This is a genomic window from Pseudomonas sp. NY15463, assembly GCF_048068415.1.
Taxonomy (GTDB): domain Bacteria; phylum Pseudomonadota; class Gammaproteobacteria; order Pseudomonadales; family Pseudomonadaceae; genus Aquipseudomonas; species Aquipseudomonas mosselii_C.
The window spans coordinates 57,672-114,383 of sequence record NZ_JBLUQD010000009.1 but is presented as its reverse complement, the minus strand read 5'-3'; the positions used below and the strand labels follow the sequence as shown (position 1 = coordinate 114,383).

Sequence of the window (56,712 nt, the reverse complement as noted above, 5' to 3'; positions counted from 1 at the left end):
CATTCAGGTTCTCATGTATTTAACAGCTCCCAACGTGGCTACGCGTTGGGGGCTGTTTAAATTCATGGTCGCCATTTAGCCACTTTACTCATGCTTTTTGCAGAAATTAGCCACTTATTTTTGCGTCATGGCGATACTTGTTTTTGCCTGAAGTAGCACATGGACATGTATTTTTTTGTTGGCGGAATTTTGACGATTATGGTGGCTTGCCATTGAATTTTATTATGGTGTCGGAACGTTGACGTAGTGTCACTCTGCCCATAAGCTCAATTTACCAGCCACGTAGTCCTGCGCTGGAACCCGCCCAGACAACGATGTTTATCCTCTTTATTAGGAGGGGATCATGCGCTCGACACTTTTCATCAAGTCGATTTTCCTGCTGGTGCTCATGAGCGGTGCGGCCCGGGCTGCGGACGCCTACGTCAGCCAGACCAACGTCATTCCCTTGGCGACGGCGGGTTGGCTGTTCGGCTTTGCTGTGATCGGCTTCGTCGCAGTCGCCAACCGCAACAAAGTGTGAGTCTGGCCCGGTTGCACGGTTGACTCAGCCGGTTCTGCGGCGCGTCGTTCGGCTTGTCAATTTTGTATCCATTGCTATATTCCAGTTGCCAGCGGCCTTGCAGTATCAGCCCCGTGGCAACGGGCTTCCAGGAAGATAGAGGCCATCGCGCCGCAACCTGCGGCGGGACTGGAGCGAGAGTTAGTGTGCTGTTCTCAATCAGTGCTCTTTGCATGCCAAGCTGGCAGGAGGGACCCCATGCTGCGTTCAATGTTCGCTCTGCTTTGCGTGCTGATGCTGTGCTCCACTGCCCAGGCCGGCGACACCAATTCCCCCTATCTGTTAAGCCCTGGCGACAAATTGCTGATCTCGGTGTGGCAAGAAGACACCTTGCGCCAGGAAACCACCGTACTGCCCGATGGCAGCATCACATTTCCCTTGGCCGGGCGCCTGGACGTCTCCGGCCTTGACGTAACGGCCGCCGCCAAGAAGGTGGCCGCAGGGCTCAAGCCCTATCTGGCCGACCCTAATGTCAGTGTCGTGGTGACCGGCACCGCAGGCAACCTCGTGTATGTGCAGGGCAAGGTGCTCAAGCCTGGGCCTGTGCCAATGACTGGCCCTACTGCCGTGCTGCAAGCCTTGAGCATGTCGGGGGGATTGGACAAGTTCGCCGACGAAAGCGGCATCAAGATTATCCGTACCAACGCTGGTCAGCAAAAAGTGCTGCCGGTGCGTTACAAGGACTTGATGTCCGGGCGTGACATGTCCACCAACTTCCAACTCCAGGCGGGCGATACGCTGATCGTGCCTTGAGCCCGCCTCACTTCATTAAGACCGTACAGTGCCTATCCTTCGAACAACACGTATTGCAACGGCAGTTCTTATGTTGCCGTTTCCCGGCCTGGCCCAGGCCGCGCTCTGGCAGTCTTCGGTGGTAATACCAACCACCGTGGAATACGACAGCAACCCGTTGCTGCTGACCTCTGACGAGAAGGGTGTGATGCGAACACTCATCGAGCCCAACTACAACCTGGTCGGGACTTTCGACCGCGACCAACTGACCTTGGGACTTGGGGTGCACGTGCTGCATTCCTCCGATACCTCGGTACAGTCCAATCGCCAGGACCCAGACCTGAGCCTGGGCTGGCGGCGTGATACCGAAAAAGGCCACTTCGGCCTGCGCGCCCAGTACCTCGAAAGCTCGACCCTGTCGGGTACCGTGCTGGATACCGGTGTGGTGACCACCGATGGCACGCAGAAGATGAGCATGCTATCCGGCGACTGGAGCCACGCACTGAGCGCACGTACCACGTTCGACAACGAAACGCGCTATTCCCATGCAACCTACGACATCGCCAGCCTGACCGGCTATGACGAACTGGCCAATATTTCTACGCTCACCTATGCCTTGAGCGAGCGTACGGACGTGTTCGGCGGGCTGCGCATTCGCCGTTACGAGCCGGATCAGAGCGACACGGCGGTGGCCTCCAACAGCTACACGCCCAGCGTGGGCATGAAGTACCAGATCACTGACAGCCTGACCGGGCGTGCGCACATCGGCGTCAACCAGGTATCGGGTTCGGCAGGCGGAAGACGCGGTGAAGGCGGAGTCCTGCTGGATTACCGCGGCACTCGCACCGATGCCAGCCTGAGCGCCGAGCGCACTACCGTGGCCAGTGCCCAGGGCGGTTTCGCCCAGCTTGACCTGGTGCACGGCATCTGGAGTTACGCGGTGGATGAACTGACGCGCGTGGGGCTGGATGCCCTGTGGCAGGACAGCAAGGGGCAAACCCCGAATACCCTGCAAAGCTACAGTGCCTGGGCGTCACGTGAGTTTTCGCCTTTCTGGGATCTGCGCCTATCTTTGATGTACAAGGAGCGCCGCCAAACCGGCGCGCCGGATGCCGCTGCAACAATCGTCGGCCTGACCTTGACCTATAGGTATCCCGACTTCTGAACTTCAGCCTGGTGACCGCCATGAAGTCCGAATACGAGCTCTCCCTCAAAGATTACATTGCAATCATCAAGGACCGAGCCCTGCTGCTAGGGGTGAGCATCGTAGTGATACTGGCGGCCACCGTGGCGGTGGCGATCAGTGTGCCGCCGGTCTATCAGGCGGTTGGCACCATCCTGGTGGAGTCGCAGCAGATCTCCCCGGAGCTGGTCGGCACCAACAACCCGAGCGTGGCCGACGAGCGTATTGAAGTGATCCGCCAGCGGGTCATGACCCGTGACAACCTGTTGCAGATCATCGGCCAGTACCATTTGTTCGCCGACAGCGCGCGCGCTCTCAGCGAGTCGGACAAGGTCGACCTGATGCGCAACGCCATCGGCGTCAACACCTTGAGCACCTTCGTCAAGGGCCGTGGCGAGACCACCGTGGCGTTCACCGTGTCGTTCGACCACAAGGATCCGCAAATCGCCACCGAGGTGGCCAACCAGCTGGTCACCCTGTTCCTCAACGAAAACATGAAGCAGCGCACCGAGCGCGCCACCGAGACCACTCAATTCCTCACCCAGGAGGCGGACAAGCTCGGCGCGGAGCTTGCGACGCTGGAAAACCAGCTGGCCGACTACAAGCAGGCCAACGCCAACGCATTGCCGGAAAACCAGACCCTGCGCATGAACACCTTGTCGCGTTCAGAGCTGGAGTTCCGCGAAGTCGACCGCGACTACAAGAACGCCCAGGAAGAACTGCGCTACCTGCAATTGGAACTGTCGGCAGCCAATGCCGGCGTCGCCTCGCGCAACGCCGATGGCAACCGCGCAGCCAGTGCCAGCCAGCCTCAGGACCTAGGTAGCCTCAAGGCCGAGTACGCAAGGTTGCTGACCCGCTACACCGACGCGCACCCTGATGTGATCGCGATCCAGCGCAAGATCCAGGCCCTTGAAGCCTCCGGCAGCGCCAGCAGCGGGGCGACCGGGGTCAGCCTGGATGTTGCCCGTGCACAGGCCAAGATCGCTGCTGCCCAAGCCAACATCGCTTCGCTGGCTCAGCAAAAACGCGACCTCTCCAAGAAAATGGAAACCATCGAAGCCGAAATTCTTCAGGCTCCCCAGGTCGAGCGTGGTTTGGTCACGCTGATGCGCGACCACGACAATGCGCGCAAGAAGTACGAGGAAATCCGTGCCAAGGAGATGGGCGCCAAGATCAGCGAAAGTCTCGAACAGGAAAACAAAGCCGATCGCTTCGTGTTGCTGGAGCCGCCACGGGTGCCGGAGAAACCGGTCAAGCCCAACCGCAAGAAGATCGTCGCCCTGGGTCTGGTGCTGGCACCGGCGGGGGGGGGCGCACTGGTAATGCTGCTGGAGATGCTCAACCAGCGCGTACGCGGGGCAGGGGCCTTGGAAAGCGTACTGGGCAAGCGCGTGCTGGTGTCGGTGCCGTTCATCGCCACCCAGGCGGAGCTAGCCAAGCGCAGGCAGTGGCGGGTCGGGCTGATCGTTGCAGGGGTGCTGCTTGTGGCGTTACTGCTGCTGCTCATCCACCTGTTCTACATGCCCTTGGATCTTCTGCTAATAAAAACTATGGCTCGGTTTGAATAGGGAATGCAGTGATGGACAGGATCACGCCGGCGGTTGGCAAGAACGTTCACTCGGTTTCGTCCGGTGCTGCGGACACGCAACAACCTGCACCCGCGCTGGAGCAGCCAGATGGACTGGGCCCTTTCGACTACGTGCAGACCAAGGTGGTGCCGCTGAAGGCCGAGCATCTGGAGCGTCAGCGCATCGTTGCCTATAACAAGAACTCGAACATGAGCTGGGCCTTCGACCTGCTGCGCACCCAGGTGCTACAGGCCATGGAGGAAAACGGCTGGCGTACCCTAGCAATCACCTCACCCACGCCGGAGGCGGGCAAGACGGTGCTGGCGGTCAACCTGGCCATGAGTATCGCCCACCACACCAACAAGACGGCCCTGCTGGTGGATTTCGACCTGCGCAGGCCGCGCGTGGGCAAGGCCCTGGGGCTGCCGATGGACAAGGCGTTGAACGAGTTGATCAGCGGCAAGGCCGGGCTTGAAGAGGTACTGGTCAACCCGGCGTTGCCACGTTTCGTGGTGCTGCCGACCCGTGAACCCATCCCGTTGTCCACCGAGACGCTTTCCTCTGCCAAGGTCAGCCACCTGATCAGCGACCTGCGTGAGCGCTACGAATCGCGCATCTGCATCTTCGACCTGCCGCCGCTGTTGAGTTCGGACGATGCGATCAACGTGCTGCCCAAGTTCGACTGCGTCTTGCTGGTAGTCGCCAACGGTAGCAACAGCAAGAAGGACATCGAGGACTGCCTGTACCATCTGGCGCAGTCGAACTTGTTGGGGGCCGTGTTGAACAAGGCTGAACCCGAGACGCGGTCGTATTATTGACGTCGCAACGGTGGATGCGATGCGTCCGTGTAGGAGCGGCCTCGCCGGGGCGCCGGACCGGCGAGGCCGCTCCTACAACGGGCCGCGCGGCACTCAAGTCCAGGGGTATTTCAATTCCCACTGCCAGGCATGCCCGACGATCTCCTCCAGCTCCGTGTATTGCGGCTCCCAGCCCAGCAGCCGCCTGGCCTTGCGTGCATCAGCCACCAGGCTGGGTGGGTCGCCAGCCCGACGCGGTGCTTCATGCACGGTGATCGGCCTGCCGGTCACCGCACGGGCAGCGTCGATCACCTCTTGTACCGAGAAGCCCAGCCCGTTGCCCAGGTTGAACGCAGCGCTTTCGCCGCCCTTGAGCAGGTAGTCCACGGCCAAGGCATGCGCCGAGGCCAGGTCAGCGACGTGGATGTAGTCGCGGATACAGGTGCCGTCCGGGGTGGCGTAGTCCTTGCCGAACACGGTGATGGCCGCGCGCCGTCCTGAGGCGGCCTGCAGAATCAAGGGAATCAGATGGGTTTCAGGTTCGTGGCACTCGCCCAGTTGGCCATCCGGGTCGGCCCCGGCGGCGTTGAAGTAGCGCAGGCACACCGACTTGAGCCCATAGGCCCGGTCGTAGTCCAACAGCACCTGTTCGACCATGCGCTTGCTGCGCCCATAGGGGTTGATGGGGGCCTTGGGGTGTTCCTCGTCGATGGGGCTGTAGTGGGGGTCGCCGTACACCGCTGCGCTCGATGAGAACACCAGATGCCGAATGCCGGCGCGCACCATCGCGTGCAACAGCGTCAAGGTGGCGGCGACGTTGTTCTGGTAGTAGCGGGCCGGGTCACTGACCGATTCACCGACCTGGATGTACGAAGCGAAATGGAACACCGCATCGAACGCATACTCGGCAAATAGCGCCTCCAGTGCGTGGGCATCGGCGATGTCCAGCTCTGCCCACTGAATGCCCGCGCGGGCCGGCGCGGTGTCGGCCACCACCACCTCATGACCTGCGCCGAGCAGGTACTTGACCATGTGCGACCCGATGTAGCCTGCGCCACCGACGACCAGAAACTTCATCCCGCCCTCCTGGAATCCGTTGCCTGTGCAATCGCCCCTGAACCGCCGGGAAGAAGGCCTGCCTGGCAGGCCTTCAGAGACTCTAGATGGCTATTCGAGGAACAGCCAATTGGCCATCATCGAGCCGTCGAAACGGATCAGGTAGTGCCCCGCTTCGTAGCTGGCCGGCAGCGTCTGCGCCTGCCCATCGGCATTGCGGCTGGACAGTTTCAGGCCCGATGGCGCCTTGATGCGCAGCGTGCCCGTGAAGGGTTCGACGTTGAACGGGATCTTGTCGTCTGCCTTGGGCACCGCGCGCGTGCCCAGCGATACCAGCAGCCGCCGCGACTCGCCCAGGGGCTTGGCGTCAAGGCTTTGTACCGCCACGCTGGCGTAAGGCGTGGTGGATTGCACTTGGACATCGCCCAGGCTGATGGTCTGCCCCCCCAGCCAGCCGGTGGCCACCTGGGTCAGCGGTGTGTCGATGGTGTACAGACCCTGGTGCCAGTTGCGGCGTAGTTCGCCGGTATCGCTGCGGACCTCGCTGGCATCGTTTGGCAGCAATGATTGATCGGGGTCGTTCAGCACCCTGGCATCCGGCGCAATTTGCCCAGGCTTGAGCCAGGGCAACTGAGGCGTCTGCGGCAGGGCGATTTGCAGGCGACCCTGGGTGACGGCGGTGCGTAGCAGGACGGAGTTCGCCGGGGTGATGGGGCGCTCGTAGAGCATTTGCGCGGTGGGTGCAAAGACGATGCGGGTGGATGCCAGGTGCACGTCGCCACGCCGATACAACAGGGCGGCGGCAGGCAGGGTGGCGAGCATGGCCGGGTCGTTGTAGGCGTGCCAGTTGTCTGCCGTGCTCCAGCCGCTGAAGGCCTGCTGGCTGTAGGCGTACTGCATGATCGCCGCCCAGCCTTGGTGGCTTGCGGTCGCAGCCACGTACAGCGGCAGCGAGTGCCGATCAGGGGTCGGGAAGGGCTCGGCATTCCACTCGGTCACGGTCATCGGCCAGCCAACCACCTGGGCGGCTGCCAGCCAGTCCACCAGACCGTCGCTGGTCAATGGGTTGCGCTCAAGTTGGCCGGTGCCGCCGTAGGCGTGCGCATCGATCACGTCGCCGCTGGTCAGCGCGGGCAAGGCGCTCAGGCCATTGCCGCCCCAGGTGCTGGTGGTGGCGATAGGCACCTTGACCCCCAGGGCGCGCAGGTGAGCGATCAGGTCGGCGTCGAAGCGGTGCTCCAGATCGTTGAGAAACAGCTTCGACGGGCCATGCTCCCAAGCGCGCCACGTGCGGTCGGCGGACAGGTCGTGCTGTTGGGCGAACGCCTTGGCCTGGGTCATGTACCAGCTGCTATGGTGCGCAACCCCCTTGTCCGGCAGCAGGGCGTTGCCGTAGTGCTGGGTCAGGTCATTTTCGTTGGTCAGCAAGATCGCGGCCACGCCGGGGTCGTCCTTGTAGGCCAAGCCGGTGTAGCGATTCACATGGCTTAGGTACTGCTCTGCAAAACGCTTCATCGCCTGTTGGATGCTGGGGTTCACGTAGGCGTAGCCTTTCAGGTCGATTGCCCGGTCACCCCTGGCCACCTCATCGAAGGCCTCGATGCGGTCGGCGGCGGTCAGCGGGCGTTGCACGTGCAAGTCGAGCCATACGTAGATCCCTTCGTCCTTCAGGCTCTTGATCCACAGGTCGATCTTGCGCAGCGACTCCTCGTCCAAGCGCTGGGTGTCGCGCAGTGTGCTGATATCGCCAAAGATGTTCGGGCTGACCCAGGGTGAATCGTGATGGTGCAGGCGTACCAGGTTGAAACCCAGCGCCGACAGCCGCTTGGCTTGCTCCTTGATGGCTTCGTCGGGGCTCTTGAACAGTGCGTAGGCCGACAGGTTGGTGCCCCAGAAGCGCGCAGGCGTACCGTCAGCGAATTGCAGTTGTTCGCCCACGGCCTTGACGAAGCCGCGCTTGCCGGCTGGCTTTTGCGCAGCATTGAGAAACGACAGGTCCACCGGCGAGGTGCGCCAGTTCAACTGATCATCCGGCCAGGTACTCGGATCGGCGAGCCCGAAGCGCTCGGTTGGAGTGGGTGCCAGGGCAATGTCACCGCTGATCGTCAAGCTCGCCGTGACCTGTTGGTGGCCCGGCACGATGGTGTTCTGGTAGAAGAACGCGCGCACTTCGCGCGGGTTGCCCTGCTCGAAGTACACCCGGGCCAGCGGCGGCTCGAAGCGCATCTCGATACGCCGCCCCTGGCTGCCCCAGGCCCAGCCACGGTTGTCCGGTAGCAGTGTCGGCGCGCCCATTTCGTCGGTCAGCATGGCCGGGTCGAACTGGAACACCAGCCCGCCGCCTTTGACATTCGACTGGCGGCTGTGGGCCTGAAGATCGAAGGTCCAGGCCAGACTGTGTGCGTCGGCCTTGCCGATGGCGGCCTTGAGATCGAAGTCCAGGTCCGGGTTACGGCCCAGCAGGCTGTAGCGATAGGGGCCTTCTACCCGCATCGCCGATTGGAAACCGGTCCAGCGCCAATCCTGGGCCCAGAAATCGAACTTGGCGAGCATCGCTGGTCCGCCACCGCGGGTGACACTGGGCAGGCCGTTGTTTTCATCGATCTGCACCGCCCATTGCGAAGCGTGGGCCACGGGGGCGAGCAGCAGGGCGAGCAGCAGCCAGGCGCGGCTGGCAAGGCGCGATGCGGGCATGGCAGTTACCTGTGTTGAAGGCTCGGCTGGGGTAGGGGGGAGGCCTCGGCCTGGCGCAGCAGGCGGACGCGTTGGATATAGGCCACCCCCAGCCCGCCAATCGACCAATAGACGATAGGGATCACGGTGATGCTGCTAACCGTGAAGATGATCACCAGGATCCCCAGCAACGTGGCCAGCAGCGCTCGGCCCAGCACGCGCTCGGGGTGGTCCTTGTCGGGGAAGGCTCGCAAGCCCTTGTGCAGGCCCGCCAGCACGCTGAGGAAAAACGCGACGAACAACGCCAGGCCCACCAGACCGACGCGCAGTGCCAGGCTGATATAAGTGTTGACGATGTCGATGATACCGTCGCCCTGGATCATCGACTGCATCTCCGGGGTACTGCGAAAATCGAACGAGCCGAACAGCGGGTTGCGTTGAATCACGATCCACGAATTGTCGATCAGCCGTTCGCGGTAGGTGATGTTCTCGGTTTCGATGGTGCCGATGAAGGGCAGCAGGTTCAGCACCTTGTCGCCACCGGGGACCACCGCCAGCAGCGGAATCGTCAGCACGCCGGCCAGGGCCAGCAGGGTCAGGCGTTTCAGCGCCTGGCGACCGGTGGCGATGAAGGCCACGATGATCACCCCGGTGCCGATCCACGGGCCTCGCGACAGCGGGGCGAAGAGCCCGGCGCCCAGTAGTAGCGCGCCCAACAGCCGTTGCAGGCGGCTGCGCACCAGGCCTTGCAGGAATAGATACAGGCCGATCGCCACGCTGATTACGAAGCCCAGGGCGATGGCTTGCCCGGTGGTCGCGCTGGCCCGCAGCGAGCCGCCGCGCGACAGGTAGCCGGTCATGCTCCATTGCACGCCCATGGCGTCCATCAGTGCGTTGTACAGCAACCAGTGACGTACATACTCCACCGCCGCGATGATCGACAGCACGAAGGCGGCGAGCACGAAAGCCAGCATTGCGTCCTTGAAGTCGCTCAGCTCGCGCACGCCCCGGCTGGCAACGTAGTAGGGCAGGAAGACATCGACATATAGGTAGAACGCCTGGCGCAGGGTGTCGGTGAGCGTGGTTTCACGCAAGTACAGTGCGCTCATCAGCGCGATGCCCGCGAACAGCAGGCGGTCTGGCCAGGTACGCCCGAAGCGCAGGGTGTCGGGGCGCCGGCTCAGGGCTAGCGAGGCGGGCAGCAGCACGCACAAGGCCAGCAGGCGGATATGGTTGAGATCGAGCAAGTAGTTGATCACGCCAAAGCCTGGAATCTGCACCGAGGCCGGCGGGATGACGAACAGCAACATGAAAAACAGCGCGGTGGGATTGCGCTCGCGCTTGCCCGCCAGCATCAGCAGCACTGCGCCTGCGGCCACGTACACCCAGTAGCTGAACGAGAAGAACGCCAGCAGGGTCATGGCGAACCACAGGTTTCGCCTGCGCTTGAAATCCTGCTCGGGCACCAGGTCGCTGGCGGCCTGGCGTGCCAGCACGAACACCACGCAGGCCAGCAACAAAATGACGATCAATGCGCGTAGATGTTCTGGCATGGGCGGCAGGCACCTGTCCTGTGGTGGAAGAGCTAGCATCATGGCTGATTGAAACTATAGTGACCTTTAGCCATTTCAGTCAGGGATATGCCCATGCCGTCGATTGATGTGTCAGCAGCAGGCAGCCTGCGTCGGCGCGCGATATGGGCGGGGGCATGGAATATCGGGGCGCTGGTGGCCTCCCAGGTGATGCGTCTGGGCGGCAACTTGCTGGTGGCGCGGCTACTGGTGCCCGAGATGTTCGGCATGATGGTCATCGCCACCACCGTGTCGGTGCTGCTGCACCTGCTTTCGGATGTGGGTTTGCGCCAGAACATCATCCAGAGCCCGCGCGGCGAGGATCCGCTGTTTCTCAATACCGCCTGGACCGTGCAGATACTGCGCGGCTTCAGCTTGTTCGGCCTCACCCTGCTGCTGGCCCTGGCCGCCTGGCTGGCGCAGGTGGCCCAGATGTGGCCTGCCCATTCCACCTACGCAGACCCGCAACTGCCTGAAGTGCTGGCGGTGTCGGGTATTTCGGCGATTATCTATGGCCTGCAGTCGACCAAGATGGACATTGCCGTGCGCACCCTGCAGCAAAAGCGCGTGGTCCTGATCGACCTGGCCTCGCAGCTTGTCGGGCTAATCGTGATGCTGGTGCTGGCCTGGCTGACCCGCTCGGTCTGGTCACTGGTGGTCGCAGGCCTTGCGGGTGCGTTGACCAGTACGCTGCTCGGGCATCTGGCGATGGACGGTCCGGCCAATCGCCTGCAATGGGACCGCAGCGCCCTGGACGAGCTGGTTAAGTTCGGCCGTTGGATCTTGCTGTCGTCGATGGTCGGTGTACTGGCCATGTACGGCGACCGCATGTGGTTCGGCGGGAGCATGAGCGAGACCGAGCTGGGCGTTTATTCCATCGCGGTGTTGATCCTGGGGTCGATCCAGACGGGTTTGCTGAAGGTCGTCGGCGCCGTGGCGTTGCCGTCGTTCAGCGAGGCGGCGCGCGAAGGTGACACGCAACGCCTCAAGCATCTCTACCAGCGCCTTCGCCTGATGGTCGATCTGGTGCTGTTGTTCGTGTGCGGCGGCTTCCTGACCGCGAGCCCGTTGCTGATCAGTTGGATGTACGACGAGCGCTATGCCGGGGCAGGCACTATGCTGGCCATTCTGTCGCTGTCGTTCTTCACCCTGCGTTACAGCCTGGCGCATCAGGTCTGGCTGGCCTTAGGGCTGACCAAGTACCAGGCCATGGACAACATCATCCGGCTGGTCGCCTTGTGGGGCGGCCTGCCGCTGTTGCTGGCCTTGGGCGGCACGCAACTGGCGATCTGGGGGGTGGCGCTGCATACCTTCCCGACGTTGGTGCTGATTGTGTACGTCAACTGCAAGCTGGGCATGTTCAACCTCAAACGTGAACTGATCGTGCTGCCGATGCTGGGCGTCGGGGCGCTTTGCGGGGTCCTGCTGACAGACTTCTTCAACTGGCTCTGATGGGGTGGTAACGGGGGTACGGTCGGCGCGGTACAGCGCCGCCGCGAGACAATAATGGACTTGGGGCTTGCAATCATGGGGAAGTGGCAGTTCTGTTCCGGGGTGTCGGGCCGTAGGCTATTCATGCGCAATTGTGTGCTGTTGGGCGCCGCTGCCGTGGCGTTCGGCGCAATCCCCCAGGCGGTCGCCGTGCCGGCTGCACGCAAGAACGCTGACAAAGGCGGGTTCGTCGTGATCAACGGCTGGGTCTTGCCTGCGCATTACTTTCGGGATGCTCAGCCATGATCAAGGATTATCAGACGCACAAGGCCCTGGGTGGCCCCTACGATGTCTGCATCCTCGGCGCCGGCCCTGCGGGCATCACCCTGGCGCTGCGCCTGGCGGGCGCCGGTTGGCGGGTGCTGTTGGCCGAAGGCGGTGGGCATGACTATGCCGAGCGCTCCCAGGACCTTTACCACTGCGCCTCCAGTGGCCTTGAGATGTACCCAGGCGAAACGCGCCTGCGCTTTCTGGGGGGCACTTCCAATCACTGGGCTGGACGCTGTCGGCCCTTCGATCCTTCGGATTTCGCCGCAGGGCCGCCGGTCGGCTTGCCCGGTTGGCCGATCGCCTATGCTGAGATCGAACGCTACCTGCCCGAGGCCATGGCCATCGTCGACCTGCCCGAAGGCGCCCCGTTCAAAGCGGTGAATGCGGACCTTGGCGGCGACGATTTCGAGGCCGATCGCTTCCTGCTCAGCCCGCCGACGCGCTTTGCAAAGAAGTACGCCGAAGCCCTGGAGCATACGCCAGGGCTTGACGTCTTCCTCAACTGCAATTGCGTGGACCTGGAGTTCGACCTCAGCGCCGGGCGTCTGTCGGCGGTGGTCGTGTCCGACTACGACCAACACCGCGAGCGCGTCCAGGCCCGGCATTTCATCCTCGCCATGGGCGCGCTGGAGAACGCCCGGCAACTGCTCAACAGCCAATCGTTGCAGGCTGCCGGCGTGGTGCGTCACGACGGCATGGTCGGACGCTGCTTCATGGATCATATGAACGTCGACATGGGCACGTTCATCCTCAAGAGCGGCCTGCCCACCGACCAGCGCCAGTACTACACCACTGACACCTTTGTCGCCCAATACCAGGCTGGCAAGGGCAATGTCGCCGCGTCGGTGCTGGCCGATATCCAGACCTACGGGCGCACGGCCGAGGTCAAGCGCTTCCTGGAGAACCTCGCCTGCGACACCGGCTTGGCCAGCAAGGTGAATTTCATCGCCAGTTTCAGCTGCCCCGGCGACGGCGTGCTGGGCACCATGATCGAACAGTTTCCGAACGTGAACAGCCGCCTCACGCTGCTTGACGAGAAGGACGCGCTGGGCGTGGCCAAGGCCAATATTCACTGGGCACTGGCCGATGCCGACCGTCACACCATTAAGTGCATTGGCGCCGAACTGGCTAAGCAGTTCGCCGAGGCGGATCTGGGTTTCGTCAAACTCAACGAATTCGTCTACGACACCTCGTTGCCTTTGAATATCCAGCCACATGCCCACCACATGGGCACCACCCGCATGGCGATGTCGCCGGAGCATGGTGTGGTGGACAGCGACTGCAAGGTGTTCGGCACGCCCAACTTATTCGTCGCCGGCAGCGGTATCTTCGCCACCGGCGGCGCGGCCAACCCGACCATGCCGCTGCTGCAGTTCGCGCTGCGCCTGGCCGACCACCTCAACCAACAGATGAAGGGCACGACCGCCTGAACAGGCATGCAGCAACCAGGGATTGAGAGCGATGCGGTCATCCTCGTGCGTAGCCGACCAAACTCGCCTCAGGGACCGTTCATGACCGCATCACGTGCGAGGCAAGCCGTATGTTTGGATGGATACGCAAGGCGCTGACGCATTATGCCCACAGTACCGGGCATGGCCGCTCGGCCTACAAGCGATTCTGCAACCCCACGCCCTATGCCTGGGGGCAATACCTGACGCGCTGGGGCTCGTTCTATTCAGTGGGGGAAAACCTGCACATGAATACCGGCTGCAATGTGACCGACCCACCGCTGACCCGCATCGGCAACAACGTGGGGTTGTCCGATTGCACGTTGATCGGCCACGACGGGGTGGTCGCGCTGATCGAGTTGGCCTACGGCAAGCACCTGGATTCGGTGGGCTACATCGATATTCGCGACAACTCGTTCATCGGCCACGGCGCGATCATCATGCCGCGCATCACGATCGGGCCCAACGCGGTGGTGGCTGCCGGTGCGGTGGTGACCAAGGATGTGCCGCCCAACAGCGTGGTGGGCGGGAACCCGGCCAAGGTGATTTGCAGCTTCGACGCACTGGTCGCGCATATCGAGGCACGCCACGCCACCTACCCGTGGGCCGAGTTGCTCAACCAGCGCACCGGATCATTCGACCCGGCGCTGGAGCCGCTGTTGGCCAAGCAGCGCCAGGCGTATTTCTTTGGGGAACCTCGTGATGACTGACAAGCCGATGGACGTCATGGTGGTCAACTTCAACACCGCCGGGTTGCTGCAACCGATGTTCGACGCCCTGCGCCGGGCTGGCAGCGAGACCTTGGCCAGCTACCTGGTGGTCGACAATGCCTCGGCCGACGATTCGCTGGCGCGCATGGCCGAAGTCTGCCCGGATGCGCTATTGCTGAGCAACACGCGCAATGTCGGTTTTGGCCGCGCCAATAACCAGCTTCTGGCGCACCTGCGTGGGCGCTACGCACTGCTGCTCAACACAGACGCCTTCGTTGCTCCAGACAGCCTGGCCAAGACCCTCGACTACATGGATGCCCATCCCGATTGCGGTGTGCTGGGGGTGCGACTGGTGGGGCGCGACGGCACATTGCAGCCGTCCTGCCGCTATTTTCCGACGCCGCTGAATGTGTTCGTCAGCCGGACCGGACTCGGACGTTTCTTTCCGGGCCTGAAGATGGTCGATGAGATGGACTGGGACCACGCCTCGGTGCGCGAATGCGACTGGCTGCCGGGCTGCTTTTATCTGGTACGCCGCGAGGTGCTCGACCAGGTCGGCCTTTTCGACCCGCGTTTCTTCCTTTATTACGAGGAGGTCGATCACTGTAAACGGGTCAAGGCCGCTGGCTGGAAAGTGGTGTTCTACCCCCACACCACGGTGGTGCACATCGGTGGGGAAAGCTCCAAGTCGGTGGCGGCACTGGAGGCGGCCAGCCGGCAGATCTCGGCCTACCAGATCGAGAGCGAGTTGCTGTACATGCGCAAGCACCACGGTGTTTCGGGGTTGGCCCTGCATATGCTGCTGGTGTGCGTGGGCGATGCCGTGCTGGCACTCAAGGCATTGCTCAAGCGCCGAGGCTGGCCAGCCATCCACGCCTGCTGGCGGCACGCCAAGGCCACCTGGGGGCTGTTGCTGGCCACCCGTTTTGCCACCCAACCCACTCGTTAGGTGAAGCCATGTTCGAAAACGTTCGCGCCGATTTGCGTGCCCACGGGGGCGATTGGGGCGCCCAGGGCTTTTGGGTCTTGCTGGTCTATCGCTTCGGCCGCTGGCGTTACGGCGTGCGTCCGGCGCCGCTGCGCAAGCTGTGCTCGCTGATCTACAAGGTGCTGTTCAAGTGCGTGCAGATCCTCACCGGGGTGGAACTGCCGTGCGAGGTCGAAATTGGCCGTAACTTCATCATTGACCACTTCGGCGGCATCGTGGTCAGCGGCTACGCCCGCTTCGGCGACGACTGCCGCATCCGCAATGGCGTGGTGGTGGGCCTGAAAAACGTCGATGAACCATGTGCACCGGTGTTTGGCAACAATGTCGATATCGGTACCGGGGCCAAGGTACTGGGCAATATCCGCATCGGCGACAACGTGGTAATCGGTGCCAACGCGGTGGTGCTGGTGGATGTGCCGGACAACTCCCTGGCCATCGGCGTGCCGGCCACCATCAAGGCCCGTGCACCCCGCGAAGCGGTGATGTAGCGATGAATACCACCGGGATTGGGGCCGTGGTCATCGGGCGTAACGAAGGCGAGCGTCTGGCTCGCTGCCTGGCGTCGTTGGTCAAGGCGGTCGAGCAGGTGGTGTATGTCGATTCTGGCTCCAGCGACGGTTCGGTGCAGCGCGCCGAAGCCCTGGGTGTCGAGGTCCTGGCACTGGACATGCGCACGCCGTTCACCGCCGCCCGCGCCCGTAACGAAGGTTTCGCCCGGTTGCAGTCGCTGCTGCCTAGCGTGCAACTGGTGCAGTTCGTCGATGGTGACTGCGAGGTGGTGCCGGGTTGGCTGGCATATGCCGCCGCGTTCCTGCACGCCCGCCCCGAGGTGGCGGTGGCCTGCGGTCGACGCCGCGAGCGCTTTGCGCAGCAGTCGGTGTACAACCTGCTGTGCGACCTGGAATGGGACACCCCCACGGGCGAGGCGCGCGCCTGTGGCGGCGATGCGTTGATGCGTGTGTCGGCGTTCGCCGCGGTGGGCGGCTACCGCCCCGGATTGATCGCCGGCGAAGAGCCCGAGCTGTGTGTACGCCTGCGCGCGGCGGGCTGGAAAATCTGGCGCCTGGACCATGAAATGACCCTGCACGATGCCGCCATGACCCGTTTTGGCCAATGGTGGCGGCGTAGCCTGCGCGCCGGCTACGCCTATGCGCAGGGGGCTTTTCTGCATGGTGCGCCGCCTGAACGGCATTGGTTGCGCGAGTCGCGTCGGGCCTGGATGTGGGGCTTGGGGCTGCCGCTGCTGATCGCCCTGGCGTGCCTGCTGGTGGGGGGCTGGGGGTTGTCGTTGGCGGTGCTGTATCCGTTGCAAGTGCTGCGCCTGGCGCGCAAGGGGGCGCGTTCTCGGCGGGAGAACTGGGTGCAGGCGCTGTTCCTGGTGCTGGGCAAGTTTCCCGAGATGCTCGGGCAGCTCAGGTTCACCTGGCACCGGCTGGGCGCAGGCCAAGCCGCGCTGATTGAATACAAGTGAGAGGCCTATGTGGGTTAAAACCATCGTCAACAGCGTCCTGACCCTGCACCCCGGATACTCGGTGCGCGCGCTCAAGGACAGACTCAAGCTGGCCCTGAACATCCAGCGCCAATGGCCGCTGCTCAAGCCGTTTTTGCAGCGCATGCACGCAGCACTGGGCCAGGCACGTTTCGAACGGCTGGGGGTGGACTGCGTGGGCGTGGTGCACTGGCCGTATATCAGCAAGTCCTGGGATGCCGCCGAGCGTCTGGAGGCGGTGGCTTCGCACTACGAAGTGGTGGTCCACCAGCAGCCTCTGCTGCTGTTGCTGGGGCGTGACGAGCGCCTGCTGGTGTGCGACCTGTCGCAGTATTGCGCCGGATGCAGCGTGGTGCTGGACCGGGCGATCTGGTTCAAGCGCGAGGGGGAACTGGTACTCAACCTCTTCATGGGCGAGCTGCGCGTGGCCTCGCTGGCCTTCACCTTGCGCCGCACCCAGGAAGGCCTGTGCCTGTTCGTGGGGGCAGTGCAGGGCATTCACAAAGGCATCGACAGCGAGACGTCGCTGAACATCTACCGCGAGCTGACCAAGGATTTCGAAGGGTTGCGCCCGCGCAGCCTGCTGCTCGAAGTGCTCAAGTGCCTGGCCCGCAGCCTCGGGGTCGAGCACCTGTATGTGGTCAGCGACGCCTATCGTCATCACCGGCACGCCTATTTCGGCCAGGAAAAAGCCCTGGACCTTGCGGCCAACTACGATGTCATCTGGCTCGAAAACGGCGCCACGCCTGCGCAACGCGAGGGCTTTTTCAGCTTGCCGTTGGCCGCAGCGCAACGCGCGGCGCAAGACATCACGCCGAAGAAACGTGCCATGTATCGCCGCCGTCAGGCGCTGCTGGATGAGGTATTCGCGCGCTTGCAAACGACGCTGGCAGCGCCGACCGCGCGGGCTGCCAAGGCCGATTGTGCTGCCGAGGGTACGGCGCCAGCGCTGCAAGGCGGCGAATGACGGGCAAGCGGCATCATCCATTCAAGGAACAAGGATCGAGGCTTATGCGCATTGCCTATTTCGTCAATCAGTACCCCAAGGTCAGCCACAGTTTCATCCGTCGCGAAATCCTCGCGCTGGAGCGTCAGGGCCTGGAGGTTCAGCGCTTTGCCCTGCGCGGCTGGGACGCCGCGCTGCAAGACCCTGAGGATCTGGCCGAGCGTGAACGGACCCGCTACGTGCTGCAGGACGGCCTCAAGGGCTTGCTGCGACCGGCGTTGAAGGCCTTGCGCGCGGCGCCCCGGCATTTTGCCCAGGCTGTGTGCCTGGCCTTGCGCATGGGCTGGCGCGCCGACCGGCCATGGCCGTACCACGTGGTCTACCTGCTTGAGGCCTGCCGCTTGCTGGAATGGCTAAAGGCCGCTGGCAGCACGCATGTGCACGCGCATTTCGGCACCAACTCGGCCGAAGTGGTGATGCTGGCCGCAGCCCTTGGCGGGCCTGCCTACAGCTTTACCGTGCATGGCCCGGAGGAGTTCGACAAACCGCAATTTCTGCACCTGGGCGAGAAAGTGCAGCGCGCAGCGTTCGTCGTCGCGGTCAGTGACTTCGGCCGCAGTCAGCTGTACCGCTGGGTGGCCCATGCGCACTGGGCCAAGGTCAAGGTGGTGCATTGCGGCCTGGAGCGCGCCTTCCACGCGGTAACCCCAGTGCCCGTGCCCGAGGTGCGGCGCCTGGTGTGTGTCGGGCGCTTGTGCGAACAGAAGGGCCAGTTGTTGCTGGTCGAAGCTGCGCATCAACTGGCTCGACAAGGGCATCGCTTCGAACTGGTGCTGGCCGGCGATGGTGAGCTGCGCAAGCCGATCGAAGCGCTGGTCGCCCGCTATGGGCTGCAAGGTCAGGTGCGCATTACCGGCTGGATCAGCGGCGTGCAAGTGCGCGAGGAGTTGCTCGCCGCCCGCGCGCTGGTGTTGCCCAGCTTCGCCGAAGGGTTGCCGGTGGTGATCATGGAGGCCATGGCCCTGCGCCGGCCTGTGCTGACCACTTATGTGGCCGGTATTCCAGAGCTGGTACGCGCGGGTGAGAACGGCTGGCTGTTCCCGGCAGGCTCGGTGCAGGCGCTGGTCGAGGCCATCAGTGATTGCCTGACGCAACCGGTCGATGCCTTGCAACGACTGGGCGAGGCGGCGTACCAGCGGGTGCTACAACGCCACGACATCGACCACGAAGCGGCCAAGCTGGCCGCCCATTTCAGGGCATCCCCATGATCGATCTGCTGGCGTGGCTGTTCGCGGCACTGGCGCTGCTGGTGCTGTATCCGGTGCTGGTGTTGTTGCTTCAGGTGCTGCTGGCCTGCCTGCCGAGCCGACCAACGCCTGTGGCCGCAGGTCCGCGCGGGCCGGTGGCGGTGTTGGTGCCGGCGCATGATGAGGCGGCGGTCATCCGCACGACCCTGGCCAGCATCACCCCGCAGTTGCGCGAGGGCGACCGCCTGCTGGTGGTCGCCGACAATTGTGCCGACGACACCGCCGCGCTGGCGCGAGCTTTTGGCGCCGAGGTGGTGGAGCGGAACGACACTCAGCACCGTGGCAAAGGCTATGCATTGGATCATGGCGTGCGCTACCTAGCCGCCGATGCGCCGCAGGTGCTGGTGATCATCGACGCGGACTGCCAGGTGGGCGAGGGGGCCATCGAGCGCCTGGCGCGCTGCTGCCTGGCCAGCGCGCGGCCAGTGCAGGCTCTGTACCTGATGCACGCGCCGCCAGGCGCTGGGTTGCGGGTGTTGGTGGCTGAGTTCGCCTGGCGTGTGAAAAACCTAGTACGCCCACGCGGCTGGGCGCGGTTGGGCTTGCCATGCCAGTTGATGGGAGCGGGCATGGCGTTTCTCTGGCAAGACCTGGCGAAAGTGGAGTTGGCCAGCGGCCACTTGGTAGAAGATCTCAAGCTGGGCCTGGACTTTTGCCGTCACGCCAAGCCCCCGCTGTTCTGCCCTGAGGCGCGGGTCAGCAGCCAGTTCCCGAGCAGCGACGAGGGCCTGACCAGCCAACGCACGCGTTGGGAGCATGGCCACCTCGGTGTGGTACTGGCCGATGCGCCACGCTTGCTGCTCGGGGCCTTGGTGCGAGGCAACGGGCGACTGCTGGCCATGGCCATCGACCTGATGGTGCCGCCCCTGGCCTTGCTGGCCCTGGTGCAGTTTGGGGTGCTGCTGCTGTGCTGGTTGGCCGGCTTGATCTTCGGGGTATGGGGTCCGGCCTGGCTGGCCGCGGCCGCACTGGCGTTGCTGGTAGTGGCGGTGGTGGTGGCCTGGGCGCGTTTTGCCCGCGAGCAGATCGCCTTTTCGGTGTTGCTGTACGCGCCGTTCTACGCGGCGAAAAAGATTCCCCTGTACGTGAGCTTCCTGGTACGTCGCCAGGTCGAGTGGGTGCGTTCCAAACGGGATGACCAGCCATGAACGATCACACCTGGCAGGCCCGTTGGACTTCTGTCCTCGACAGCCTGTATCTGATTCGCGACTCGGCGCACGGGCAGCAGGTGCTGGATACCCTGACCCAGCCTAAGGCGCCGACCGTGCTGGGGTTCGTCAATGCCCATGCCCTCAACCTGGTGGCGGGGAGTGCCGACTACGCGGTTTCGCTGGCCGCCGCCGATTGGTTGCTGCGTGACGGTTCGGGCATGGCCATCTTGCTGCGCAGGCTCGGCCGCGAACCTGGCCTGAATATGAATGGCACCGACCTGATCCCGCGTTTGCTGGGCGCTTACACAGGGCGGCGTGTGGCGTTCTGGGGCACCTGCGAGCCGTACTTGAGTCAGGCGGTGGCCCACTGTCGGGCGCGCTACGGGGTTGAGGTGGTGTCGGTGCACGACGGTTTCGCCGACACCGCCACTTACCTGGAAATGGCCAGGCGCCTACAGCCGGAACTGATCGTGCTGGGTATGGGCATGCCCAAGCAGGAGGCGGTGGCCGCGCAGTTGGCCGCCAACGGTGCGCCGTGCCTGATCGTGTGTGGTGGGGCGATCCTGGATTTTCTCGGTGGCAGGGTCAGCCGCGCGCCGCGCTGGTTGCGCCGGCTGGGTGGCGAATGGCTGTATCGGCTATTCAAAGAGCCGCGACGGCTGTTCATGCGCTATGTGGTGGGCAATCCGCTGTTCTTGCTGCGCGCACTGTTTTACCCGCGTTACAGACCACGCTGAAGGCGGGCTGCTGCTACAGTGATATCAACCGTCATGACACCCTGGAAATCCGCCGACAAGGCGCACTGCCGTGCACGTCGCCGGTGCGGTGATGCTTTGCTTGGCGCCAGGCGCTTGACGACGCTCACTTCGATGAGGCTTGACCATGGTGTTCGAACCCCGCAGCAGCCGCTCTTTGCTCCAGCGCCGAAGCAGTGTCAGCAACGCCATCCAGGCAGGCCTTGACGGCATCGCGGTGACTGGCGTGGCGTGGTACCTAATCTACGAACAGATCGGTTACCTGACCTCCGACTACGTGATCATGCTGTTGCTGCTGATTGGCGCACTGGCGGTGATCTACGACCACTACGCGATCTACCGCACCAACGTCGGTCTGACGGTCAAGGCGTTCCGCCTGTTCAAGGCGTGGTCGGCGACGTTCTGCTTCCTGGTGGTGATGGCGTTCCTGACCAAGCAGAGCGAAACCTATTCGCGGTTGTTGATGGCCGAGTTGTTCGTGATCGGTTATTTCGTGCAGTTGTTCCTGCACATTGCTGTACGCGAGGTGCAGAAGCGTTTCATGGCTCATGCCTACCGCATGGAGAACGCGCTGATCATCGGCGCCGGGGACTTGGCCAGTTTTCTGTACCAGAAGATCAGCAACAACCCGTGGCTGGGAGAGCGGGTGGTGGGGTGTGTGTTGCTCGATCCTGCCGGGCAGGGGGCGATCAGCACGGAGGAAACCCGGCAGCCCTTGCCGGTACTGGGCAAGATCGAGGACCTCGAAGCGATCGTCACCCAGCATGCCATCCGTACGGTGTACCTGGTGACGCCTCTGGCAGGCTCCGAGGTCATCAACGATGTCTACTTGAAGCTGCTGGAAAAGTGCATCGCGGTGAACTGGGTGCCGGATATCTTTTCCTTGCGCCTGATCAACCATAGCGTGCGCGAGATTGCCGGTATTCCGGTGCTGACCTTGTCCGAGACGCCGCTGACCGGCATGAGCCTGTTCCTCAAGAACCTCGAAGACCGCGTGTTGGCCGCGCTGATCTTGCTGTGCATCTCGCCGCTGCTACTGGTGCTGGCGGTCGTGATCAAGCTCGACAGCCCAGGGCCTGTGTTCTTTCGCCAGGAGCGCATGGGCTGGACAGGGGAGTCGTTTCGGATCTGGAAGTTCAGGAGCATGAAGGTGCATCAGCCCGAGGACGGGGTGATTCACCAGGCGCAGAAGAACGATCCGCGCCTGACCCGGATCGGCGCGTTCATTCGGCGTACCAGCCTGGATGAACTGCCGCAACTGTTCAACGTGCTCACTGGCGAGATGTCGTTGGTCGGGCCACGGCCACATGCGTTGCAGCACGATACGCAGTATTCGCAGGATATCTTCGACTACTTCGCCCGGCATAACATCAAGCCTGGGATGACGGGGTTGGCGCAGGTCCGCGGGTTCAGGGGCGAGACCAAGGACATTGCACAGATGATCCAGCGGGTGAACTCGGATATCGAGTACATCAACAATTGGTCGCTTTGGCTGGATTTCGTGATTCTGGTGCGCACGCTGAATGCGTTTACGGGGAAGCAGGCGTATTGAACGTGGACCTTGCCTGTGCGACGCAGGGGGCCGCAAGCGGCCCCCAAGCGTTGCTCAAGCCGTACGGAACCGGCTCACCAAGTTCTGCTGATGCTCCGCCAGGCGCGCCAGTTCCTGGCTGGTCACCGCCGTCTGCTGTGCGCCGGCGCTTACCTGAATCACCAGGTCGTTGATCTCGTTGACGTTGCGGTTGATGTCTTCGGACACCGAGCTTTGTTCCTCGGCCGCCGAAGCTATCTGGATGTTGCGGTCACTGATGCGCGCTACGCCTTCGGTAATCGACGCCAACAGCTCGCCGGCGCGGCCAACGCGGCTAGCGCCTGACTGCGCCTTGCCCAGTGTTTCGAGCATCGAGCTGCTGGCCCTGTCGGAGCCGGCCTGCAGGTTGCTGATCATCTGCTGGATATTGCCGGTCGACTCTTGGGTGCGCTGTGCCAGCGTGCGCACCTCTGAGGCCACCACCGCAAAACCACGGCCATGATCACCGGCACGGGCCGCTTCGATGGCCGCGTTCAACGCCAGCAGGTTGGTTTGATCGGCAATCCCGCGTATGACATCGAGCACCGAGGAAATCGCATCACTTTCCTGCTTGAGGTCATCGATGATGGCTGCGGTCTGCTCGGCCTGGCTCGACAGTTCACGAATCAAGTCGATGGTGCCGTCGACCTCGATACGGCCCTGGGTCGTGCTGGCGTGGATCTGCTGGGACAGGCTGGCGGCATCGGTGGTGCTCTGCGCCACCTCACGCACAGTGGCGCTCATTTGGTTGATGGCGGTGGCCACCAGCTCGGTGCTCTGGCGCTGCTGCTCGACGCTGCGACTGGTTTGCAGGGTCACTGCCGAGGATTCTTCGGCGGCTGTGGCAACCTGTGCGGTAGCGTTGCCGATCTCCTGGACGATGTCGGTCAGCTCGTTGGCCATGCGGTTGAGGTTTTCAGCGATCTGGCCGAACTCATCCTTGCTGCGGTAACCCGTGCGTGCGGTCAGGTCGCGGCGCGCCAGGCCGTCGAGGGCGGCATTGATGTCTTTGACCGCCATGCCGATGCTGCCGATGATCAGCCATGACAGCAGCGCGACCATCGCCAGGGCCAGCAAGGCGCCAGCGATGGTCAGCCACAGCGCCTGACTGGCTTCGCCACGGGCATCCTTGGCCAGGCGAGCGACGCTTTGTGCCAGCGCCTGTTCAACCTCGCCCATTTGATCAATGCGCTGGGTCGCGATTTCGAACCAGGCCTCAGGCTTGACCCCCAGTGCCTCGCCCAGCGGCCGTTCGAAGCCCAGGCGTTGGAGCTTGCCGACTTCTATCGCTGCCGGAGTCTGCTGGCTTTGCTGGTACTGGCTGAGCACCGCTGCGGGGGCCTTGCGCTGGAAGCTTTCGGCGTACGCGGTGAACTCGCCAAGGTTACGGCTAAAGCGCGACAACAGCGCAGCATCGAAGTGACCCTGGTTGAACGCAAGGCCGAGAAGCACGCGCTCGCGACCTGCGCGCTCTTTGAGTTCGATGAACTGGTTCAACGCGTTGAGGGCGTGCACGACCCCGGTGTTGCTGACGCGGTTTTCCAGGGAATGGGTGTAGCCGACCAGGGTCTTGATAATCTCGGTGTAGCGCGCGCCCGAGGCGGTGCTGTCGATGGCCAGTTTGTCGACCTGCTCACGCAGCGTTGCGAGGGTTTCGAGAGTGTTGTGCACGTTGGCGATGTCGGCGTCGTCAGCGGTTGGCAGGCGTCGCACCACGTCGATGGCTACGTCGCTTTCGCTGCGCATTTGCGCCAGACGATTGCCCATCGTCGCACCTCGGCTGCCGATGAACACACCGCTGGCACCGCGTTCGCGTTGCAGCAGCGTAATGAGCTGGCTCAACGACTGGGCGTTGCTGCTGGTGACGACAGTGTCCTGCATGTCGCGCAGCGTGCGGTAATTATCGCCAATATAGACCGCGGTCAGCGCTAGAAAACCCAGGAGTGGAAACAGGAGAATCAACAGCAATTTCAGGCGAAGCGGCGCATTGGTCAGCATCCTTCTGGCCTCGTAGGAAGTGGAAATGGAGGAGGGCGCCGCTGTCACGAAGGCATAATGGCGCATGGCTATTATTGTATGGTCGTTCAATTTAAAACCAAAAGCCGGCTGAATGTTTTGTTACATATCAATACTTTTGGTAACCGAGTCTCGTAGCTACTTGTTGCACACGGCTGCTGGTAGCCTGGCTCGCAGCCTTGCCGCGAGGGTTGTCAGGAGGCTGGCTGCTATCGCCGAGTCGCCCGAGAACCAAAAAAAAGCCCCGATAACCAAAGGCTATCGGGGCAAACGGTTGGGGGAGGTTCCAACCAAAGGAGCTTTCAATTCAAACCAAGCGCATCAGCGCAAACTGGCGACCTCAGCAGGCTGCCAGCCCCCGCCAAGGGCCTTGTAGATTGCAACGATCCCGCTATAAAGCTCGACTTCGCCTTGGGCCTGGGCATCCTCGGCGCTCAAGCGCTCGCGCTCGGCATCGAGCAACACCAGATAGTCCACGGTTCCCTCGCGATAGCGGATCGACGCCAGTTCTGCTGCCTTGCGACTAGCCTCGCTTTGACGCATCAACGCCAGCAGCCGCTGCTGCCGCTTGCCATAGTCGCTGAACGCATTCGAGGATTCCTCCAGCGCCAGCAGCACATGCTGCTCATAGCTGGCCAGTGCCCCTTCGGCATCGGCCTTGGCCCCACGCAGGCGAGCCCGCACACTGCCCAGGTCGAACGCCGCCCAGGTGATGCTAGGCCCCAGCGCCCAGGCATTGGCTGCCGATGAGCCGATCTGTGAGCCACGTGCGGCGGTAAAACCGAGGAACCCACTCAGGCTGACCCGTGGGAACAAATCGGCCGTGGCCACACCCACGTTCGCCGTCGCTGCTGCCAACTGGCGTTCGGCGCTGCGGATGTCCGGGCGGCGGCGCAGCAGCTCGCCAGGGTCGCCCACCGGCAACGACTTCGCGATTGCCGGCAGGGCCTTGGGCGACAAGTCCACGCTCAGCGCATCCGGGCGCTCACCGAGCAAGGTGGCGATGCGGTTCTTCGCGCGCACCTGTTCGGCTTGCAACTGCGGCACGGTCGCCTCGACACCCGCCAGGCGGGCGTCGGCGCGCACCACGTCGAGTTCGTTACCGACCCCGGTATCGCGCAGGGTGACGGTGATGTCCCGCGACTGCTGCTGGGTCTTGAGGTTGGCCAAGGCGATCTGCTCGCGCTGCTGCGCGCCGCGCAGTTGGCCATAAGCGTCCACCAGTTCCGCGATCAGACTCACCTGCAACTGCGCAAGGTCGGCCGCAGCGGCCGCCTCCTGCGCTTCGCTGGCCTCGATCTGGCGCTGGATGCGGCCGAACAGGTCAAGCTCCCAGGCCATGTCCAGGCCCAGGTCGTAACGCTCGCTGTTGACCCGTCGCTCGGTCTGGCCGGGGACCTGGCCCTTGCCCAGGTCGCTGCTGGCGCGGCTGGTGACCACCGGCAGCTGGTCGTTGGCGGCGTCATCGCGGATTGCCCGCGCCGATTTCAGTCGCGCGAACGCCACGCGCAGGTCACGGTTGCCGTCCAGCGATGCTTGCACCAACTGGTTCAGCACCGGGTCGTCGAACTGCTTCCACCACAGGCTTTCGAAGCGGCTGCGGTCGAACACCTGGGCTTGCTCGGCATTGTCCAGCTTGGCTGGTGCGGTGTCCGGGGTGTGATAGTCCGGGCCCACCGCGCAGGCCGCGAGGGCCAGCGCCAGCAGGCTCGGGGTCAGGGGTTTGAGCAGGTTCATGCGTGGTTCTCCAAAGCCGGTGCGTGTTCGGCCTTGCGGGCCTGGCGACGCTCGACGAAACGGCGGATCAGGAAGAAGAACACCGGCGTCAGGAACAAACCGAACACGGTCACCCCGATCATCCCCGAGAACACCGCCACACCCATGGCATGACGCATCTCGGAACCGGCGCCGGAGCTGAACACCAGCGGCACCACACCCATGATGAAAGCAATCGAAGTCATCAGGATCGGGCGCAGACGCAGGCGGCAGGCTTCCAGGACAGCCGCGAGGGGATCGAGGCCCTTGGCCTGTTCATCCTTGGCGAACTCGACGATCAGGATCGCGTTCTTGCACGCCAGGCCCACCAGTACGATCAGGCCGATCTGGGTGAAGATGTTGTTGTCGCCGCCGGAAACGATCACCCCGGTGATGGCCGACAGCAAGGTCATTGGCACGATCAGGATCACCGCCAGCGGCAGGCTCCAGCTCTCGTACTGGGCTGCCAGCACCAGGAACGCCAGCAGCACGCACAGTGGGAAGACGAACAGTGCCGTGTTACCCGAAAGAATCTGCTGGTAGGTCAGGTCGGTCCATTCGAAGGTCATGCCATTGGGCAACTCCTCCTTGAGCAGCTTCTCGATCGCCGCCTCGGCCTGGCCGGAGCTGTAGCCCGGTGCCGCCGCACCATTGATTTCGGCGGTGATGAAGCCGTTGTAGTGCATCACCCGGTCAGGGCCGGAGGTATCGCTGACCTTGAGGAAGGTCGCCAGCGGGATCATCTCACCGAGGTTGTTGCGCACTTTCAACTGGCCGATCTGCTCGGCGTCGAGGCGGAACTGCTGCTCAGCCTGGACGTTGACCTGGTAGGTCCGGCCAAAACGGTTGAAGTCGTTGGTGTACAGCGAGCCCAGGTAGACCTGCAGGGTGTCGAAGATATCGGTGATCGCTACGCCGTGGGTCTTGGCTTTTTCGCGATCGATGGCGGCATCGACCTGCGGCACGTTGACCTGGTAGCTGGTGAACAGCCCCGCCAGCTCCGGTACGTTGTGGCTCTTGGCAATGATGTTCTGGGTTTCCTTGTACAGCGCTTCGTAGCCCAGGTTGCCGCGGTCCTCGATTTGCAGGCGGAAGCCGCCGATGGTGCCCAGGCCTTGGACCGGTGGTGGCGGGAAGATCGCGATGTAGGCGTCCTGGATATCGGCGAACTGGGCATTGAGCGACGCGGCGATGGCCGCCGCCGACTGGCTTGGGTCCTTGCGCTCATCGAACGGCTTGAGCGGGGTGAACACGATGCCGCTGTTCGGGCTGTTGGTGAAACCGTTGATCGACAGGCCCGGGAATGCCACCGAGTCGGCTACGCCCGGTTGCTTGAGGGCGATTTCGCTCATGCGCTTGATCACCGCCTCGGTGCGGTCGAGGCTGGCCGCATCCGGCAACTGGGCGAAGGCCACCAGGTACTGCTTGTCCTGGGCCGGCACGAAACCGGTCGGGGTGGACGAAAAGCCCAGGTAGGTCAGGCCCATGAGGCCGGCATAGACGAACAGGGCGATGCCGCTGGAGCGGATGACCCGGCGCACGCCGCCGACGTAACCGTGGCTGGCGCGGTCGAAGAAGCGGTTGAACGGCGCGAACAGCCAGCCGCCCAGGAGCTTTTCCAGCAGGCGCGAGAAACGGTCCTTTGGCGCGTGGTGCTCCTTGAGCAGCACGGCGGCCAGGGCGGGCGACAGGGTCAGCGAGTTGAACGCCGAGATCACCGTGGAAATCGCGATGGTCAGGGCGAACTGCTTGTAGAACTGCCCGGTCAGGCCCGAGATGAACGCGGCAGGCACGAACACGGCGCACAGCACCAGGGCCGTGGCGATGATCGGGCCGGTCACTTCGCTCATGGCCTTTTGCGTGGCCTCAAGCGGCTTGAGCCCCAGGCCTATGTTGCGCTCGACGTTCTCCACCACCACGATGGCGTCGTCCACCACGATGCCGATGGCCAGCACCAGGCCGAACAACGACAGTGCGTTGAGCGAGAAGCCGAACAGATGCATCACCGCGAAGGTGCCGATCAGCGACACTGGTACGGCCATTAGCGGAATGATCGAGGCGCGCCAGGTTTGCAGGAACAGGATCACCACCAGCACCACCAGCACCAGCGCTTCGAACAGGGTGTGCACGACCGCTTCGATGGAACCGCGCACGAACACAGTCGGGTCATAGACGATGCTGTAGTCCATGCCCTCGGGGAAGTCCTTCTTCAGCTCGGCCATCTTCGCGCGCACTTCGTCGGAGATATCGATGGCGTTGGAGCCTGGGCGCTGGAAGATCGGAATGGCCACCGCCGGCTGGTTGTTCAGCAGCGAGCGTAAGGCGTACTGGCTGGAGCCGAGTTCGACCCGGGCGATGTCCTTCAGGCGCGTGATCTCGCCATCGGCCCCGGCACGAATGATGATGTTCTCGAACTCTTCTTCGTTGACCAGGCGGCCTTGGGTGTTGATCGACAGCTGGAAGCTGGTGCTGCCAGGGGCGGGCGGGGCGCCCAACTGGCCTGCCGCGACCTGGCGGTTCTGCTCGCGGATCGCCGCCACCACGTCGCTTGCCGTCAGGTTACGCGAGGCGGTCTTGTTCGGGTCGAGCCACACGCGCAGCGAGTAGTCGCCCATGCCGAACAGTTGCACATCACCCACGCCGCCCAGGCGCGCCAGTTCATCCTTGATGTTGAGGATGGCGTAGTTGGAGAGGTAGAGCATGTCGTAGCGTTTATCCGGCGAGGTCAAGTGCACGACCATGGTCAGGTCGGGCGAGGCCTTGTCGACGGTTATACCGATCCGGGTCACTTCTTCCGGCAGTTTTGGCTGGGTCCGGGTGACGCGGTTCTGCACTTGCACCTGCGCGTTGTCCAGGTCGGTGCCCAGGGCAAAGGTAATGGTCAGCGTCAGTTTGCCGTCGGCGGTGGATTGCGAGGACATGTACAGCATGTTCTCGACACCGGTGATCGCCTGCTCCAGGGGCGCGGCGACCGTCTCGCCGATCACCTTGGGGTTGGCGCCGGGGAAGTTGGCACGCACCACCACGGTCGGCGGCACCACTTCTGGGTATTCGCTGATCGGCAGCTGGAACAGCGAGATCGAACCTGCGATCAGCAGCACCAGCGACAGCACCGCGGCGAAGATTGGCCGGGTAATGAAGAATTTCGAGAAGTTCATCGGCGTTGTCCCTTAACCGCGTGGCGCTTGGGCGCTGGCGACTTTGACATTGGCACCCGCCACCTTCGGCGCCGGGTTGCTGGCTTCGAGGGCCTGGCGCTGCTGGGCGAGGGCGGCGAGGGTCTGTTCGCTGGCCATCGGGGTTTCTTCAGGGGTGACCTGCGAGCCCGGGCGTACCCGTTGCAGGCCCTTGACCACGATGCGGTCCTCCTTGGCCAAGCCACTGCGCACGATGCGCAGGCCTTCAAGCTTCGGCCCCAGCTCCACGTTGCGGTAGTTGGCCTGGTTGTCCTTGTCCATCACCAGCACGAACTTCTTGCCAAGGTCGGTGCCGACCGCTTCGTCGTTGATCAGCACCGCGTCGTATTGCGCGCTGCCGACCAGTTTCAGGCGTGCGTACAGGCCTGGGGTGAACTGACCGTCGCGGTTGTCGAACACGGCGCGGCCACGGATGGTGCCGGTGCGTGGGTTGACCTGGTTATCGACGAAGTTCATCTGGCCCAGGTGTGGGTTGCCGGTCTCGTTGGTCAGGCCCAGGTACACCGGGGTGCTCTGGCCGCGCTGGCCTTCGCGGGCCAGCTGGGTGTACTTGAGGTACACGCGCTCGTCAGCGTCGAAGTAGGCGTAGACCTTGTCGGTAGAGACCACGCTGGTCAGCGCGGTGACGTCGGCGGTGACGATGTTGCCGGCGGTGAACTGGGCGCGGCTGACGCGGCCGCTGATGGGCGAAGTCACGCGGGTGAAGCTCAGGTTCAGGCGCGCCAGGTCCAGTTGGGCCTGGATCGCATCGACCCCGGCGCGGGCTTCGGCGGCAGCGCTGCTGCGCGACTCGGCAAGCTCGGCGGAGATCGCATTGCTGTCACGCAGGCGTTCGCCACGGCGGGCTTCGTTGGCGCTGCGCTGGGCGCTGGCCTTGGCTTGTTGCAGCTGCGCTTCGAGGCGGCGCACTTCAGCCTGGAACGGACGCGGGTCGATCTGGAACAACAGGTCGCCTTTTTTTACCCGAGCCCCTTCGGTGAACGCGACTTGGTCGATCTGGCCGGAGACCCGTGGACGTACCTCGACGGTTTCCGGCGCTTCCAGGCGGCCGGTGAACTCGTCCCATTCATTGATTGGCTGCTCGATGACCTTGGCCACACTGACCTTGGGCGCGGCGGGAGCCTGCACGGCGTCGGGGGTACGACCGCATGCGCTGAGCACCACCACTGCCAGGGCAGCGAGGGGAAAGCGCAAGGGTTTGAGTGAGTGATCCATGGAGAACTCCGCCAATGTATTGATAGTGGGCGGAGTGTGAGTGTCTTGCGCGTGACGCACGAATCGAACGCAGCGAAGGTTATTATCACGCGCAATGATATCAGCGTGGTTGGTATCGATAGCGGCATATGATGGACGTCACTGAACGGTCGCTTGCCGACATGAGGTTTTTCAGGGTCTCCCTTTATGTTCCTCCCGGTCGCCCCCGTGCAGGCAGGTTCAGGCACTTTCCCTGGCCACCAGCTCACATCTGAGCAGGTTCAGGCGCGGCACCTCGTTGTCACAGGGCGCCACCCCCAGATGTTGCAGCACGCGCATCGCCGCCACCTCACCGATCTCGCGCGAGGGCGGGCGCAAGGTGGTCAGGCTGGGCAGCAGCATTTCAGCGAAGGCGTAGTCGCCAAAGCCCATCACCGCCATGTCCTGGGGCAGGCGCAGCCCGGCGCGCTGCCCGGCCAGCAGGGCACCAGCGGCAAGGTTGTCGTTGGCGAAGATGATCGCATCGGGCCTTGGGCTGCGGCGGATCAGCGCCTCCATGGCCTGGCGCCCAGCTTCGAAAGGCGCGGTCTCGGCTGAGGGTACGAACACCCAGGGTTCAAGGCCGGCTGCGCGCAGGGTGTGCGCGTAGCCGTCGCGTCGCTCCAGTGCGCTGTAGTCGGCGGCGACACTGTTTTGCACGAAGGCAATCCGCCGATGCCCCTTGTCCAGCAGATAGCGACAGGCCTGTACCCCCACCTCGAAGTGCAGGAAACCTACCTGCAACGGCGTGCGCTCAGGCACATAGTCCCAGATTTCCACCACCGGTACGTCGGCGTCGGCGAGCATCTTTTCGGTGGCCGGGCTGTGGAAATGGCTGGTCACTACCAGGGCTGCCGGCGACCACCCCAGAAAGGCCCGCACGGCGCTTTCTTCCTGGGCTTCGCTGAAGTAGCTGGAGGCCAGCAACAACTGATAGCCATGCCGGCCCAAGGTGTCGCTGAACGCCTGGATGGTCTGGGCGAAGATTGGCCCGGAAATGTTCGGGATGACCATCCCGACAATACGCCCGCGTGCCGAGGCCAGGCCTCCGGCCACCAGGTTGGGCACGTAGCCCAGTTGCTGCACCGCCGCCTGGATACGCTCGCGCAGCGGCCCGGAGACCTGCTCGGGCTGGTTGAAATAGCGCGACACGCTGATCGCCGAAACCTCGGCCACACGGGCCACTTCGGCAAGAGTGACGCGCCCGGCGCCGCGGCGTTTGCGTGGGGTATCGCGGGGTGCGCTCACAACGCGTCTCCTGTCATCAGAGCATGATGGGCCAACAACGATCCTGTGGGCGCGGGTTCACCGGAGTGCCGGACCACCGCGAAGCAGGCAACGCGGTACATGGCACCGGCTGCGCCGTTGTTCGCGGGTGAACCCGTTCCCACAAGATCATTGTTGACCATGAAAGCGCGATGTTAGCGCTAACTTGCAGCTGCTTCATAAATACCAAAAAAGCATATAAATCGTATTTTTTAGTATTTGACCTGCAAAAAAGGCCCCCTGATACTTCACCGTGTTAGCGCTACCAAGCGCTGCTGTCGGCAAGCGCCTGCCACTCGCACGAGCGAGACCAGACAACCACAGCCTCCCTAATCGTCTGGTCTTTCAGGGCAGTAAGCATCATGCACAAAAGCCGTACTCCGTCTTCTCCGAACCTTCGTCGTGGGCCGTTGGCCACCGCTGTATTGCTGGCCGCCATGGGGCAGGGCGCCCAGGCGGCGCAGCCTGAGCACACCGAGGAGCCTGCCGCCCTGGAGGCGGTCACGGTCACTGCCACACGCCGCGAGGCACCGTTGCAGAAAGTGCCGGTGGCCGTGTCGGTGGTCGAGGGCGAGCAACTGGAGCGCGACAACCGCAACAATGTCGCCAGCATCGTCCAGCAAGTGCCTACCCTCAACTACCGCGCCGGCGCCTCGAACAAGGACACGTCGCTCTTCATTCGAGGCGTGGGCACCATCTCCACATCGCCCGGCGTCGAGCCGACCGTAGCCACGGTGGTGGACGGCGTGGTGTTCGGCCGTCCCGGCCAGTCCACCCTCGACCTGCTGGATCTGGAACGCATCGAAGTGTTGCGTGGCCCGCAGGGCACGCTGTTCGGCAAGAACGCCTCGGCTGGCGTGCTTAATGTGGTCAGCAAGGCCATCCCCGAGCAGACCCACGGCTATGTGGACTACTCGCACTTTGGCGGCGGCGATGAAAACCGCCTGCGCTTCGGTATCGGCGGTCGCTTGAGCGAACAGTTCAAGGGCTCGTTGAGCACGCTATGGGGTGATTACGACGGCAATGTCGAGAACCTCGCCACCGGCCATGACGTCAACGGCTATGCGCGCAAGGGCGTGCGCGGCAAGCTGGAGTTCGAGCCCAGCGAAGACCTGCGCCTGACCTTGATCGCCGACTACATGAAAGGCGAGGACACCCTGCCCAGCGGTGTGGTGACCAAGGCCAGCACCGCTTTCACCAACCAGCTTGGCGCGGTCGTGCCGAGTGCGCACAACCGCGATATCAGCAGCGACTACAAGACCCACGTGATCGATGAGAACCAAGGCTTGTCGGCGCAACTGGACTGGCAACTGGGCGACTACACCCTGACCTCGATCAGCGCCTGGCGCGGCTGGGACAACACCCAGTACCAGGATGGCGACCGCCGTGCGCTGCTGCCCGTCACAGCCTCGCATGACAAGGGCACGTTGGACTACGACCAATACAGCCAGGAGTTTCGCCTGACCTCGCCCAAGGGGCAGTTCAACGAATACGTGCTCGGCGCTTTCTATATGCACGGCACCTCCAACGAGGTGTACCAGCGCCTGTCGGTCAACGGCGGTGTGTCCAACAACGGCCGTGCTGACTACTCCACCACCAATGACAGCGTGGCGCTGTTCGGCGAGAACACCTTCAACTTCACCGACGATTTTCGCGCGATCTTCGGCCTGCGCTGGACCCACGACGACCTGGAGTACGACCACCGCCGAGTCTCGACCTCGGCCACGGCGGTCACCGGTATCCAGCCATCGACGGCAAGCTCGGGGGCGGTGGATGAAGACGGCTGGAGCGGTCGCACCGGCCTGCAATACGACTTCAACGATAACCTCACCGGTTACGTCACCTATTCACGTGGCTACAAAGGCCCGGCCTACAACGTGTTCTTCAACATGCAGCCGCGTGACACTGGCGCGCTCAAGCCAGAGACCTCCGATGCCTACGAGATCGGCCTCAAGAGCACCGCTCTGGACAACCGCCTGGTGGCCAACCTTGCGCTGTTCCACACCGACTACGACAACTACCAGGCCAACTTCTTCGACACCGTGGCCAACCAGGTGGTGACCCGTCTGGTCAACGCCGGCAAGGTCAAGACCCAGGGCGTTGAGCTGGACGCCAGCTTCCAGGCCACCCGCCAGCTCAAGCTGTCGGCGGCGCTGGCCTATACCAAGGCGCGGGTCGACCACTTCAACTGCCCAGCCGGCGCTGCCGCCAACTGCGACATCGACGGTGGCCGCCTGCCGTTCACCCCGGACTGGAAAAGCTACGTACGCGCCGACTACAGCATCGCGCTGGATAACGGCCTGGACCTGGAGCTGTCCAGCGACTTCAACTGGCAGGACGCTGTGCAGTTCAGCCTCGACCAGAACCCCGACACCGTGCAGGGCGCCTACGGCATCTGGAACGCCAGCATCGCCCTGGCCGACTACAACGACGGCTGGCGTGTAGCACTGCTGGGCAAGAACCTGGGCGACAAGTCGTATGCGCAGATGCTGGCCAGTGGTGGCGACTACATCTACCGCGCAGTGCCACGCGATGACGGGCGCTACTTCGGCGTGCAACTGCGCAAGGATTTCTGACGCTTGCAGCCCTGTCGCGCAGCCATCACCCGCTCGCGACAGGCCCCTGACCGCCTCACATTACCTGGGAGCAATCATGGCCACTCGCCAACTCAGCCTCGGTGCCTTCCTCATGGCCACCGGGCACCACGTCGCCGCCTGGCGCCACCCGGACGTGCCGGCCGATCCGCTGGACTTCGCTACCTACCGCCGCGCGGCGCAGATCGCCGAGAACGCCTGCTTCGATGCCTTGTTCGTCGCCGACAGCGTCGCCGCTCCCAGCGATGCCCTGGCCAGCCACAGCGCCCGCTCGGTGTACTTCGAACCGCTCACCTTGTTGTCGGCGCTGAGCGCGGTGACCGAGCGCATCGGCCTGATCGCCACCGCCACCACCAGCTACAACGAGCCGTACCACGTGGCACGCAAGTTCGCCTCACTCGATCATCTGTCGGGCGGGCGTGCGGGTTGGAACCTGGTGACCTCCGACGCCGCCGCCGAGGCCGGCAACTTTGGCCGCGACGGGCATATCGCGCATGCTCAGCGCTATGCCCGCGCCCGAGAGTTCCAGCAGGTGGTACAAGGGCTGTGGGACAGCTGGGCCGACGACGCCTTCCTGCGCGACAAGGTCGACGGACAGTTCCATCGGCCCGATGCTGTGCGTGCACTGGAACATGCCGGCGAGCATTTTCGGGTCAAGGGACCGCTGAACGTTGCGCGCTCGCCCCAGGGGCGACCAGTGCTGGTGCAGGCCGGCTCCTCCGAGACAGGTCGGGAGCTGGCTGCCGAGAGCGCCGAAGTGGTGTTCACGGCACAACCCTCGCTGGCCGCTGCACAGGCGTTTTACGCCGATCTCAAAGGCCGCCTGGCTCGCCATGGCCGCAGCGAGGATGACCTGAAGATCATGCCCGGTGTGTACGTGGTTGTCGGGCACACCGAGGCCCAAGCCCAGGACAAGGCCGAGCAGTTCCAACGCCTGGTGGAGCCGCGCGTAGGTGTCGCGCTGCTGGGCCGCATGCTCGGCAACTTCGACCTGTCCGGCTACCCGCTGGACGGCCCGCTGCCTGAACTGCCACCCACCGAGGACGGCCAGCGCAGCCGCCAGCAGTTGCTGACCGAGTTGGCCGGTAGCGAGCGCCTGACCCTGGCCGAGCTGGGCCAACGCATCGCCGGTGGCCGCGGGCACTTCAGCCTGGTCGGCACCCCGGCGCAGATCGCCGATCAGTTGCAGGCCTGGTTCGAAGGCCGCGCCGCCGATGGTTTCAACATCCTGGTGCCGCACCTGCCGCAAGGGCTGGAGGATTTCGCCGAGCTGGTGGTGCCCGAACTGCAACGCCGTGGGCTGTTCCGCACCCAGTACCAGGGCCGCACCCTGCGTGAGCACCTGGGCCTGCGCCGTCCCGCCAATCCTCACTTCGAACGAGAGCACCCATGACCTACCTTGCCAACCCCGAGCGCTACGCGCGCATGCCTTATCGCCGAGTCGGCCGCAGCGGCCTGGTGCTGCCGGCCCTGTCGCTGGGCCTGTGGCACAACTTCGGCGACGCCACCCCCATCGACACCCAGCGCGCTCTGCTGCGCACCGCCTTCGACGTCGGCATCAACCATTTCGACCTGGCCAACAACTACGGGCCGCCCTACGGCAGCGCCGAGATCAACTTCGGCCGCCTGCTGCGCGAAGACCTGCGCGCCTACCGCGACGAGCTGATTATTTCCAGCAAGGCCGGCTGGGATATGTGGCCAGGGCCGTACGGGCAGGGCGGCAGCTCGCGCAAGTATCTGCACGCCAGCCTCGACCAGAGCCTCAAGCGCCTGGATTTGGACTACGTCGATATCTTCTACTCGCACCGATTCGACCCCGACACGCCACTGGAAGAAACCGCCATCGCCCTGGCCGACATCGTGCGCCAGGGCAAGGCGTTGTACATCGGCATATCCTCGTACTCAGCGGGCAAGACCCAGGAAATCGCGGCGTTGCTGAATGAGTTGAAGGTGCCACTGCTGATCCACCAGCCGTCCTACAACCTGTTCAACCGCTGGATCGAAGGCGCACTGCTGGATACCACCGAGCAGGCCGGTGTCGGGGTGATCGTGTTCACCGCCTTGGCCCAGGGCCTGCTCAGCGACAAGTACCTCGACGGCATACCGGCCGATGCCCGGGTCAACCGTGCGGGGGGTGCTTCGCTACTGCCGGAGCACTTGAGCGAGGCCAACCTGGCGCGCGCTCGGGCACTCAACGAGATCGCCCGACGTCGCGGCCAAAGCTTGGCCCAGCTGGCCCTGGCCTGGACTCTGCGTGACAGCCGGGTGACCTCGGCGCTGATCGGTGCCAGTCGGCCCGAGCAGATCATCGAGAACGTCGCGGCCTTGGACAACCTTACTTTTACCGCCGAGGAACTGGCCGAAATCGACCAGCATGCCGTGGAGGGTGGGATCAACCTCTGGGAAAAACCCTCGACCGACTGGAAGGAGTAAGTCATGGCCTTGATACGCTTCACCGCGCTGTTGCTGGCGGTGCTCGCCGGCAGCGTCCAGGCGGCCGACCCGGCCAGCCTGCGCATCGGCTACCAGAAAGGCTCGATCAGCCTGGTGCTGGCCAAGCAGCACCGCTTGCTGGAACAGCGTTTCGCCAACACGCGGGTTGAGTGGATTGAGTTCCCTGCCGGCCCGCAGATGCTTGAAGCCTTGAACATCGGTAGCCTGGACATCGGCTCAACCGGCGATATCCCGCCGATCTTCGCCCAGGCAGCGGGGGCCGACCTGTTGTACATTGGCGCCGAACCGCCCAAGCCCCAGGCTGAAGTGATTCTGGTGCCCAAGAGCAGCCCGATCACCACGGTTGCTGCGCTCAAAGGCAAGCGCATTGCTCTGCAGAAGGGTTCCAGTGCCCACAACCTGGTGCTGCGGGCGCTGGCCAAGGCTGGCTTGAGCATCCGCGATGTGCAGCCGGTGTACCTGGCCCCGGCCGATGCCAGGGCGGCGTTCGAGCGCGGCAGCGTGGATGCCTGGGCGATCTGGGACCCGTTCTATTCGGCCATCGATTTGGAGGGCAAGGCGCGCCTGCTGGCGGACGGGCAGGGGCTTGGCCTGATCGGGCCTTTCATGCTCGGCGCGCGCCCTTACGTGCAGGCCAACCCGCAGTTTGTGGTGCAACTGCTGGATGAAATCAGCCGCGCCGAAGCGCTCACCCGTAGCGACGAGGCCGGCAGCATTCGCACCCTGGCGGCGTTCATGGGCTTGCCCGAGGCGGTGGTGCAGCGCAGCTTCAGCCACCGTCCGGCATCGCCGGTGCTGCTGGTGAGCGACGAGATCGTCGCGGCCCAGCAGCAGACGGCGCAGTTGTTCCTCGACAACAAGCTGTTGCCCAAGCCTGTGGATGTGGCCGCAGCGGTGTGGCGCAGGCCGCTGAAGTAATCCCGCGTGCTTGATGCGCGTAACGCCTGCGTCAGGCGGGCACCATCGCAAAGCCCACGCCAAACCGGTTCCAGGCATTGATGGTGGCAATCGCCAGGGTCAGGTTGACGGCCTCTTTCTCGGTGAAATGCTCAAGCACTGCGGCGTACTCAGGTTGCGGTGCGCCACGCTCAGGCAGGCGGGTGAGGCTCTCCAACCAGGCCAGGGCTGCGCACTCGCGCGCACTGAAGTAGCGGGTCTCGCGCCACACGCTCAGGGTTTGCAGGCGCGCTTCGGTTTCGCCGGCCTTGCGCGCATCGTTGGCGTGCAGGTTTATGCAGTAGGCACAGCCGTTGATCTGCGAGGCGCGCAGGCGCACCAGTTCGAGCAGCGAGTGCTCAAGGCCCGAGGCCAACAAGGCCTGCTCAAGGCCGATCATCGCCTTGTAGGCTTCAGGGGCGTGCTTGGCCCATTCGATACGTTCGTGCATGGCATCTCTCCGACAGGTTCAGGGATGGCGCTACCTTAGCGGCAGCGCGGCCCAGGCCGAATAGCCAATCCTGCGCTTTGCCAGGAGGCCAATGGCGTATTCAGGTGGCCACTGGGAGGCATCCAATCTCTTCATTTCTGCCCAGGCGGTGCAGTCGGGATAATGGCCGGGTCTTTTACCGAGTACCCGACTCATGTCCCAAGAAGCATTCATGCGCCAAGCCCTCGACCTTGCCCGCGCCAACATCCATGCCGGAGGTCGGCCGTTTGGCGCCGTGCTGGTGTATCAGGGGCAAGTGATCGCCCGCGCCGTCAACCAGATCCACAGCACCCAGGATCCGACCGCCCACGCCGAGCTGCAAGCCATCCGTCAGGCTGCTCAGGTGCTGGGTCGGCCACGCCTGGACGGTGCCGAGATCTACGCCAGCGGCCATCCGTGTCCAATGTGCCTGGCCGCTATGCACCTGTGCGGCATCGAGCGCGCCTGGTTCGCCTACGATAACAGCGAAGGCGAACCCTATGGCCTGTCCACCGCTGCCGTGTATGCGCAGATGGCCCGCCCGCCGCAACAGCAGAGCCTGACCCTGCGGGCGCTCAAGCCCGTCGGTGAAGACGGCTTGTACCGTGAGTGGCAGCAGGCCAGCCAAGCATGAGTGCGGCGTTGAACCTGTTGCTGGTGATGCTGCTGGCAATCAACCTGCGGCCGATCCTCACCAGTATCGGCCCGCTACTCGAACCGATGCGCCAGAGCACCGGCCTTGGCTACCAGCAGGCAGCACTGCTGACAGCGTTGCCGGTGTTGTGCATGGGCTTGGTGCCGCTGTTGCAGCCTTGGCTACGGCGCTGGCTCAGCGAACACGCCGGTATGCTTGCCGGGCTGTGCGCAATTGCCCTGGCCTGTGTGTGGCGCCTACAACTGGATAGCGCCTGGGCTTTGATTGCCAGTGCAGTGCTGGCCGGCCTTGGGGTCGCGGTGGTGCAGGGCATGATGCCGGGCTTGGTCAATCGTTGGTTCCCGGGCCGGCTGGCCGCCGCGATGGGCCTGTATTCGGCGGCCTTGATGAGCGGCGGCGGACTGGCGGCGGTGCTGGGCCCGGCGATCACCGCGCGGGCCGGACTCTGGCAGGTAGGGCTTGGGGTGTGGGCATTACCCGCGCTGTTGGCCCTGCTGGCTTGGATCGCCTGGCGACCTCGCCAGCCTGCACCTGGCCTGGCCAGCGCATCGGGCGGGCGCTGGTTCGGCAATCGCCGGGCGTGGTTGCTGGCGCTGTACTTCGGACTGATTAACGGCGGCTACACCAGCATGGTGGCCTGGCTACCGGCCTATCACATGGAGCACGGCGGCACTGCCCAGGGCGGCGGCCAGATGGTGGGCCTGATGACCATCTTCCAAGTGGCGGGGGCTGTGGGGCTGCCGCTGCTGCTGCGCAAGCGGCTGGACCGACGGCCCGGCCTGTGGCTGGCACTGCTGGTCCAGTTGTGCGGTTTCACCGGCCTGCTACTGGCACCGACCAGCGCCATGGGGCTTTGGGTGGCGATGATCGGCTTGGGTCTAGGGGCTTGCTTCAGCCTCAGCCTGACCTTGACCCTCGAACATGTGCGCAGCCCCGCCGAGGCTGGAAGCCTGGCGGCCTTCGTACAGGGGGTAGGGTTCATCATCACCGGCATCGTGCCTTACATCACCGGTTGGTTGCGCGATGTCAGCGGTGATTTTCAAGCCTCCTGGACCCTGCTGGCCTGCACGGTGTTGGCCATGCTGCTGGTCACCGTGCGTTTCGCCCCGGACGGTTATCGGCGGGCGATCAACCTCGCAGCGGTCAACTGAGGCGCTGCAAGGTATCGGCGACCCGGTCCAGCGCCGGGTCGATGTCCAGCAGCTCGATGGCGCCGAAGCCCAGCAGCAAGCCAGGGCGCACCGGCGCGTGGCTGAAGAACGGCGCCAGTGAGTAAAGCCCGACCTCGACCTTGCGCGCCAGGTTGATCAAAAGCTCCACATCCACCCCAGGCCTGGCCAGTGCGCTCAGGTGAAAACCGGCGCTGGCTGGCACGGCGTCGAACCAAGGTGCCAGGTCACCCGTCAGGCGCGCCAGGATACGCTCGCGCCGCGCGCTGTAGACCTCGTGGCAGCGGCGGATATGCCGATTCAGATGGCCTTCGGCGATGAATCGCGCCAGCGCCCACTGTTGCACGCTTGGGCTGTGCCAGTCGGTCAAGTGCTTGGCCACGCAGGCCGCAGGCATCACTGCCGGTGGCAACACCGCGTAGCCCAGGCGCAGCTCGGGCAGCAGGGTCTTGGAGAACGTGCCGACGTAGGCCACCAGGCCGTGCCGGTCCAGGCGCTGCAAGGCCTCGGCCGCAGGGCCTGCATAACGGAACTCGCAGTCGTAGTCGTCTTCGATCACTAGCGCGCCCAGCTCGGCGGCCCGCGCCAATAGGGCCTGGCGGCGTGGCGTGCTCATGGGCATGCCCAGGGGGAACTGGTGCGAGGGAGTGACATAGATCAGCCGGGTGCCCGCTTCGATCTGTTCCACGCACAGCCCTTCGGCGTCCACCGGTACCGACTGCAGGTGTGCCCCAAGGGCCAGGAACAGCTGGCGTGCCGGTGGGTAGCCGGGGTCTTCCATGGCCACCTTGCAGCCGGGCTCGACCAGCACCCGGGCGATCAAGTCCAAAGCCTGCTGGGCGCCGTTGCACACCAATACATCGCTGGCTGTGCAGTGCACTCCGCGCGCGTAGGCAATGTGGTGGGCGATGGCCTCGCGCAGTTCGAGCAGGCCTTGGGGGGCGAAATGGCGGTCGGGGTGGCGCTGGCTGCGGCGCAGGCCATAGAGCAGGCATGTGCGCCACTGGTCGAAGGGGAACTGAGCCTTGCTTGAAGCGCCGCCAATAAAATCGTAGCGCGAGGGGGCGTCCAGGGCGCGACGACCCAACACCGTGGCGCGCTGCTGCCAGCGCTTGAGGCTGTCAGCGGCGGCCAGTGCAATGGCTTGAGGCTCCTCGGCGTGCACGGGGCGACGCGGGGTAATGAAGGTGCCACGTCCTACCACGCCGCTGAGCAGGTTTTCGTAGGTCAGGCGTGAATAGGCTTCGGCTACGGTCTTGCGCGAGACGCCCAGTTGCTCGGCGAGCAGGCGAGTCGGGGGCAATTGGGTACCGGCGGCCAGGTGGCCACTGTCGATACCGGCGCGCAATTGCTGATAGAGCTGGTTGGCAAGGCCTTTGCGGCCTTCGAGGCGTATGTGCAGTTCCATGAGCGAATCCGGGAGCGCTGGAGTCTGCAAGCTTCACGTGTCGAGCGCAGGGCCGCAAGTCCATCTGTCACGCAGGCCTCAGAGACGCGCAGTACTGATGGTGATGTAGCCTTTTTCTGGCAAGGCGATGCGAATCACGGTTTCGTTTTCGGCGCTGTTGGGTTTCTGACGAATCCGTACGCCCTCGATGGCCGCCTCGCGCATGTGGCATTCGATGGCACGTCCTCTGGCGTCGAACAGTACGGCGCTGGCCTGTAGCTCGACTTGCTCGATGAGCATGCGGGTCGGCTCGTCGGTTGCGCAGAAAAAGCGTACTCCCGACAGGTTCGGGTTGTCGTCGGGGTTGCTGATGTCATGGGCCAGCAGTTGGCGCAGGGTAGTGCGTAAGGCGGCGATAGGGCGGGCGTGTCTGGGCATGGCAGGGCCTCATGGTTGGGCTACGACATCCAGGTCCGATGATGGCGGGCTGAAGGGGGCGGTAAAAAGCAGGCCGCCTCCGACACCGCTGTAGGAAGCTTCGCAAATTACTGGATGCCCAGGGTATCGCCCTTGACCCGCATCAGAGTGATAGCATTGAGCCACTTGTCACAAGGAGCCGTGCCCGATGAACCTTGCCCCGATGCGCTGGCTGAGCCTGCCGTTGCTCGCGCTGTGCCTTGCCATATCCTCAGCCCAGGCGGCCAATACCCCGTGTTCCGGTCGCAAGGGCGGGATTGCCGGATGCGACGGCGACACCTTTTTGTGCAACGACGGGTCGATCAGCGCTTCGAAAAAAAGCTGCAGCGCCGTATTCGCTGGGCGTTCGAACATCCAGCCGTTACGTGCCAGTGAGGGCGGGTGTGGCTGTGGCAGCGGCAACTATTGCACCGGCCCCCGGGGCGGGGTGTATTGCCTGACGCCCTCTGGTAACAAGAGCTACAAGCGGCGCTGATCCTGAGCGGTCGTCGCACTCAGGATGACATGCCCTTGATCAAGGCCCACAGCCGTGGGTCGTCGAAGTCCTCTATGACCAGTTGCGCCCCTGCACCGTGCAAGCGTTCGGCTGATTGGGTGGTGGCCAGCCCCACGGTAAAAATCCCTGCGCCGCTGGCAGCTTGCACGCCCGGCAGAGAGTCTTCGAATGCCAGGGCCTGTGCGGCCTCGGCCTTCAGGCGTTGCAGGCCGGTGAGGTAGGGCAGCGGGTCAGGCTTGGGCCGCGCCAGTTCATCAGCGACCAGCACATGCTCGAAGCACGCCTCGATGCCCATGGCGCCGAGCATGTGCTCGGCATTCAGGCGTGGTGCGTTGGTGACCACGCACGTGCCGATCGCGTGCTGACGGGCATGCTCCAGCAGGCGCAGAAGGCCGGGTAAAGGCTTGAGCGTGGGTGACAGCTCGCGAAACAGTGCTTCCTTACGCTCGGCCAGGGCCTGGCGTTGCTGGGCGTCGGCTTGCGGAAACAACTCGGCGAACAGCAAACCGTTGGAGCGGCCGCTGACCTGGGTATTGAACTGTGCCTGGGTCAGTCCGCGCCCGTCGTAGTCATGCAGCAGCTTGCGGAAAGCTTGCAGATGAAGGGTGTCGGTGTCCGTGAGGGTTCCGTCGAGGTCGAACAGCAAGGCGGTAAGCATTGGGCATCCTGGCAGGAGAAACAATTCAGCAGCCATCATAGCCGAGTCTGGCGACGAAGGGGGCTGTTCAGTGTACGCCGAAAAGAGTACAAATGTACTCCATGGACATTTTACCTCCCAAACGCCGCGCCATCCTGGCGTTCATCCGCGAGCGCATCACCGATCAAGGCCAGCCACCGTCGCTGGCCGATATCGCCGAGCGCTTCGGTTTCGCTTCGCGCAGCGTGGCGCGCAAACACATCACGGCCCTGTGTCAGGCGGGCTACATCGACGTCACCCCGAATCAGGCACGCGGTATCCGCCTGGCCGAGCCTTTGCGCAGGCCCGAAATCCTCGAACTGCCGGTGCTTGGCCAAGTGGCGGCCGGTGCGCCCATCGGCCCTGACCTGGGCATCCACGAGCAACTGCTGCTCGATCCCAGCCTGTTCCGCCGCACGCCTGACTATCTGCTCAAGGTGCGCGGCGACTCGATGGTCGACGACGGCATCTTCGACGGTGATCTGGTCGGCATCCGCCAGCAAGGCGAGGCCCGCGATGGCCAGATCGTGGTCGCCAGGCTCGACGGCGAGGTCACCATCAAGCGCCTGCAACGCACTCGCGAAGGCTACCGGCTGCTACCACGCAATCCCCACTACCAACCCATCGACGTCGGTCCTGAACGCGAGTTTTTCATCGAAGGCGTGTTCTGCGGCCTGCTGAGGCGTGACTGATGGGCGCGGTAGTCGAACTCGACCGCCTGCTCGACCAGCGCCAGGTCTGGCGTGGGCGGCAAGTCCAGGCCCGCCCCCAGGGTTTGCAACCGAGCGGCCACCCGCTGTTGGACGAACGCCTGCCTGACGGTGGCTGGCCAGCAGCGGCATTGAGCGAGCTGCTTTTGGCCAGCCCCGGTGCTGGCGAGTTGCAGTTGCTGTGGCCAACCCTGGCGCGGCTCACCACGGCGGGCCAGCGCGTGGTTCTGGTGGCGCCGCCGTTCATCCCCTACGCACCGGCCTGGCAGGCAGCAGGGGTAGACCTGCGTTGGCTGGCCCAGGTCGATGCCAGCGCCGCAGATACACTATGGGCCGCCGAACAATGCCTGCGTTCGGGCAGTTGCGCGGCGGTGCTGTGCTGGCCGCAGCGGGCGAACGACCGCGCCCTGCGTCGCTTGCAGGTGGCTGCCGAGAGTGGGGCTGCGCTGGCCTTCGCCTGTCGTGGGCAACACGCGGCCAACAACCCGTCGCCAGCGGCCTTGCGTATCGCCATCGACACGCAACCGGCACAGTGGCGGGTGCTCAAATGCCGTGGCGGCCTGCCACCGTCCATGCCCATTCCCCGAGGCTGAGCATCATGCTCTGGGCCTGCATCGTGCTACCGCAGCTGGCGCTGGACAGCGTGCTGCGCGAGCGCGACGACCCTGATGCGCCGCTGGTGCTGATCCAGGGGCCGAGCCAACGCCGCGTGCTGCAGGCGGTCAACCCGGCAGCACGGCAGCTCGGGCTTCGCCCCGGGCAAACCCTCACAGCGGCTCGCGCCTTGGCCGATGGTTTTACCTGTGTCGAGGCCGAGCCTGCACGTATCGAGCAACTGCAACAGTTGCTGGCGGCCTGGGCCTACCGTTTCAGTGCCCAAGTCAGCGTGCATTACCCGCGCGCCCTGTTGCTGGAAGTGGGCGCTAGCCTGCAACTGTTCGGCCCCTGGCCTGCGTTCGAAGCGCGACTGCGCCACGAGTTGGCTGAGCTGGGATTGCGCCAGCGCATTGTATTGGCCAGCAACCCGGTCGCGGCGCGCGTGCTGGCCAACGCCCACGATGGTCTGGCCGTAACCGACCCCGAGGCCACGCACCAAGCCTTGCTTTCACTGCCCATCGAGCGTGCCGGCTTGCCCACCGAGGCCTGCGAGGCCTTCATTCGTATGGGACTGCGTCGGCTCGAACAGGTCATGCGATTGCCTAGGGAGGCGTTGGCGAGGCGTTTCAGCGCCCAGGTGCAGTTGCACTTGGATCAATTGTTCGGCCTGCGCAGCCTGGCTTTGGATTTTTACCAGCCGCCAGACCGTTTCGACGTGCGGCTTGAGCTGAATTTCGATGTCGAGTCGCACCAAGCGTTGTTGTTCCCGTTGCGCCGGCTGCTCAATGACCTGGCGGCTTTCCTTGCTGGCCGCGATTGTGGCGTGCAGCGCTTCGTGCTGTACCTGGAGCATGCCGAGGGCCCGGACACCTGCCTGCCGGTGGGTTTGCTGGCGGCTGAGCGCGAGGCGGCGATTCTGTTCGAACTGGCCCGTGGGCGGCTGGAGCCATTGCGCATCAAAGCACCCGTGCGCAACCTGCGCCTGGTGGCCGCCGACTTGCCGCCCTTCGTGCCGCAGCGCCAGGGGTTGTTCGATGCGCGCAGCCAGCAGGCGCAACCCTGGGAACAACTGCGCGAACGGCTGCGTGCACGGTTGGGGGACGAGGCGGTCAGTGGCCTGCGCGCCGAGGCGGACCACCGCCCGGAGTGCGCCTGGCAACTGACCGGGCAGGGCGGGCCCAGTGCCCTGAGCGTCACCCCGGGCAGTCGTCCGGGCTGGCTGCTCGCCGAGCCAGTGTCCCTGCCTGAAGCCGGCTTGCAACTGCTTGGCCCCGCCGAGCGCATCGAGTCGGGCTGGTGGGATGGCGGCGATGTGCGGCGTGACTACTACCGCATCCAGACCCGCGACGGCTTGCAGGGCTGGGCCTATCGCGACCTGGCGCAGCCCGGACCGCTGTGGTTGCAGGGCTGGTTCGCATGAGCGTACCGGGCTATGCCGAGCTGCACTGCCTGTCCAGCTTCAGCTTCCAGCGCGGCGCCTCCAGTGCCGATGAGCTGTTCCGACGTGCCCACGAGCAGGGCTATCAGGCCCTGGCGATCACCGACGAATGCACCTTAGCCGGCATCGTGCGGGCCTGGCAGGCGGCCAAGAGCCACGGGCTCAAACTGATCGTCGGCAGCGAAGTGCAGGTGGAGCAGGGCCCCAAGCTTGTGTTGCTGGTAGAGGATCTGGCCGGTTATCAGAACCTGTGCCGCTTGATCAACCTGGCCCGGCGCCGGACCGAGAAGGGACGTTACCAGTTAAAGATCGATGACCTGGCCGCTCATCATCACGGACTGTTGGCCTTGTGGGTGCCAGAGGCACAGCCCGATGTCAGCGCTGGGCAGCAGTTGCGCAGGCTGTTCGGTGAGCGCCTGTGGCTGGCCGTCCACCTGCATCGCGGCACCGACGACCGTGAGCGCCTGGCCACGTTGCAGGCCCTCGGCGCACGGCTCGATGTCCCCTTGGTGGCGTGTGGCGATGTGCACATGCACGCCCGTGGCCGCCGCGCCTTGCAAGACTGCATGACGGCCATTCGCGGCCATTGCAGCGTGGCCGAGGCGGGGCACTTATTGTTCGCCAATGGCGAGCGCCACTTGCGTACGCTGGAGCAACTGCAAGCGTTGTATCCTGCGCCGCTGCTTGCCGAAACCCTGACCATCGCTGCGCGTTGTCGCTTCGATCTGGGCGAGCTGGACTACCGTTACCCCCGCGAGTTGGTGCCTGAGGGGCATACCCCCGCGAGCTGGCTGCGTAGCCTGTGCGAACGGGGCCTGCCCGCACGCTGGCCGCAGGGGGCCAGCGACCAGGTGCACGCGTTGCTGGCCAAGGAACTGGCCTTGATCGAGGAGTTGGGCTACGAAAGTTATTTCCTGACCGTGCACGACATCGTCGCCTTCGCCCGTAGCCAGCGCATCCTGTGCCAGGGGCGAGGCTCAGCGGCCAATTCGGTGGTGTGCTTCGTGCTGGGCATTACCGAACTCGACCCCATGGCGCATCGCTTGCTGTTCGAGCGTTTTCTGTCACGCGAGCGCAACGAGCCGCCGGACATCGACGTGGATTTCGAACACCACCGCCGTGAAGAGGTGATCCAATACGTGTTTCGCCGTTACGGTCGCCACCGTGCGGCGCTGACGGCCGTGGTCAGTAGCTACCACGCTGCAGGGGCTGTGCGTGATGTGGCACGGGTGCTGGGGCTGCCTGCCGATCAGGTGGATGCCCTGGCCAAGTGCTGTGGCCGCTGGAGCGACCGTATCCCGGATGCCGAGCGTCTGGCTGAGGCCGGCTTCGATGCCCAGAGCCCTTCGCTGCGGCGCATCCTGGTGCTGGCGGCGCAGTTGATTGGTTTTCCCCGGCACCTTTCGCAGCACCCCGGCGGCTTCGTCATCTCCCACCAGCCGCTGCACGAACTGGTGCCGGTAGAGAACGCCGCGATGGCCGAGCGCACGGTGATCCAGTGGGACAAGGATGACCTGGACATGGTCGGGCTGCTCAAGGTCGATGTGCTGGCCCTGGGTATGCTCAGCGCCTTGCGTCGCTGCTTCGACCTGATGGCCTTGTACCGCGGGCGTGAGCTGAGCCTGGCGAGCATCCCCCAGGAAGACCCGGCCACCTACGCGATGATCAGCCGTGCCGAGACCATGGGGGTATTCCAGATCGAATCGCGTGCGCAGATGGCCATGCTGCCGCGCTTGCAGCCACGCACCTTCTACGACCTTGTAATCGAGGTGGCGATCGTGCGCCCAGGGCCGATCCAGGGTGACATGGTGCATCCGTATCTACGTCGGCGCATGAAGGTCGAGCCAGTCACTTATCCGTCGAAAAAACTCGAAGACGTGTTCGAGCGCACCTTGGGCGTGCCGTTGTTTCAGGAGCAGGTGATGGAGCTGGCCATGGTCGCCGCCGATTACAGCCCCGGCGAGGCCGATCAACTGCGCCGCAGCATGGCCGCCTGGAAGCGCCATGGTGGCCTGGAGCCGCATCGGTTGCGGCTGATCGACGGCATGCTGCGCAATGGGTACGAACGCGCTTTCGCCGAGCGCATCTTCGAGCAGATCAAGGGCTTTGGCAGTTATGGCTTCCCCGAGTCCCACGCCGCCAGCTTCGCCTTGCTGTGCTATGCCAGCAGTTGGTTGAAATGCCATGAACCGGCGATCTTCACCTGTGCCTTGGTCAATAGCTGGCCGATGGGCTTCTACAGCCCCGACCAGTTATTGCAGGAAGCGCGCCGCCAGGGTATCGAGGTGCGTCCGGTGGATGTGCAGCACAGTCACTGGGATTGCACCCTGGAACCTGTGGATGCGGGCGAGTTGGCCATTCGTCTTGGTTTGCGGCAGATCCGTGGTTTTGCCGAGGCCGATGCCCAGCGCCTGGTACAGGCCAGGGCGCAGCGGGCTTGGCGCGATGTGGCAGACCTGTGCCTAGGCGCTGCCCTGGATAGTCGCGCGTGTGCCATGCTCGCCGACGCTGGGGCATTGCGTGGGCTGGCCCGTGACCGGCACCAAGCGCGTTGGCAAGTGGCGGCGGTGCAGGCGCAACTGCCGTTGTTCGCGCAACTGGGGCCGGTGCCAGAGCCTGCGGTCGAACTGCCGGTGCCGAGCGTGGGCGAAGACGTGCTGGCCGACTACCAGAGCCTGGGCACCACGCTCGGGCCCCACCCCCTGACCTTGCTGCGCCCACGCCTGCGGGCACTGGGCTGTCGCAGTTCGGCAGAACTGGCCGGGTTGGAGGAGGGTGACCAGATTGCCGTGGCCGGCATCGTGGTCGGGCGTCAGCGCCCGCAGACCGCCAGTGGTGTAACGTTCGTAACCCTCGAAGACGAGCACGGCATGCTCAATGTGGTGGTCTGGCGTGAGCTGGCCGAGCGTCAGCGCCGGGCGCTGGTCGGTGCGCAGTTGCTCAAGGTGAGCGGGCGGCTGGAGCAGCAGAGCGGGGTGCGCCATCTGATTGCCCGGCGGCTGGAGGATGTCAGCGCGTTGTTGCAGGGCCTGGATGTGCGCAGCCGAGACTTCCATTGAGTCATTCGGCGCCTGGCACCGTTACACCCTCGCAGTCGCTGCGTGTTCGGACGCCCTGTGCCCGGGGGGCTCGCCCATGTACCACGTGCCTTGGCCGATGGCCGGAACCGCGAGATGCCCGCCAGATTCACGTATCGCATGCCATCTCCTGTGGATGGGCGTGTGAAAGCAGTACCTCAAGCAGCGCTTGGGCAGCTTTCGACAGTTTGTGGTCGGCCAGGGCGATCACGCCGATGCGCCGCTCCACGGTGGGGTCGGTGAGTGGTACGCAGCAGGCGCCGAGTTCGAGCATCTGTTCGATGCACAGCGCCGGTACGGCACTCACCCCCAGACCGCTGGCAACCATGCGCCCGACAGTCGCCAGCTGGTGGCTCTCGAACGCCACGGTGAGCTTGCCGTGCTCGGCGGCTACGTGCTGTTCGAGCAGCAGGCGCACAGCTGAGGGCCGTTGCAGCGCGACGAAGTCCTGGGCCAGCAGTTCTTGCCAGCGGACCTGGGGTTGCCGGGCCAGGGGCGAGTCGGCAGGCACCACGGCGACGAAACGGTCCATGTACAAGGGATGGAAAAGCAGCGCTTCGCAGCTGTCGGGCTCGAAGCCGATGCCCAGTTCGACGCGCCGATGGCGTACCAGTTCCAGGACCTGCTCGTTGATTACATCGTGCACGGTGACGTTGACCTTCGGGTAGCGCTGGCGGAACACCTTGAGCGCCTCGGGCAGCCGGTTGCCGGCGTAGGAGGGCATGGCGGCGACCGACACCCGGCCCAGTTGCAAGGTGAAGCGCTGGCGCAGCATCTCCTCGGTGTCATCCCAGTCGGCCAGCAGGCGCCGTGCCAGTGGCAGCAGCACCTCGCCTTCTGCGGTCAGGCTGACGCTGCGGGTGGTACGGGTAAGCAGGGCGCCGCCAAGATTGTCCTCCAGCGCCTTGATGGTCAGGCTCAAGGCTGGTTGCGAGACATGCAGCTGTTCGCCGGCTTGGGCAAAGCTTTGGTACTTGGCCACGGTGACGAAGGCACGCAACTGCTTGACGTTCATGAGGGGGTTGGCCTTTTGTTTTGGAAAATTTATCAATCAATGACGAAAACAAAATTAACAAATCAGTCGCCTGCGGTGAAGATGACTGCACGGTTCCAACAACGACAAAAGGCGACTGAGCATGGCCGGACTGGACAAGCGTGTAGCAACTTACGAAGAGGCCCTGGCAGGCCTGACCGACGGCATGACGGTGCTGGCCGGCGGCTTTGGCCTATGCGGCATCCCTGAAAATTTGATTGCCGAGATCAAGCGCCGTGGCGTCAAGGGCCTGACCGTGGTGTCGAACAACTGCGGCGTCGATGGCTTCGGCCTGGGCGTATTGCTCGAAGGCCGGCAGATTCGCAAGATGGTCGCCTCCTATGTTGGCGAAAACGCTGAGTTCGAACGCCAGTTGCTCAGTGGCGAGCTGGAAGTGGAACTGACCCCACAAGGTACCCTGGCCGAGAAAATGCGCGCTGGCGGCGCTGGCATCCCAGCCTTCTACACCGCTACCGGTTACGGCACTCCCGTGGCTGAGGGCAAGGAAGTGCGTGAGTTCAAAGGCCGCCAATACATCCTCGAAACATCCATCACCGGTGACTTCGCCATCGTCAAGGGCTGGAAGGCCGACCACTACGGCAATGTGGTGTACCGCAACACTGCGCAGAACTTCAACCCATTGGCGGCCACCGCCGGCAAGATCACCGTGGTCGAGGTCGAGGAAATCGTCGAGCCCGGTGTGCTGCTGCCCAGCGAGATCCACACCCCCGGCATCTTCGTCGACCGGGTGATCGTCGGCACCTTCGAAAAGCGCATCGAAAAGCGCACCGTCAAGGCCTGAGCGCCATCTTTCAGAACAACAAAGAGATCCTGACCATGGCACTGACCCGCGAACAGATGGCGCAACGCGTCGCCCGAGAACTGAAGGACGGCTACTACGTCAACCTTGGCATCGGTATCCCCACCTTGGTGGCCAACTACGTGCCTGCCGACATGGATGTGATGCTGCAATCGGAAAACGGACTGCTGGGCATGGGCGAGTTCCCCACCGAAGCCACCCTCGACGCCGACATGATCAACGCCGGCAAACAGACGGTCACCGCCCGCCGTGGCGCCTCGATCTTCGACTCGGCGCAGTCCTTCGCCATGATCCGTGGCGGGCATGTGGACCTAACCGTACTGGGCGCTTTCGAGGTGGACGTGGAAGGCAACATCGCCTCGTGGATGATCCCTGGCAAGCTGGTCAAGGGCATGGGCGGCGCCATGGATCTGGTGGCCGGCGCCGAGAACATCATCGTCACCATGACCCATGCCTCCAAGGACGGTGAGTCCAAGCTGCTGCCCAAGTGCAGCCTGCCATTGACCGGGGCCGGCTGCATTCGCAAGGTGCTGACCGACCTTGCCTACCTTGAGATCGAGAACGGTGCGTTCATCCTGCGCGAGACCGCGCCAGGAGTGAGCGTCGAGGAAATCATCGAAAAGACCGCCGGCAAGCTGATCGTGCCGGACGATGTGAAGGAAATGACCTTTTAAGCCGTATCCCTGATCCTGTGGGAGCGGGCTTGCCCGCGAATGCGTTGGTGAATTCACTGCCGCATTCGCGGGCAAGCCCGCTCCCACAGGGTTTTGCGTGTTTCAGTATTGCAAGACCTACAAAACCAATAAAAGGAAAACCCCGTGGCCGCTGATATTCAAGACAGCCGCTCCGCCCGCTTTGCCTTGCGCTGCTCCAACTGGGCCGAACGCTGGTTCCCCGATTCCTGGGTGTTCGCCGCCCTGGCCGTGGTGCTGGTGTGCCTGGGCGCCCTGATAATGGGCGCTAAGCCCACCGACACCGCCAAAGCCTTCGGTGACGGATTCTGGAGCCTGATTCCGTTCACCATGCAGATGGCCTTCGTGGTCATTGGCGGTTATGTAGTCGCCAGCTCGCCGCCTGCCGCTCGGCTAATCGACCGCCTGGCGCGGCTGCCAAAAAACGGCCGTTCGGCTGTGTGCTGGGTGGCGCTGATCTCGATGCTTGCCTCGTTGCTCAACTGGGGGCTGTCGCTGGTGTTCGGCGGTTTGCTGGTACGCGCCCTGGCCCGACGCACCGAGCTGAAAATGGACTACCGCGCCGCCGGTGCCGCCGCCTACCTGGGCTTGGGCGCGGTATGGGCGCTGGGGCTGTCGTCCTCGGCTGCGCAACTGCAGGCCAACCCGGCCAGCCTGCCGCCGTCGATCCTGTCGATCACAGGCGTGATCCCGTTCACCGAAACCATTTTTCTCTGGCAGTCGGGTGTGATGCTGGCCGCGCTGGTGATCGTCTCGCTGGTGGTCGCCTACGCCACCGCGCCGGGCCCCAGCAGCGCCCGTAGCGCCGAAGACTGCGGTGTCGACCCTAGTTTCAGCGCCCCGCCTGCGCCTCGGCGCACCCGCCCCGGCGAGTGGCTCGAATACAGCCCGATCCTGATCCTGTTGCTGGTCGCCTTGGCCGCCGGTTGGCTGTACCAGGAGTTTGCCACCAAGCCTGCGATCACTGCGATTTCCGGGCTGAACACCTACAACCTGTTGTTCATCATGCTCGGCGCCTTATTGCACTGGCGTCCACGCAGCTTTCTCGATGCCGTGGCCCGCGCCGTGCCCACCACCACTGGGGTGCTGATCCAGTTTCCGCTGTACGGCTCTATCGCGGCCATTCTTACCCAGGTCAAGGGTATCGACGGTGAGACGCTGGCCCACCATATCTCGTTGTTCTTCACTCAGATCGCGACTCACAACACGTACGCACTGCTGATGGGGGTGTACTCGGCGGTACTTGGCTTCTTCATCCCCTCAGGCGGCGGCAAGTGGATCATCGAGGCGCCCTACGTGATGCTGGTCGCCAATGACTTGCAGTACCACCTGGGGTGGGCGGTGCAGATCTACAACGCCGCCGAGGCGCTGCCGAACCTGATCAACCCGTTCTATATGCTGCCGCTGCTGGGCGTGCTGGGGCTCAAGGCGCGCGATCTGATTGGCTTCTCGTTCGTGCAATTGCTGGTACACGTGCCCTTGGTGCTGGTGCTGGTGCTGCTGTGGGCATTGGGCAACACGTTGCAGTACATCCCTCCGGTCATGCCTTGACCTCACGCCCGTACAAGCTTGCTCGTGCAGCCCGCTGCCGGTAAAAGTCTCCCTGATCAGATGCGCAAGGGGGATGGCATGATCGAGATCTCGCGGTTCTGGCGCGACCCGGCGTTGCCCTTCGTCGAGGCGCGCCGGGTAGGGGACGGGCGCCAGGTCTGCTACGCCGCCCACGCGCACGAAAGTTTTTCGATTGGCGTGATTACCGGAGGGCGTAGCACCTACCTGACGGGCGGCTCGCAGCACGAGGTCAGGGCAGGCACCACAGTGCTGATGAACCCTGGCGTGGTGCATACCTGCAACCCAATCCAGGGCGAGCCATGGTCCTACCTGATGCTGTTCGTCGACCTGGCATGGTTGCAGGCACTGCACTTCAAGCTGCCGCAGGCGACCATGAGTCCCGCACCGGGCCTGTACGCACATTTGCTCAACGTGTTCGCCGACTTGTTCGGCGAGCACGGTGCCGCTCTCAAGGCGCAGTCGCTGGTCGCGTTCTTCGACGCATTACCAGGGTATCTGGAGCCTGGCGGTGAACATCGGCATATGCCGCACCCACAATTGGACATGGCGGCAGCGTTCATCCGCGCGCATCGGCTTGACCCGCTGACGCTGGAGGATGTCTGCGCTGCGGTGGGGCTCTCGCGTGCGTACCTGATTCGCGCCTTCGGCAAACGTTTCGGGCTCACGCCGCATGGCTACCTGCTCGACCAGCGCGTGCAATATGCTCGGGCTCAACTGCGCCTTGGGCGCCCGATAGTCGAGGTCGCGCTGGAAGCCGGATTCGCCGATCAAGCGCATTTGCAGCGCGCCTTCAAGCGCCAATTGGCGACGACGCCTGGGCACTACCGCCAAGGCTGAGGGTGAATCGCCGCCGTTTCAGCCCAGTAGCAGATACCCCGCACTACCCACCAGCAACAGCGCCAATGCACGGTTGAACAGACGCAGCCGACGCGGTTGGTGCAGGTAGCTGCGGATCACACTGCCTGCCCAGGCCCAACTGGCGATCGACACGAAACAGATCGGCGCGTAGATCCAGGTGAACAGCCACAGTAATTGCTGCTCACCGCCGGTATAGGCGCCCACGCCAGCCACCGCCGCGAGCCAGGCCTTGGGGCTGAGCCACTGCATGGCTGCGCCGTGCCAGGCGCTGGGTGCCTGTTGCGTGGCGTCGCCTTGCAAGCGCCCATCATCGCTGGCCAGCTTCCAGGCCATGTACAGCAGGAACAACACGCCACCTCCGTGCAATAGCGTGCCAAGCAGCGGCCAGCGCAGCAGCAGTTCATGTACGCCAAGGCCAGTCAGCACCAGCAGCAGGCAAAAACCCAGGGTGGCGCCGGCAACGTGGCCGAGGCAGGCGCGCAGGCCGTGACGAGCGCCGCTGCCAAGGGCGACGATGTTGACCGGGCCGGGCGAAATGGAGGCAGCCAGCGCGAACGCCGCCATGGACAGGGACAAGCTCATTGGAAATTTCCTTTCAGGGTTCAAGACCACAGCATCCTGACGAGCGCCGACAGGCTGGGTATTGAAGGAAAATGCCCACAGCCCCTGTTACAGCTTTTGTAATAGTTTCTTGCTGTAACGAAAAGCTGCTTCGATTGTAGGATCACATTCCCTTTTTTCTATCCAGGTATCTATGAGCCGCTTCTCGGAGCCCCCCAGTCCTTGGCCTTTCCGGCCTTCCTCCCTGCGTCCTTGTGACGCCCGCCTTGTGAGTACCCGCTAATGGAATGGCTAGCCGACCCTACGGCCTGGCTGGGCCTGTTGACGTTGATCGTCCTCGAGCTGGTACTGGGTATCGACAACCTGGTGTTCATCGCCATCCTCGCCGACAAACTACCGCCGCATCAGCGCGACCGCGCGCGTGTGATTGGCCTGTCTCTGGCATTGATCATGCGTCTTGGCCTGTTGGCCAGTATCTCGTGGATGGTGACGCTGACCGCGCCCTTGTTTGAGATCTTCGGCAAGAGCTTCTCCGGCCGTGACCTGATCATGTTGTTCGGTGGTGTGTTCCTGCTGTTCAAGGCCACCATGGAGCTGCACGAGCGCCTCGAAGGGCATGTGACCCAAGCCTCCGGCACGTTGCGTCATGCCGCGTTCTGGCCGATCGTGGCGCAGATCGTGGTGCTCGACGCGGTGTTCTCGCTGGATGCGGTGATCACCGCTGTTGGCATGGTCGAGGAACTGTCGGTGATGATGATCGCGGTGATCTTCTCCATCGGCATCATGATCGTCGCCAGCAAGCCGCTGACGCGCTTCGTCAACGCCCACCCCACGGTGATCATGCTGTGCCTGGGCTTCCTGATGATGATCGGTTTCAGCTTGACTGCCGAAGGCCTGGGCTTCCACATTCCCAAGGGCTACCTGTATGCGGCCATCGGTTTCTCGTTGTTGATCGAGCTGTTCAACCAGCTGGCCCGTGCCCGCCGCAAGCGCAGCGTGCAGCAGCATCGCCCGCTGCGCGAACGCACCGCACACGCCGTACTACGCCTGATGGGCGGGCGCCGCGTGGAAGCGGACGAGGTGGGCGAGGAAATCGCCGACCTGGTCGAAGGTGGCGAGGAGCAGGTGGTGTTCGATCGCCGCGAACGGGTGATGATCAGCGGTGTTTTGAACCTGGCTGAGCGGCCGATCCGCACAGTGATGACGGCGCGCGCCGAAGTCGATGTGATCGACCTGTCGCAGCCGGCCGAGGCCATCACCCAGATGCTGGTCAACTCGTCCTACTCACGCCTGCCGTTGCTGCGTGATGGCCACAGCGTCGAGCCGCTGGGCTTCGTGCACAAGAAGGAGTTGCTCAAGGAACTGTTGGCCGGCAACCAGCCAGACCTTGAAGCCCTGGCGCGCGCACCGTTGAACCTGCTGGAGAGCTTCAGCATCCTCAATGCCCTGGAGCAGATGCGTGCGCAGTCGACCCACATCGCCTTCGTGGTCAACGAGTTCGGTGACTTTACCGGCGTGCTGACCATGACCGATATCCTCGAGTCGATTGCCGGCGAGTTGCCTGATGCCAGCGAGGTGGAAGGCCCGGGCGTGGTCGAGGAGGCCGGTGGCTTCGTCGTCAGCGGTGCGTTGAACCTGGCTCAGGTTCAGGCCCGGACCGGATTTGCCGCGCGCGCCACCGAGGACTACCAGACCCTCGCGGGTCTGGTGATGAGCTTGCTGGACCGCCTTCCGGTGGTGGGGGATCAGCTCATCTGGAATGGCTGGAGCATGACAGTGGTGGCGGTCGAGGAGCGTCGGGTACGTCAGGTGCGTCTTACACCAGACGCTGTCGCTGACGCAGCAGGTGCTTGATGCCTTCGAGCACCAGCACCAGCACCGCGGCCCAGATCGGCAGGTAGGTCAGCCACTGGTCGGGGCCGATGGTCTCGCCCAGTAGCAGTGAGACGGCCACCAGCAACACCGGCTCGACATAGCTGAGTAGCCCGAACAGGCTAAACGGCAACAAACGACTGGCTAGCACGTACGTGATCAGCGCGCAGGCGCTGATCACGCCGAGCAGCGGAATCAGGCCGTAGAGTGCCGGGTGCTGCGCCAGGTCGGCTGCGCTCAGCGGTCCTTGGACCACGAAATACAAAGCCCAAGGCAGCAGTAGGCCCATGTCGCACCACAGTCCACCCAGGTGCTCGGTGCGGCAGCGCTTGCGCAGCACGAAGTAGATCGGGTAACCGAGCATCACCACCAGGGTTTCCCAAGCGAAGCTACCGTGCTGATAAAGCTCGTGCCCCACGCCAATCGCCGCACATG

48 protein-coding genes and 2 pseudogenes (1 of these 50 cut by a window edge) are annotated in these 56,712 nt (G+C 63.9%); 33 read left to right on the top strand and 17 right to left on the bottom strand.

Going from position 1 to position 56,712, the window contains the following annotated elements; translation table 11 throughout:
* The first annotated feature begins 343 nt into the window (after positions 1-343).
* The 5 genes from eppA to ACNFIC_RS21860 all read left to right on the top strand — a co-directional run bounded on the left by eppA (position 344) and on the right by ACNFIC_RS21860 (position 4,863).
* Entirely contained in the window at positions 344-520 is a 177-nt protein-coding gene (gene eppA / locus ACNFIC_RS21880; RefSeq protein WP_171030902.1) for an EPS-associated small membrane protein EppA, read from the top strand.
* Positions 521-757: 237 nt separating this feature from the next.
* Positions 758-1,312 (top strand): polysaccharide biosynthesis/export family protein, encoded by a 555-nt coding sequence (locus tag ACNFIC_RS21875; protein WP_138217911.1) that lies wholly within the window; start codon positions 758-760, stop codon positions 1,310-1,312.
* A gap of 28 nt (positions 1,313-1,340) precedes the next feature.
* Positions 1,341-2,456 (top strand): hypothetical protein, encoded by a 1,116-nt coding sequence (locus ACNFIC_RS21870; RefSeq protein ID WP_138217910.1) that lies wholly within the window; start codon positions 1,341-1,343, stop codon positions 2,454-2,456.
* 20 nt (positions 2,457-2,476) lie between these two features.
* Entirely contained in the window at positions 2,477-4,045 is a 1,569-nt protein-coding gene (locus ACNFIC_RS21865; protein ID WP_416781980.1) for a GumC family protein, read from the top strand.
* Between the two features lie 11 nt (positions 4,046-4,056).
* Entirely contained in the window at positions 4,057-4,863 is an 807-nt protein-coding gene (locus ACNFIC_RS21860; protein ID WP_138217908.1) for a CpsD/CapB family tyrosine-protein kinase, read from the top strand.
* Positions 4,864-4,956: 93 nt separating this feature from the next.
* On the opposite strand, the gene galE is transcribed toward ACNFIC_RS21860, so the two are convergent.
* The 3 genes from galE to ACNFIC_RS21845 form a co-directional block, all read right to left on the bottom strand.
* Positions 4,957-5,919, bottom strand: a complete 963-nt coding sequence (gene galE, locus ACNFIC_RS21855) for a UDP-glucose 4-epimerase GalE (RefSeq protein WP_138217907.1) — start codon at positions 5,917-5,919, stop codon at positions 4,957-4,959.
* A 90-nt stretch (positions 5,920-6,009) separates the two neighbouring features.
* Positions 6,010-8,592 carry a glycosyl hydrolase family 5 gene (locus ACNFIC_RS21850; RefSeq protein ID WP_416781978.1) on the bottom strand — a complete coding sequence of 861 codons (2,583 nt, stop codon included), beginning with the start codon at positions 8,590-8,592 and terminating at the stop codon, positions 6,010-6,012.
* Between the two features lie 5 nt (positions 8,593-8,597).
* Entirely contained in the window at positions 8,598-10,124 is a 1,527-nt protein-coding gene (locus tag ACNFIC_RS21845; RefSeq protein ID WP_416781977.1) for an O-antigen ligase family protein, read from the bottom strand.
* A gap of 93 nt (positions 10,125-10,217) precedes the next feature.
* On the opposite strand from ACNFIC_RS21845, the gene ACNFIC_RS21840 reads away from it, so the two are divergent.
* From ACNFIC_RS21840 to ACNFIC_RS21785, 12 genes are all read left to right on the top strand, one after another.
* The gene (locus tag ACNFIC_RS21840; RefSeq protein ID WP_138217904.1) at positions 10,218-11,594 is read left to right on the top strand and encodes an oligosaccharide flippase family protein; all 1,377 of its coding nucleotides are present in this window, start codon (positions 10,218-10,220) and stop codon (positions 11,592-11,594) included.
* 123 nt (positions 11,595-11,717) lie between these two features.
* Complete coding sequence (locus tag ACNFIC_RS21835; RefSeq protein WP_240791709.1) at positions 11,718-11,879, top strand: hypothetical protein; 162 nt, start codon at positions 11,718-11,720, stop codon at positions 11,877-11,879.
* Positions 11,876-13,333 carry an FAD-dependent oxidoreductase gene (locus ACNFIC_RS21830; protein ID WP_416781976.1) on the top strand — a complete coding sequence of 486 codons (1,458 nt, stop codon included), beginning with the start codon at positions 11,876-11,878 and terminating at the stop codon, positions 13,331-13,333. The genes ACNFIC_RS21835 and ACNFIC_RS21830 overlap by 4 nt, the downstream gene beginning before the upstream one ends.
* Positions 13,334-13,443: 110 nt before the next feature.
* Positions 13,444-14,061: an acyltransferase gene (locus ACNFIC_RS21825; protein ID WP_416781975.1), complete on the top strand. Its 618-nt coding sequence runs from the start codon at positions 13,444-13,446 to the stop codon at positions 14,059-14,061.
* Positions 14,054-15,010 (top strand): glycosyltransferase family 2 protein, encoded by a 957-nt coding sequence (locus ACNFIC_RS21820; RefSeq protein ID WP_416781974.1) that lies wholly within the window; start codon positions 14,054-14,056, stop codon positions 15,008-15,010. Before ACNFIC_RS21825 ends, ACNFIC_RS21820 begins: the two co-directional genes overlap by 8 nt.
* A gap of 8 nt (positions 15,011-15,018) precedes the next feature.
* Positions 15,019-15,537: a serine O-acetyltransferase gene (locus ACNFIC_RS21815; RefSeq protein WP_138217900.1), complete on the top strand. Its 519-nt coding sequence runs from the start codon at positions 15,019-15,021 to the stop codon at positions 15,535-15,537.
* Positions 15,538-15,539: 2 nt separating this feature from the next.
* Positions 15,540-16,520, top strand: coding sequence for a glycosyltransferase (locus ACNFIC_RS21810; RefSeq protein WP_416781971.1), 981 nt, complete (start codon positions 15,540-15,542; stop codon positions 16,518-16,520).
* 7 nt (positions 16,521-16,527) lie between these two features.
* Positions 16,528-17,505, top strand: a complete 978-nt coding sequence (locus ACNFIC_RS21805) for a DUF535 family protein (RefSeq protein WP_416781969.1) — start codon at positions 16,528-16,530, stop codon at positions 17,503-17,505.
* Positions 17,506-17,549: 44 nt separating this feature from the next.
* Positions 17,550-18,752 (top strand): glycosyltransferase, encoded by a 1,203-nt coding sequence (locus ACNFIC_RS21800; RefSeq protein WP_416781968.1) that lies wholly within the window; start codon positions 17,550-17,552, stop codon positions 18,750-18,752.
* A complete protein-coding gene (locus ACNFIC_RS21795) occupies positions 18,749-19,939 on the top strand; it encodes a glycosyltransferase family 2 protein (protein WP_416781966.1) in 1,191 nt (396 codons plus the stop codon). Before ACNFIC_RS21800 ends, ACNFIC_RS21795 begins: the two co-directional genes overlap by 4 nt.
* The gene (locus ACNFIC_RS21790) at positions 19,936-20,679 is read left to right on the top strand and encodes a WecB/TagA/CpsF family glycosyltransferase (protein ID WP_416781964.1); all 744 of its coding nucleotides are present in this window, start codon (positions 19,936-19,938) and stop codon (positions 20,677-20,679) included. Before ACNFIC_RS21795 ends, ACNFIC_RS21790 begins: the two co-directional genes overlap by 4 nt.
* A gap of 145 nt (positions 20,680-20,824) precedes the next feature.
* Positions 20,825-22,249 (top strand): undecaprenyl-phosphate glucose phosphotransferase, encoded by a 1,425-nt coding sequence (locus ACNFIC_RS21785; protein ID WP_416781962.1) that lies wholly within the window; start codon positions 20,825-20,827, stop codon positions 22,247-22,249.
* Positions 22,250-22,303: 54 nt separating this feature from the next.
* On the opposite strand, the gene ACNFIC_RS21780 is transcribed toward ACNFIC_RS21785, so the two are convergent.
* The 6 genes and pseudogenes from ACNFIC_RS21780 to ACNFIC_RS21755 form a co-directional block, all read right to left on the bottom strand.
* Positions 22,304-23,011, bottom strand: a complete 708-nt coding sequence (locus tag ACNFIC_RS21780; protein WP_416782020.1) for a methyl-accepting chemotaxis protein — start codon at positions 23,009-23,011, stop codon at positions 22,304-22,306.
* Between the two features lie 153 nt (positions 23,012-23,164).
* Positions 23,165-24,148 (bottom strand): annotated as a pseudogene (locus ACNFIC_RS21775) (nitrate- and nitrite sensing domain-containing protein); the annotation flags it as partial.
* 456 nt (positions 24,149-24,604) lie between these two features.
* Positions 24,605-26,020, bottom strand: a complete 1,416-nt coding sequence (locus ACNFIC_RS21770) for an efflux transporter outer membrane subunit (protein ID WP_138217892.1) — start codon at positions 26,018-26,020, stop codon at positions 24,605-24,607.
* Positions 26,017-29,196 (bottom strand): efflux RND transporter permease subunit, encoded by a 3,180-nt coding sequence (locus ACNFIC_RS21765; protein WP_138217891.1) that lies wholly within the window; start codon positions 29,194-29,196, stop codon positions 26,017-26,019. Before ACNFIC_RS21765 ends, ACNFIC_RS21770 begins: the two co-directional genes overlap by 4 nt.
* Positions 29,197-29,208: 12 nt before the next feature.
* Complete coding sequence (gene mexE, locus ACNFIC_RS21760; RefSeq protein ID WP_416781961.1) at positions 29,209-30,450, bottom strand: multidrug efflux RND transporter periplasmic adaptor subunit MexE; 1,242 nt, start codon at positions 30,448-30,450, stop codon at positions 29,209-29,211.
* Between the two features lie 219 nt (positions 30,451-30,669).
* Positions 30,670-31,716 (bottom strand): LacI family DNA-binding transcriptional regulator, encoded by a 1,047-nt coding sequence (locus ACNFIC_RS21755; protein ID WP_138217889.1) that lies wholly within the window; start codon positions 31,714-31,716, stop codon positions 30,670-30,672.
* A 455-nt stretch (positions 31,717-32,171) separates the two neighbouring features.
* On the opposite strand from ACNFIC_RS21755, the gene ACNFIC_RS21750 reads away from it, so the two are divergent.
* The 4 genes from ACNFIC_RS21750 (at position 32,172) to ACNFIC_RS21735 (ending at position 37,700) form a co-directional block, all read left to right on the top strand.
* Complete coding sequence (locus ACNFIC_RS21750) at positions 32,172-34,310, top strand: TonB-dependent receptor (RefSeq protein WP_416782019.1); 2,139 nt, start codon at positions 32,172-32,174, stop codon at positions 34,308-34,310.
* 76 nt (positions 34,311-34,386) lie between these two features.
* Entirely contained in the window at positions 34,387-35,721 is a 1,335-nt protein-coding gene (locus tag ACNFIC_RS21745; protein ID WP_138217887.1) for an LLM class flavin-dependent oxidoreductase, read from the top strand.
* Positions 35,718-36,761: an L-glyceraldehyde 3-phosphate reductase gene (gene mgrA / locus ACNFIC_RS21740; RefSeq protein ID WP_416781959.1), complete on the top strand. Its 1,044-nt coding sequence runs from the start codon at positions 35,718-35,720 to the stop codon at positions 36,759-36,761. Before ACNFIC_RS21745 ends, mgrA begins: the two co-directional genes overlap by 4 nt.
* Positions 36,762-36,764: 3 nt before the next feature.
* A complete protein-coding gene (locus ACNFIC_RS21735) occupies positions 36,765-37,700 on the top strand; it encodes an aliphatic sulfonate ABC transporter substrate-binding protein (protein ID WP_138217885.1) in 936 nt (311 codons plus the stop codon).
* Positions 37,701-37,731: 31 nt separating this feature from the next.
* Here ACNFIC_RS21735 and ACNFIC_RS21730 read toward each other — a convergent pair whose 3' ends face one another.
* Positions 37,732-38,169, bottom strand: a complete 438-nt coding sequence (locus ACNFIC_RS21730; RefSeq protein ID WP_138217884.1) for a carboxymuconolactone decarboxylase family protein — start codon at positions 38,167-38,169, stop codon at positions 37,732-37,734.
* 193 nt (positions 38,170-38,362) lie between these two features.
* Here ACNFIC_RS21730 and ACNFIC_RS21725 point away from each other — a divergent pair, with 193 nt between their 5' ends.
* Complete coding sequence (locus ACNFIC_RS21725) at positions 38,363-38,821, top strand: nucleoside deaminase (protein WP_138217883.1); 459 nt, start codon at positions 38,363-38,365, stop codon at positions 38,819-38,821.
* Positions 38,818-39,993 (top strand): cyanate transporter, encoded by a 1,176-nt coding sequence (locus ACNFIC_RS21720; protein WP_138217882.1) that lies wholly within the window; start codon positions 38,818-38,820, stop codon positions 39,991-39,993. Before ACNFIC_RS21725 ends, ACNFIC_RS21720 begins: the two co-directional genes overlap by 4 nt.
* On the opposite strand, the gene ACNFIC_RS21715 is transcribed toward ACNFIC_RS21720, so the two are convergent.
* Positions 39,986-41,419, bottom strand: a complete 1,434-nt coding sequence (locus ACNFIC_RS21715) for a PLP-dependent aminotransferase family protein (protein ID WP_138217881.1) — start codon at positions 41,417-41,419, stop codon at positions 39,986-39,988. The genes ACNFIC_RS21720 and ACNFIC_RS21715 overlap by 8 nt on opposite strands.
* Positions 41,420-41,497: 78 nt before the next feature.
* Positions 41,498-41,836, bottom strand: a complete 339-nt coding sequence (locus tag ACNFIC_RS21710; RefSeq protein WP_138217880.1) for a hypothetical protein — start codon at positions 41,834-41,836, stop codon at positions 41,498-41,500.
* 187 nt (positions 41,837-42,023) lie between these two features.
* On the opposite strand from ACNFIC_RS21710, the gene ACNFIC_RS21705 reads away from it, so the two are divergent.
* Positions 42,024-42,350, top strand: coding sequence for a hypothetical protein (locus tag ACNFIC_RS21705; RefSeq protein WP_138217879.1), 327 nt, complete (start codon positions 42,024-42,026; stop codon positions 42,348-42,350).
* Positions 42,351-42,369: 19 nt separating this feature from the next.
* On the opposite strand, the gene ACNFIC_RS21700 is transcribed toward ACNFIC_RS21705, so the two are convergent.
* Positions 42,370-43,029, bottom strand: coding sequence for an HAD family hydrolase (locus tag ACNFIC_RS21700; RefSeq protein WP_416781955.1), 660 nt, complete (start codon positions 43,027-43,029; stop codon positions 42,370-42,372).
* 92 nt (positions 43,030-43,121) lie between these two features.
* Between ACNFIC_RS21700 and lexA the strand changes: the two genes are divergently transcribed.
* The 4 genes from lexA to ACNFIC_RS21680 are packed head-to-tail and all read left to right on the top strand — an operon-like array spanning position 43,122 to position 48,851.
* The gene (gene lexA, locus ACNFIC_RS21695) at positions 43,122-43,739 is read left to right on the top strand and encodes a transcriptional repressor LexA (RefSeq protein ID WP_416781953.1); all 618 of its coding nucleotides are present in this window, start codon (positions 43,122-43,124) and stop codon (positions 43,737-43,739) included.
* Positions 43,739-44,350, top strand: coding sequence for a translesion DNA synthesis-associated protein ImuA (gene imuA, locus ACNFIC_RS21690; protein WP_416781952.1), 612 nt, complete (start codon positions 43,739-43,741; stop codon positions 44,348-44,350). Before lexA ends, imuA begins: the two co-directional genes overlap by 1 nt.
* Positions 44,351-44,355: 5 nt before the next feature.
* Positions 44,356-45,774 (top strand): Y-family DNA polymerase, encoded by a 1,419-nt coding sequence (locus tag ACNFIC_RS21685; protein ID WP_416781951.1) that lies wholly within the window; start codon positions 44,356-44,358, stop codon positions 45,772-45,774.
* Complete coding sequence (locus ACNFIC_RS21680) at positions 45,771-48,851, top strand: error-prone DNA polymerase (RefSeq protein ID WP_416781949.1); 3,081 nt, start codon at positions 45,771-45,773, stop codon at positions 48,849-48,851. The genes ACNFIC_RS21685 and ACNFIC_RS21680 overlap by 4 nt, the downstream gene beginning before the upstream one ends.
* Before the next feature lie 36 nt (positions 48,852-48,887).
* On the opposite strand, the pseudogene ACNFIC_RS21675 reads toward ACNFIC_RS21680, so the two are convergent.
* Together ACNFIC_RS21675 and ACNFIC_RS21670 are read right to left on the bottom strand one after the other, a co-directional pair.
* Positions 48,888-48,991: pseudogene (locus tag ACNFIC_RS21675) on the bottom strand (aldo/keto reductase); the annotation flags it as partial.
* The gene (locus ACNFIC_RS21670; protein ID WP_138217873.1) at positions 48,979-49,884 is read right to left on the bottom strand and encodes a LysR family transcriptional regulator; all 906 of its coding nucleotides are present in this window, start codon (positions 49,882-49,884) and stop codon (positions 48,979-48,981) included. The pseudogene ACNFIC_RS21675 and the gene ACNFIC_RS21670, both read right to left, overlap by 13 nt.
* A 121-nt stretch (positions 49,885-50,005) precedes the next feature.
* On the opposite strand from ACNFIC_RS21670, the gene ACNFIC_RS21665 reads away from it, so the two are divergent.
* The 4 genes from ACNFIC_RS21665 to ACNFIC_RS21650 all read left to right on the top strand — a co-directional run bounded on the left by ACNFIC_RS21665 (position 50,006) and on the right by ACNFIC_RS21650 (position 53,823).
* Positions 50,006-50,704 (top strand): CoA transferase subunit A, encoded by a 699-nt coding sequence (locus tag ACNFIC_RS21665; protein ID WP_138217872.1) that lies wholly within the window; start codon positions 50,006-50,008, stop codon positions 50,702-50,704.
* 35 nt (positions 50,705-50,739) lie between these two features.
* Positions 50,740-51,396 (top strand): CoA transferase subunit B, encoded by a 657-nt coding sequence (locus tag ACNFIC_RS21660; protein WP_138217871.1) that lies wholly within the window; start codon positions 50,740-50,742, stop codon positions 51,394-51,396.
* 144 nt (positions 51,397-51,540) lie between these two features.
* Positions 51,541-52,965: a short-chain fatty acid transporter gene (locus ACNFIC_RS21655; RefSeq protein ID WP_416781948.1), complete on the top strand. Its 1,425-nt coding sequence runs from the start codon at positions 51,541-51,543 to the stop codon at positions 52,963-52,965.
* Positions 52,966-53,043: 78 nt separating this feature from the next.
* A complete protein-coding gene (locus ACNFIC_RS21650; RefSeq protein WP_416781947.1) occupies positions 53,044-53,823 on the top strand; it encodes an AraC family transcriptional regulator in 780 nt (259 codons plus the stop codon).
* A gap of 18 nt (positions 53,824-53,841) precedes the next feature.
* Here the strand turns inward: ACNFIC_RS21650 and ACNFIC_RS21645 are convergent, their stop codons facing one another.
* Entirely contained in the window at positions 53,842-54,426 is a 585-nt protein-coding gene (locus ACNFIC_RS21645) for a LysE family translocator (RefSeq protein WP_138217868.1), read from the bottom strand.
* Between the two features lie 261 nt (positions 54,427-54,687).
* On the opposite strand from ACNFIC_RS21645, the gene ACNFIC_RS21640 reads away from it, so the two are divergent.
* Complete coding sequence (locus tag ACNFIC_RS21640) at positions 54,688-56,259, top strand: TerC family protein (RefSeq protein ID WP_138217867.1); 1,572 nt, start codon at positions 54,688-54,690, stop codon at positions 56,257-56,259.
* Here ACNFIC_RS21640 and rarD read toward each other — a convergent pair.
* Positions 56,222-56,712, bottom strand: the 3' portion of a protein-coding gene (gene rarD / locus ACNFIC_RS21635; protein WP_138217866.1) for an EamA family transporter RarD. Its footprint extends 397 nt past the window's final position; the window shows 491 of its 888 coding nt (coding positions 398-888); its start codon lies beyond the right edge, outside the window — the gene reads right to left on this strand; it ends in the stop codon at positions 56,222-56,224. The genes ACNFIC_RS21640 and rarD overlap by 38 nt on opposite strands.

What these genes read in the sequence shown, in the direction of transcription:
- eppA (WP_171030902.1), top strand. Translation starts at nt 344, where the DNA reads ATGCGCTCGACACTTTTCATCAAGTCGATTTTCCTGCTGGTGCTCATG.
- ACNFIC_RS21875 (WP_138217911.1), top strand. Translation starts at nt 758, where the DNA reads ATGCTGCGTTCAATGTTCGCTCTGCTTTGCGTGCTGATGCTGTGCTCC.
- ACNFIC_RS21865 (WP_416781980.1), top strand. Translation starts at nt 2,477, where the DNA reads ATGAAGTCCGAATACGAGCTCTCCCTCAAAGATTACATTGCAATCATC.
- ACNFIC_RS21860 (WP_138217908.1), top strand. Translation starts at nt 4,057, where the DNA reads ATGGACAGGATCACGCCGGCGGTTGGCAAGAACGTTCACTCGGTTTCG.
- galE (WP_138217907.1), bottom strand. Translation starts at nt 5,919, where the DNA reads ATGAAGTTTCTGGTCGTCGGTGGCGCAGGCTACATCGGGTCGCACATG.
- ACNFIC_RS21850 (WP_416781978.1), bottom strand. Translation starts at nt 8,592, where the DNA reads ATGCCCGCATCGCGCCTTGCCAGCCGCGCCTGGCTGCTGCTCGCCCTG.
- ACNFIC_RS21845 (WP_416781977.1), bottom strand. Translation starts at nt 10,124, where the DNA reads ATGCCAGAACATCTACGCGCATTGATCGTCATTTTGTTGCTGGCCTGC.
- ACNFIC_RS21840 (WP_138217904.1), top strand. Translation starts at nt 10,218, where the DNA reads ATGCCGTCGATTGATGTGTCAGCAGCAGGCAGCCTGCGTCGGCGCGCG.
- ACNFIC_RS21835 (WP_240791709.1), top strand. Translation starts at nt 11,718, where the DNA reads ATGCGCAATTGTGTGCTGTTGGGCGCCGCTGCCGTGGCGTTCGGCGCA.
- ACNFIC_RS21830 (WP_416781976.1), top strand. Translation starts at nt 11,876, where the DNA reads ATGATCAAGGATTATCAGACGCACAAGGCCCTGGGTGGCCCCTACGAT.
- ACNFIC_RS21825 (WP_416781975.1), top strand. Translation starts at nt 13,444, where the DNA reads ATGTTTGGATGGATACGCAAGGCGCTGACGCATTATGCCCACAGTACC.
- ACNFIC_RS21820 (WP_416781974.1), top strand. Translation starts at nt 14,054, where the DNA reads ATGACTGACAAGCCGATGGACGTCATGGTGGTCAACTTCAACACCGCC.
- ACNFIC_RS21815 (WP_138217900.1), top strand. Translation starts at nt 15,019, where the DNA reads ATGTTCGAAAACGTTCGCGCCGATTTGCGTGCCCACGGGGGCGATTGG.
- ACNFIC_RS21810 (WP_416781971.1), top strand. Translation starts at nt 15,540, where the DNA reads ATGAATACCACCGGGATTGGGGCCGTGGTCATCGGGCGTAACGAAGGC.
- ACNFIC_RS21805 (WP_416781969.1), top strand. Translation starts at nt 16,528, where the DNA reads ATGTGGGTTAAAACCATCGTCAACAGCGTCCTGACCCTGCACCCCGGA.
- ACNFIC_RS21800 (WP_416781968.1), top strand. Translation starts at nt 17,550, where the DNA reads ATGCGCATTGCCTATTTCGTCAATCAGTACCCCAAGGTCAGCCACAGT.
- ACNFIC_RS21795 (WP_416781966.1), top strand. Translation starts at nt 18,749, where the DNA reads ATGATCGATCTGCTGGCGTGGCTGTTCGCGGCACTGGCGCTGCTGGTG.
- ACNFIC_RS21790 (WP_416781964.1), top strand. Translation starts at nt 19,936, where the DNA reads ATGAACGATCACACCTGGCAGGCCCGTTGGACTTCTGTCCTCGACAGC.
- ACNFIC_RS21785 (WP_416781962.1), top strand. Translation starts at nt 20,825, where the DNA reads ATGGTGTTCGAACCCCGCAGCAGCCGCTCTTTGCTCCAGCGCCGAAGC.
- ACNFIC_RS21780 (WP_416782020.1), bottom strand. Translation starts at nt 23,011, where the DNA reads ATGAGCGCCACTGTGCGTGAGGTGGCGCAGAGCACCACCGATGCCGCC.
- ACNFIC_RS21770 (WP_138217892.1), bottom strand. Translation starts at nt 26,020, where the DNA reads ATGAACCTGCTCAAACCCCTGACCCCGAGCCTGCTGGCGCTGGCCCTC.
- ACNFIC_RS21765 (WP_138217891.1), bottom strand. Translation starts at nt 29,196, where the DNA reads ATGAACTTCTCGAAATTCTTCATTACCCGGCCAATCTTCGCCGCGGTG.
- mexE (WP_416781961.1), bottom strand. Translation starts at nt 30,450, where the DNA reads ATGGATCACTCACTCAAACCCTTGCGCTTTCCCCTCGCTGCCCTGGCA.
- ACNFIC_RS21750 (WP_416782019.1), top strand. Translation starts at nt 32,172, where the DNA reads ATGGGGCAGGGCGCCCAGGCGGCGCAGCCTGAGCACACCGAGGAGCCT.
- ACNFIC_RS21745 (WP_138217887.1), top strand. Translation starts at nt 34,387, where the DNA reads ATGGCCACTCGCCAACTCAGCCTCGGTGCCTTCCTCATGGCCACCGGG.
- mgrA (WP_416781959.1), top strand. Translation starts at nt 35,718, where the DNA reads ATGACCTACCTTGCCAACCCCGAGCGCTACGCGCGCATGCCTTATCGC.
- ACNFIC_RS21735 (WP_138217885.1), top strand. Translation starts at nt 36,765, where the DNA reads ATGGCCTTGATACGCTTCACCGCGCTGTTGCTGGCGGTGCTCGCCGGC.
- ACNFIC_RS21730 (WP_138217884.1), bottom strand. Translation starts at nt 38,169, where the DNA reads ATGCACGAACGTATCGAATGGGCCAAGCACGCCCCTGAAGCCTACAAG.
- ACNFIC_RS21725 (WP_138217883.1), top strand. Translation starts at nt 38,363, where the DNA reads ATGTCCCAAGAAGCATTCATGCGCCAAGCCCTCGACCTTGCCCGCGCC.
- ACNFIC_RS21720 (WP_138217882.1), top strand. Translation starts at nt 38,818, where the DNA reads ATGAGTGCGGCGTTGAACCTGTTGCTGGTGATGCTGCTGGCAATCAAC.
- ACNFIC_RS21715 (WP_138217881.1), bottom strand. Translation starts at nt 41,419, where the DNA reads ATGGAACTGCACATACGCCTCGAAGGCCGCAAAGGCCTTGCCAACCAG.
- ACNFIC_RS21710 (WP_138217880.1), bottom strand. Translation starts at nt 41,836, where the DNA reads ATGCCCAGACACGCCCGCCCTATCGCCGCCTTACGCACTACCCTGCGC.
- ACNFIC_RS21705 (WP_138217879.1), top strand. Translation starts at nt 42,024, where the DNA reads ATGAACCTTGCCCCGATGCGCTGGCTGAGCCTGCCGTTGCTCGCGCTG.
- ACNFIC_RS21700 (WP_416781955.1), bottom strand. Translation starts at nt 43,029, where the DNA reads ATGCTTACCGCCTTGCTGTTCGACCTCGACGGAACCCTCACGGACACC.
- lexA (WP_416781953.1), top strand. Translation starts at nt 43,122, where the DNA reads ATGTACTCCATGGACATTTTACCTCCCAAACGCCGCGCCATCCTGGCG.
- imuA (WP_416781952.1), top strand. Translation starts at nt 43,739, where the DNA reads ATGGGCGCGGTAGTCGAACTCGACCGCCTGCTCGACCAGCGCCAGGTC.
- ACNFIC_RS21685 (WP_416781951.1), top strand. Translation starts at nt 44,356, where the DNA reads ATGCTCTGGGCCTGCATCGTGCTACCGCAGCTGGCGCTGGACAGCGTG.
- ACNFIC_RS21680 (WP_416781949.1), top strand. Translation starts at nt 45,771, where the DNA reads ATGAGCGTACCGGGCTATGCCGAGCTGCACTGCCTGTCCAGCTTCAGC.
- ACNFIC_RS21670 (WP_138217873.1), bottom strand. Translation starts at nt 49,884, where the DNA reads ATGAACGTCAAGCAGTTGCGTGCCTTCGTCACCGTGGCCAAGTACCAA.
- ACNFIC_RS21665 (WP_138217872.1), top strand. Translation starts at nt 50,006, where the DNA reads ATGGCCGGACTGGACAAGCGTGTAGCAACTTACGAAGAGGCCCTGGCA.
- ACNFIC_RS21660 (WP_138217871.1), top strand. Translation starts at nt 50,740, where the DNA reads ATGGCACTGACCCGCGAACAGATGGCGCAACGCGTCGCCCGAGAACTG.
- ACNFIC_RS21650 (WP_416781947.1), top strand. Translation starts at nt 53,044, where the DNA reads ATGATCGAGATCTCGCGGTTCTGGCGCGACCCGGCGTTGCCCTTCGTC.
- ACNFIC_RS21645 (WP_138217868.1), bottom strand. Translation starts at nt 54,426, where the DNA reads ATGAGCTTGTCCCTGTCCATGGCGGCGTTCGCGCTGGCTGCCTCCATT.
- ACNFIC_RS21640 (WP_138217867.1), top strand. Translation starts at nt 54,688, where the DNA reads ATGGAATGGCTAGCCGACCCTACGGCCTGGCTGGGCCTGTTGACGTTG.